Annotated in this window: 41 protein-coding genes and 1 pseudogene (2 of these 42 only partly in view); 15 read left to right on the top strand and 27 right to left on the bottom strand. The window is 57.9% G+C overall.

The features are described from left to right. Window positions 1-1,434: the 3' portion of a DUF305 domain-containing protein gene (locus J2T60_RS11660; protein WP_253450338.1), read on the top strand. It extends 972 nt beyond the left edge of the window; the window shows 1,434 of its 2,406 coding nt (coding positions 973-2,406); its start codon lies off the left edge, out of view; it ends in the stop codon at window positions 1,432-1,434. Window positions 1,435-1,545: 111 nt separating this feature from the next. Here the strand turns inward: J2T60_RS11660 and J2T60_RS11655 are convergent, their stop codons facing one another. Next, window positions 1,546-3,684, bottom strand: a complete 2,139-nt coding sequence (locus J2T60_RS11655; protein WP_253450335.1) for a carbohydrate binding family 9 domain-containing protein — start codon at window positions 3,682-3,684, stop codon at window positions 1,546-1,548. Between the two features lie 399 nt (window positions 3,685-4,083). Here J2T60_RS11655 and J2T60_RS11650 point away from each other — a divergent pair, with 399 nt between their 5' ends. From J2T60_RS11650 to bfr, 3 genes are all read left to right on the top strand, one after another. Further along, window positions 4,084-4,671, top strand: coding sequence for a cytochrome b (locus J2T60_RS11650; RefSeq protein WP_253450332.1), 588 nt, complete (start codon window positions 4,084-4,086; stop codon window positions 4,669-4,671). Beyond that, window positions 4,668-5,249: a YceI family protein gene (locus J2T60_RS11645; protein ID WP_253450329.1), complete on the top strand. Its 582-nt coding sequence runs from the start codon at window positions 4,668-4,670 to the stop codon at window positions 5,247-5,249. Before J2T60_RS11650 ends, J2T60_RS11645 begins: the two co-directional genes overlap by 4 nt. A 184-nt stretch (window positions 5,250-5,433) precedes the next feature. Continuing rightward, entirely contained in the window at window positions 5,434-5,913 is a 480-nt protein-coding gene (bfr, locus tag J2T60_RS11640; protein ID WP_253450326.1) for a bacterioferritin, read from the top strand. A 110-nt stretch (window positions 5,914-6,023) separates the two neighbouring features. On the opposite strand, the gene J2T60_RS11635 is transcribed toward bfr, so the two are convergent. The 9 genes from J2T60_RS11635 to J2T60_RS11595 all read right to left on the bottom strand — a co-directional run bounded on the left by J2T60_RS11635 (window position 6,024) and on the right by J2T60_RS11595 (window position 16,592). Further along, window positions 6,024-6,437, bottom strand: a complete 414-nt coding sequence (locus J2T60_RS11635; RefSeq protein ID WP_253450323.1) for a hypothetical protein — start codon at window positions 6,435-6,437, stop codon at window positions 6,024-6,026. Between the two features lie 53 nt (window positions 6,438-6,490). Then, window positions 6,491-7,792 carry an aq_1923 C-terminal domain gene (locus J2T60_RS11630; protein ID WP_253450322.1) on the bottom strand — a complete coding sequence of 434 codons (1,302 nt, stop codon included), beginning with the start codon at window positions 7,790-7,792 and terminating at the stop codon, window positions 6,491-6,493. A 180-nt stretch (window positions 7,793-7,972) separates the two neighbouring features. Further along, window positions 7,973-8,404 carry a DUF4168 domain-containing protein gene (locus J2T60_RS11625; protein WP_253450319.1) on the bottom strand — a complete coding sequence of 144 codons (432 nt, stop codon included), beginning with the start codon at window positions 8,402-8,404 and terminating at the stop codon, window positions 7,973-7,975. 367 nt (window positions 8,405-8,771) lie between these two features. Beyond that, on the bottom strand, window positions 8,772-9,200 hold the full coding sequence (locus J2T60_RS11620; RefSeq protein ID WP_253450317.1) for an N-acetyltransferase: 429 nt from the start codon (window positions 9,198-9,200) through the stop codon (window positions 8,772-8,774). Window positions 9,201-9,301: 101 nt separating this feature from the next. After that, window positions 9,302-10,813, bottom strand: coding sequence for a S10 family peptidase (locus J2T60_RS11615; protein ID WP_445376054.1), 1,512 nt, complete (start codon window positions 10,811-10,813; stop codon window positions 9,302-9,304). Window positions 10,814-11,017: 204 nt separating this feature from the next. Then, a complete protein-coding gene (locus tag J2T60_RS11610; protein WP_253450311.1) occupies window positions 11,018-12,190 on the bottom strand; it encodes an ATP-grasp domain-containing protein in 1,173 nt (390 codons plus the stop codon). A gap of 279 nt (window positions 12,191-12,469) precedes the next feature. After that, entirely contained in the window at window positions 12,470-14,269 is a 1,800-nt protein-coding gene (locus J2T60_RS11605; RefSeq protein WP_253450293.1) for a bifunctional diguanylate cyclase/phosphodiesterase, read from the bottom strand. 247 nt (window positions 14,270-14,516) lie between these two features. Next, entirely contained in the window at window positions 14,517-15,482 is a 966-nt protein-coding gene (locus J2T60_RS11600) for a zinc-binding metallopeptidase family protein (protein ID WP_253450291.1), read from the bottom strand. A 111-nt stretch (window positions 15,483-15,593) separates the two neighbouring features. Continuing rightward, entirely contained in the window at window positions 15,594-16,592 is a 999-nt protein-coding gene (locus J2T60_RS11595) for a transporter (RefSeq protein ID WP_253450287.1), read from the bottom strand. A gap of 121 nt (window positions 16,593-16,713) precedes the next feature. Here J2T60_RS11595 and J2T60_RS11590 point away from each other — a divergent pair, with 121 nt between their 5' ends. The 3 genes from J2T60_RS11590 to J2T60_RS11580 all read left to right on the top strand — a co-directional run bounded on the left by J2T60_RS11590 (window position 16,714) and on the right by J2T60_RS11580 (window position 19,473). Beyond that, entirely contained in the window at window positions 16,714-17,976 is a 1,263-nt protein-coding gene (locus tag J2T60_RS11590) for an ATP-binding protein (RefSeq protein WP_253450284.1), read from the top strand. After that, on the top strand, window positions 17,969-18,508 hold the full coding sequence (locus tag J2T60_RS11585) for a response regulator transcription factor (RefSeq protein ID WP_253450281.1): 540 nt from the start codon (window positions 17,969-17,971) through the stop codon (window positions 18,506-18,508). The genes J2T60_RS11590 and J2T60_RS11585 overlap by 8 nt, the downstream gene beginning before the upstream one ends. A gap of 113 nt (window positions 18,509-18,621) precedes the next feature. Further along, window positions 18,622-19,473, top strand: coding sequence for a hypothetical protein (locus J2T60_RS11580; protein WP_253450278.1), 852 nt, complete (start codon window positions 18,622-18,624; stop codon window positions 19,471-19,473). Window positions 19,474-19,509: 36 nt separating this feature from the next. Here J2T60_RS11580 and J2T60_RS11575 read toward each other — a convergent pair whose 3' ends face one another. The 5 genes and pseudogenes from J2T60_RS11575 to J2T60_RS11555 all read right to left on the bottom strand — a co-directional run. Continuing rightward, on the bottom strand, window positions 19,510-20,499 hold the full coding sequence (locus J2T60_RS11575; protein WP_253450275.1) for an alpha/beta hydrolase: 990 nt from the start codon (window positions 20,497-20,499) through the stop codon (window positions 19,510-19,512). Window positions 20,500-20,736: 237 nt separating this feature from the next. Then, window positions 20,737-24,582 carry a S8 family serine peptidase gene (locus J2T60_RS11570; RefSeq protein WP_253450272.1) on the bottom strand — a complete coding sequence of 1,282 codons (3,846 nt, stop codon included), beginning with the start codon at window positions 24,580-24,582 and terminating at the stop codon, window positions 20,737-20,739. Window positions 24,583-24,873: 291 nt separating this feature from the next. After that, window positions 24,874-25,206 carry a hypothetical protein gene (locus tag J2T60_RS11565; RefSeq protein ID WP_253450269.1) on the bottom strand — a complete coding sequence of 111 codons (333 nt, stop codon included), beginning with the start codon at window positions 25,204-25,206 and terminating at the stop codon, window positions 24,874-24,876. 96 nt (window positions 25,207-25,302) lie between these two features. Continuing rightward, on the bottom strand, window positions 25,303-25,881 hold the full coding sequence (locus tag J2T60_RS11560; protein WP_253450266.1) for a TetR/AcrR family transcriptional regulator: 579 nt from the start codon (window positions 25,879-25,881) through the stop codon (window positions 25,303-25,305). A 95-nt stretch (window positions 25,882-25,976) separates the two neighbouring features. Then, a pseudogene (locus J2T60_RS11555) lies at window positions 25,977-26,468 on the bottom strand (DUF6624 domain-containing protein); the annotation flags it as partial. Between the two features lie 152 nt (window positions 26,469-26,620). On the opposite strand from J2T60_RS11555, the gene J2T60_RS11550 reads away from it, so the two are divergent. The 3 genes from J2T60_RS11550 to J2T60_RS11540 all read left to right on the top strand — a co-directional run bounded on the left by J2T60_RS11550 (window position 26,621) and on the right by J2T60_RS11540 (window position 31,452). Then, window positions 26,621-27,244, top strand: a complete 624-nt coding sequence (locus J2T60_RS11550) for a TetR/AcrR family transcriptional regulator (RefSeq protein ID WP_253450260.1) — start codon at window positions 26,621-26,623, stop codon at window positions 27,242-27,244. Between the two features lie 90 nt (window positions 27,245-27,334). Continuing rightward, window positions 27,335-28,438 (top strand): efflux RND transporter periplasmic adaptor subunit, encoded by a 1,104-nt coding sequence (locus tag J2T60_RS11545; RefSeq protein ID WP_253450257.1) that lies wholly within the window; start codon window positions 27,335-27,337, stop codon window positions 28,436-28,438. Next, window positions 28,435-31,452 carry an efflux RND transporter permease subunit gene (locus J2T60_RS11540; RefSeq protein ID WP_253450254.1) on the top strand — a complete coding sequence of 1,006 codons (3,018 nt, stop codon included), beginning with the start codon at window positions 28,435-28,437 and terminating at the stop codon, window positions 31,450-31,452. Before J2T60_RS11545 ends, J2T60_RS11540 begins: the two co-directional genes overlap by 4 nt. Before the next feature lie 76 nt (window positions 31,453-31,528). Here the strand turns inward: J2T60_RS11540 and J2T60_RS11535 are convergent, their stop codons facing one another. Then, window positions 31,529-33,682, bottom strand: a complete 2,154-nt coding sequence (locus tag J2T60_RS11535; protein ID WP_253450251.1) for an IgaA/UmoB family intracellular growth attenuator — start codon at window positions 33,680-33,682, stop codon at window positions 31,529-31,531. Window positions 33,683-34,043: 361 nt separating this feature from the next. On the opposite strand from J2T60_RS11535, the gene J2T60_RS11530 reads away from it, so the two are divergent. Beyond that, window positions 34,044-36,854, top strand: coding sequence for a hypothetical protein (locus tag J2T60_RS11530; RefSeq protein ID WP_253450248.1), 2,811 nt, complete (start codon window positions 34,044-34,046; stop codon window positions 36,852-36,854). A 148-nt stretch (window positions 36,855-37,002) separates the two neighbouring features. Here J2T60_RS11530 and J2T60_RS11525 read toward each other — a convergent pair whose 3' ends face one another. After that, complete coding sequence (locus J2T60_RS11525) at window positions 37,003-37,425, bottom strand: putative signal transducing protein (RefSeq protein ID WP_253450246.1); 423 nt, start codon at window positions 37,423-37,425, stop codon at window positions 37,003-37,005. 729 nt (window positions 37,426-38,154) lie between these two features. Continuing rightward, window positions 38,155-38,637, bottom strand: a complete 483-nt coding sequence (locus tag J2T60_RS11520) for a hypothetical protein (protein ID WP_253450243.1) — start codon at window positions 38,635-38,637, stop codon at window positions 38,155-38,157. A gap of 993 nt (window positions 38,638-39,630) precedes the next feature. Here J2T60_RS11520 and J2T60_RS11515 point away from each other — a divergent pair. Continuing rightward, the gene (locus tag J2T60_RS11515; protein ID WP_253450240.1) at window positions 39,631-42,321 is read left to right on the top strand and encodes a DUF2339 domain-containing protein; all 2,691 of its coding nucleotides are present in this window, start codon (window positions 39,631-39,633) and stop codon (window positions 42,319-42,321) included. A gap of 79 nt (window positions 42,322-42,400) precedes the next feature. Here the strand turns inward: J2T60_RS11515 and J2T60_RS11510 are convergent, their stop codons facing one another. Beyond that, window positions 42,401-43,078 carry an NYN domain-containing protein gene (locus J2T60_RS11510; RefSeq protein WP_253450235.1) on the bottom strand — a complete coding sequence of 226 codons (678 nt, stop codon included), beginning with the start codon at window positions 43,076-43,078 and terminating at the stop codon, window positions 42,401-42,403. Between the two features lie 276 nt (window positions 43,079-43,354). Here J2T60_RS11510 and J2T60_RS11505 point away from each other — a divergent pair, with 276 nt between their 5' ends. Further along, on the top strand, window positions 43,355-46,429 hold the full coding sequence (locus tag J2T60_RS11505; protein ID WP_253450232.1) for a DEAD/DEAH box helicase: 3,075 nt from the start codon (window positions 43,355-43,357) through the stop codon (window positions 46,427-46,429). 104 nt (window positions 46,430-46,533) lie between these two features. Here the strand turns inward: J2T60_RS11505 and J2T60_RS11500 are convergent, their stop codons facing one another. The 8 genes from J2T60_RS11500 to J2T60_RS11465 form a co-directional block, all read right to left on the bottom strand. Continuing rightward, the gene (locus J2T60_RS11500; protein WP_253450229.1) at window positions 46,534-46,812 is read right to left on the bottom strand and encodes a hypothetical protein; all 279 of its coding nucleotides are present in this window, start codon (window positions 46,810-46,812) and stop codon (window positions 46,534-46,536) included. Window positions 46,813-47,294: 482 nt separating this feature from the next. Continuing rightward, a complete protein-coding gene (locus tag J2T60_RS11495) occupies window positions 47,295-48,752 on the bottom strand; it encodes a hypothetical protein (RefSeq protein WP_253450226.1) in 1,458 nt (485 codons plus the stop codon). Window positions 48,753-49,020: 268 nt separating this feature from the next. Beyond that, window positions 49,021-49,728, bottom strand: coding sequence for a hypothetical protein (locus J2T60_RS11490; RefSeq protein ID WP_253450223.1), 708 nt, complete (start codon window positions 49,726-49,728; stop codon window positions 49,021-49,023). A gap of 455 nt (window positions 49,729-50,183) precedes the next feature. Further along, window positions 50,184-50,681 carry a hypothetical protein gene (locus tag J2T60_RS11485; RefSeq protein WP_253450220.1) on the bottom strand — a complete coding sequence of 166 codons (498 nt, stop codon included), beginning with the start codon at window positions 50,679-50,681 and terminating at the stop codon, window positions 50,184-50,186. Window positions 50,682-50,699: 18 nt separating this feature from the next. Further along, window positions 50,700-51,029: an STAS-like domain-containing protein gene (locus J2T60_RS11480; protein WP_253450217.1), complete on the bottom strand. Its 330-nt coding sequence runs from the start codon at window positions 51,027-51,029 to the stop codon at window positions 50,700-50,702. After that, window positions 51,016-51,750, bottom strand: coding sequence for a hypothetical protein (locus tag J2T60_RS11475; RefSeq protein ID WP_253450214.1), 735 nt, complete (start codon window positions 51,748-51,750; stop codon window positions 51,016-51,018). Before J2T60_RS11475 ends, J2T60_RS11480 begins: the two co-directional genes overlap by 14 nt. 490 nt (window positions 51,751-52,240) lie before the next feature. After that, window positions 52,241-52,996, bottom strand: coding sequence for a TSCPD domain-containing protein (locus J2T60_RS11470; RefSeq protein WP_253450211.1), 756 nt, complete (start codon window positions 52,994-52,996; stop codon window positions 52,241-52,243). Window positions 52,997-53,142: 146 nt separating this feature from the next. Next, entirely contained in the window at window positions 53,143-55,290 is a 2,148-nt protein-coding gene (locus J2T60_RS11465) for an adenosylcobalamin-dependent ribonucleoside-diphosphate reductase (RefSeq protein WP_253450208.1), read from the bottom strand. Between the two features lie 731 nt (window positions 55,291-56,021). Here J2T60_RS11465 and J2T60_RS11460 point away from each other — a divergent pair. Continuing rightward, window positions 56,022-56,459: an Hsp20/alpha crystallin family protein gene (locus J2T60_RS11460; protein ID WP_374728488.1), complete on the top strand. Its 438-nt coding sequence runs from the start codon at window positions 56,022-56,024 to the stop codon at window positions 56,457-56,459. A 267-nt stretch (window positions 56,460-56,726) separates the two neighbouring features. Then, window positions 56,727-57,671: the 5' portion of a DegQ family serine endoprotease gene (locus J2T60_RS11455; RefSeq protein WP_253450205.1), read on the top strand. It continues 432 nt past the right edge of the window; only the first 945 of its 1,377 coding nucleotides appear in the window; it begins with the start codon at window positions 56,727-56,729; the stop codon falls past the right edge of the window.

Raw genomic sequence — 57,671 nt, 5'->3', positions numbered from 1 at the left:
GATGTCTCCGTGGTGGGGGACTTGCTGATCATGTCGGTGGAGCAGGCTCGCGGCCGTCTGGATTGCGGCCTGCAGGGCGTGGCCGAGTCCGTGAGTGAGGAGCGCTTCCGCGGCCTGCGTATCTTCGACATCAGCGATCTGAAAAAGCCGAAACAGGTGGCGGCCGTGCAAACCTGCCGTGGCTCCCACACCCACACCATCGTCTCCCGCCCGGAAGATGAGAACGGCAGCATCGTAGTCTACAACTCGGCCACCAGCTTCGTTCGGGATGACGAAGAGCTGGCTGGCTGCTCCGATGAACCGCCCCACCGGGATGAGGAAACCGCGCTGTATCGAATCGATATCGTCGAGATCCCTGTAGCCGAACCCGAATCAGCCCGTGTCGTGGACAGCCCTTTCGTGTTTGCCGATAAGGAAAGCGGTGACCCGGCCGGACTCTGGGCCGGTGGCGATCATGGCGAGGATACCCAGCGCAGCAATGTGACCAATCATTGCCATGACATCACCGTCTTCCCGGATCTGGAGATCGCCGCGGGGGCCTGCTCCGGCAACGGCATCCTGTTCGATATCTCAGACCCGATGAATCCGCAGCGTATTGATGAAGTGGTGGACGAGAACTTTGCCTACTGGCATTCGGCCACCTTCAACAACGATGGCGACAAGGTGATCTTCACCGATGAGTGGGGTGGCGGTACCCGGCCCCGTTGCCGGGCCTCCGACCCGGAGGAATGGGGGGCGGATGCCATCTTTGAAATCGTGGACGGTAAACTGGAATTCCGCAGCTACTACAAACTGCCGGTACCCCAGAGTGAGCAGGAAAACTGTGTCGCCCACAATGGATCCATCGTGCCGGTACCGGGCCGGGATCTCTTCGTTCAGGCCTGGTACCAGGGCGGCATATCACTGGTGGATTTCACCGATGCCTCCAATCCCAAGGAGATTGCCTTCTTTGCTCGCGGCCCCATCGATGAAGAGGAACTGGTGATGGGCGGCTATTGGTCCACCTATTGGCATCAGGACCGCATCTACGGCACCGAGATCGCCCGGGGGCTGGATGTGTTTCGGCTGACTCCCAGTGATTACCTGTCCGAGAACGAAATCCAGGCAGCCAAGCGGGCCGCTGAAGGTTCGGTATTCAACCCCCAGAAGCAAACCCGCATCCACTGGCCGGATGAGCCGATGGTGGCCCAGGCCTATCTGGACCAACTGGCACGCGGCCAGGATCTGCCCGAAGACCGCATCACGACCCTGAGGTCCCTGCTTGATGAACTCAGTGATGATGGGGCTCAGGCAGAGGACAATGGCGAAGCAGTAGCCACCTTGCGTGACATGGCCCGCTCCCTCCATCAGAAAGCAGGTGACAGCAATACAATCACCGACAAGCGCCTGCGGCGCCTGAGTGAGACCCTTAGCGGCATCGCGGATCAGCTTTAAGAAACCGACGATCCCCGGTGCGGCGAGCGCCGGGGATCGTACGGCTTGCCCGGGCCCGTCTCTTTGCTGCACTTTGGCCGGGGTCTTGCCGATGATTCAAGGGATTGACTGCTAGATCTGCCAAGCGTAACTCATCTTTATAAAAACCCGACGACCATCCAGGGATAATTCCTCGCTGCTTTGCCCACTGCGTCGATCGGAAAAACCGGCAATGAATTCAGAGCGGGGATCCAGGCGCCAAGTGAAGGTGGCCTGATTGGCCCAAACGGTTTCGTCCTCTCCTTCTCCTTCCCCATAGAGGGCGCTGTTTCGTTCCACTTCCGACCATTGGGAGATCAAACGAAAGGAAGTGCGCAGACCCAGATACCAACCGGCCCGTAACTCCTGGGTAGTGGCCGTGTACAGACGTCCGGCGGCCAAATCCAGATATTCCCGCTGGTAACGCAGATCCACTTCCACATGGCGGCCGATGTCAGCACGCAAGCGATGAGCCTTTCGCCCGAACTGACCATCACGCAGCCCCACAAAATCAATCTGATCCCCACCGCTTGCCTCGGTTTCCAGGCTAAGTCCCCTCAGAGGCTCGAACTGGAATCGAGCGGACCAGCGGTCGCCATCAAAACGCTGCCCGCCATGCCACTGCTCATAGCGTTCGCCGGACAGATCCAGGCTGGATTGCCAGATACCACTGAGACCCAACTCCGCCTGGTCCTCTCGCAGCAAGGGTTGATTGTCTTCGCTGGTATCACTGCGACGATGACTCAACTGAAAGTCCACTTCATCCAGCATGCCCACACCGCCACCAAACCAGCGGGCCCCCGCCCAGCCGGCATTCTCCTGGAAACCGGTCTGGGGCATGAAGCCCAGATCGGCCCGAAACTCGGCATCCCGGTGGTCATGACTAAGACCGGCATACACATTGCGCCGCTCATGTTGGTAATTCAGGTAACGGGCCTGGCCCTGGTCAGTACCAGGCGGCTCCTCACCATCATCGGTGGACAATACATCCCGGGTTTCACTACGAGCCCACTGATAGCGCAGGGTGTCCCGGCGGCTGGGGCGCAGCTGGCCGTCCACACTCAACACCGTGTTCTCGTAGTCCTCGGCGGAGCGGTGGGTCGCCAGCATGCCCACGCCGGAATCAGCCAGGACATCCCGACGTAAACGAAAGGCGGTGGACTCACTGGCCTGATCCAGGCGCAGGAAATCGGCGGATTCCGGCCCCGGGCGAATCAGATTGAGTTGACGATCCCGCACATGGAAAAGCCCCGTGGCCTGGGCACCCAACTGGCCGGCCAATTTGAGACCGGCGGAGGGCTCGATGAGGTTGCGGGTCTGCACAGACTCCATGGGTGTCTGAAAGACATCCGCCGACTCCTGGAAAAAGGGGCGGCGCTCCTCACGCTGGACACCGAAAGGTTCATTGACATCCAGCTCCAAAGGATCCGCCGCCACCTGAGAGAAATCGGGGTTCACGGTGCCGGTAAGGGTCAAGCCCGGCGTAATGGCCCATTGGGCGGTCAGGCCCAGATTGCTGTCCTGCTCACGGGACATGCCGGTGCCGGACTCCGCTGGAAAGGTACGTTGTCCCAGGGACAGCTCGGGGGTCAGCTCCAGACTGCGGCCACTGCGGGTATCGGCAAACCCGCGAACCTGCTGCACCTGACAGAGATAACAATCCTGGCCCCGCGCCAGGGGGCTCAGCGCAAAGCGGCGACTGTAGTCACGGGGATAAAAACGAACCAGGTCCAGGCCCCAGGTCATGGGATCCTGACTGGCGGGAAAGCGCAGAGAACTGAAGGGAATGGCAATCTCCACCTCATAGCCGTCCTCGGTCAGTCGCCCGGCTGATTCCCAGATAAACTCGTAACTGCTGTCCTCGGTACCGGCCAGTTCATTGATGAACAGATCCGACTGCACCCCCAGGGGATTGACGAACAGCTGATACCCCCGGCGCTGGCCGTTGTAGGGGTCCAGGGTGACCGAGACCATGTCATCACCGAAGATGTCATCCCGCTCACGATAATAGGCCCGTACCCGGCTCGGATCCGGGTCATAGGCCCGAAACCCCACATAGAGATGGGTATCGCTGTACATCAGCAGGGCCTCGGTGCGCACCGGCGCCTCGATGTTCTCCCCCGGGGAAGTCTCATAGGGCAGTTCCATCACCAAGGCCTCGGACCAGGCGGCCTCGTCCAGCTGCCCATCCACCGTGATGGCTGCCTCGGTACGCGGCACATCCGGCGGCATTCCAGCTTCCACCATACACGGGGCAACCACCATGAATCCGGCAAACATCAAGGCCGGTAGAAAAGCGCACAGTCGCAAAGGAAAAACCGGCACGAAACGCCTCCCGGGGTCAGGAAAGGAAAGGCGGCATAAGGTACTGAGAGCGAGGAAAGCAATCAAGCGAGAAGGGAATCAACGGGCCCCATTCCCGTGTCAATGGGCACCTCATGTCAACAGTGGCTTCGACGCACTGCAGGTACCCGCGAGGTCGGTATTCGCCAGCCTTTTGACACACCATCCTGGGGCAATGACCGAACATGGTCTATGTTTAGGGTCTAGACCAGACTTGACTATTTGGTACGATATCGTACTATTGGGCTAAGTGCTTGATGGTGCGGGTAATAGGGGAATCACGGCATTATGGCTATCTGGCGTAACCGCGAGGATCGCTACGGCCTCATTCATGTGGCCCTGCACTGGATCACAGCTCTGTCTGTGATCGGCCTGTTCGCCCTTGGGGTCTGGATGGTAGGGCTGGGCTATTACGATGGCTGGTATAACCGGGCCCCGTGGATTCACAAATCCGCTGGCATGATACTCTTCGGACTGGTGATCTTTCGGGTGATCTGGCGACTGATCAATCCGCTGCCCAAACCGGCGCCGGGGACCCGCCCCTGGGAGGCCCGTGTCGCCCACCTGGCCCATATCGGCATCTATCTGCTGTTGTTCGGCATTCTCATCAGCGGCTACATGATTCCCACCGCCCGTGGAGCGCCCATCAGTGTATTTGGCTGGTTCGACATTCCCGCCCTGCCGGCGGTGGTGGAACAGCAGGAATCCGTGGCGGGCGCCTGGCATGAATGGACGGCCTGGATTCTCATGGCGTTGGTGGTGATCCATGCCGCCGCCGCGCTCAAGCATCACTTTTTCAATCGGGATGACACGCTCCGGCGCATGCTGGGTCTGTCACCCCGTCAGTCAGTTACAAACGGAGGAGAGAAAGAATGAAGATCAACAAGCTCACATCCCTACTGGCAGCCCTGCTGCTGGCACCGGCCGCCGCCACGGCGGCGACCTATGACATCGATACCGAAGGTCAGCACGCCTTTATCGACTTCAAGGTGAATCACCTTGGTTTCGCCTGGCTGCATGGCCGCTTCAACGATTTCGACGGCCATTTCAGCTTTGATCCGGAAGACCCGGAAGCCGCCAGTACGGAAATCACTATCCAGACCGAGAGTGTTGACAGTAACCATGCCGAGCGGGATCGCCACCTGCGTAGTGACGATTTCCTGCATGTGGATGAGTATCCGGAGGCCCGTTTCGTCAGCACCGAGAGCAAGCTGGACAGTGACGGCAACGGCACGGTCACTGGTGAATTGACCCTCCACGGCACCACCCGGGAAGTGACCCTCGATGTCGAACATATCGGGGCCGGGGAAGACCCCTGGGGTGGCATCCGTCGTGGTTTCTATGCCACCACCAAGTTCGACATGCGTGACTTTGGCATTGATGAAGAAGGCAACCTTGGGGATGCTGGCCAAGATGTAAAACTCAGCATCTCCGTGGAAGGCATCCAGCGCTAACACCATCCTTGTAAACAATAATAGGATGATAATATCAGGGGAGGCATTCGATAGAATGCCTCCCTTTTTTCGGACAGGTACCGGCCTGTGCGATAGGGGCTCAGCTGACACCCCTTGGCTGGGGAGACAGCCGGGCGTAACATGAAGTCATGACAAGTCTGATGCCCACACCCAAGGAGGCCCCATGAAAGGTGACAGCGGTGTACTGGACTACCTGAATCGTGCTCTACGCAGCGAACTGACCGCCATCAACCAATACGTGTTGCATGCCCATCTACTGGAGGATTGGGGCCTGGAGCGGCTCTACAGCATCGGCTTTGCCCACGCAAAGGACGAGATGCACCACGCCGAGACCCTGATCAAGCGCATTCTATTCCTGGAAGGTCATCCGGAGATGCAACGGTTGGATGAAATGCTTATCGGGCGGGATGTAAAGCAAATTCTGGAAAATGACCTCAAGGCCGAAGACAGTGCCATCAAGCTTTACCGTGAAGCGGCGGCCCACTGTGAAAAGGTTCAGGATTACGCTTCCCGGGATCTCTTTACCGGCTTGATCGCCGATGAAGAGGGACACTATGATTTCCTTGAGACGGAGCTGGAGCTGATCGAGAAAATGGGCCTGGAAAACTACAATCAAAACCAGGCCCGGGCAAAAGCCGAATAAGGCCTTGATAAAGGCTTTCCATAGCTAAAACAGCCAAGCCAGCCCCCGCCTGTGCCGGGGCTGGTTCTTTTTGGCTGATTCATCGAACAGGTACTCTGCCGAGACCAGTTTCAGTGATTCGAATCAGAATGACCTTCTCGCCTGGAATGCCTTGCCATGCGTTCACGCTCGACTACCAGCCATTGCGGCTCAGGTTCGGGGGTTTGCTCGGGCTTTTTTTCAATGCCAAGCCGCTTCAGCCGAATCATGGTCAGCTGAGCGGTGACGGAACAGAACGCTAGACAAAAAACAAATACGGACAGAGGGCTTGCCGCTTCCCCGTTCTGCAAGGGGGTAACAATGGGCATTCCGAAGTCACTCCCCAGAAAGCTCAATCCCAGGAGAAAGACAGTCAGCGCGAAACACAGCAGCGCAGTGAGATAGCTGTCCGACTTGGGCAAGCTTGGAATATGGAGATAAAGCCAATAACCCACCGGATAACCAAGCAAACAGGCTATTCCGAGAAACAGCACTTCGGCAAACATCCCTGGCCACCTCCATTAAATCATTAGCAGGCGCATCATTTCGCCGAAGGCATCTAGTACCAAACCTGTATATCCTCGATATCGGAATGTCGGACAGGCACTTCCATATACCCACCCCGCATACGGCGCTCGATAATAAGTTGTCCCCCCTCGACTTCTTTCAAGCGGCCCTCTCTCTCCCGCCCATCCTGAAGCGTGATCCTCACCGAAGCATCTCGATGTTGGGCAATATCATCGATAGATACCGTCTTCCAGCCAGGTTGGACAAGCTGGCCAGTTTCATCATCCTCCGTGGAGGCAGAATCACCGTCATCGCTTCTGGTCCAGGACCGCCTGGCACCGGTCAACGCTTCCTGCTCTTCACGGCTTGCTGTCCGCAGGTCGAGGCGGCCCAGATCTTGCCCTTCAATGGAAACGCTAATATTGAGATTTCTCAGCAGACGAGAGAGAGAAACGCCTTGCGCGAAGAGGCTGAACACATCACCCGTGGGGATAATCTGAGCACTCAACATGCCGGGATCGTCAAGGAATTCTCTGTAGGCGGCCACCATATCCGGACCGGCCACCAAGCCTTCCTCCAGCCAACGTAACTGCCACTGCTCCACATGATGATCAATGTATTCGTCCAGCGGCATATCCATTTCATCGGCGCAAAACTCCATGACTCGCTCATAATAGCCGAGATCTTCATACTCCATGTTGACCGAGCCGATATACATGGAAGTTGCTGCCATATACAAGTCCTGAAGATGATCGGAATGGGCGTCCATTTCCATACTGGCACTGAAATACGTTCGACTGATCCCTTCCGCGACGGCATCCAGTGACCAATTGATCGCATCAATATTACCCGTTGTCTCATACCCCATATCAATGAAGCCCGTGAAGGTAAAGAAACCCATTCGGGTCATATCTCGGCTACTGAAAACCAGGCGATCACCGCAGCCAGCCGCTTCGAATGGCAGTCCCATGCCAAGGCCCCCTTCCTCCATTGACTCAAACATGAAGCTATCGAAAGGAAGCCGCGCACCACGAAGAGAAACACCGAGCTCCGAGGGAAGTCGGCCTTCCTGCAGGGTCTGGTTGATCTGCATCAGATTGAACAGCCCGCCGGTCCGGATGGCAGCCCGGCGGACAGCAATATCCTCATGGCTTTCATGGGGAAAGAAGCGCAGACGGTTGATACGGGCTTCACCCGAAAGGGAAAAACTGGCGCCGCCATGCTCCAGGCGGCCAAACGGCGCAAGCTGGCGGCCAATATCATCCACCGCACGATTGATCTGGTGGACCTGGTAATAGTAAGAGGCGCCGGCCGCGACCAGCACAGCGATGAGACCATAGACAAGTTTTCGCACCTGCTCCCCCTCCCGGCAGGGTTATAAATCCCCATTTTGTGGGCACTCTATCGATGCTGGGAGAAGAAGGCAAGGTAGGTACGGCATCCGTTTCAGGATGCCGAATTTGGCGAAATAAAAAGGCCCCGCCGAAGCGGGGCCTTGTATCAAGGGTTACTGTCAGATTGAACAATCCGGCCGTCACCGGCGGGTTGCCACCTCTACGCCCTTGTCCTCCAGTCGTTCATGGACCTCTTCACGAATGTCCGGGTCGGTCTGCATGGCAATCTCGACGTCGCGATACTCATCCACATCCATGCCTGCATCCCGAATCGCCTCCGTCTCGGCCTCATTAGCACGCTGGCGAAGCTGTTGTGCTTCCTGTGGTTCGTCTGCCTCACGGGCCCTCTCGGTATATTCCTCGCGGGCTTCCTTGGCTTCAGCATAGGCCTCCACAAACTGCTCGATTTGCTCATCAGAAATATCCTGGGCCTCTTGCTGCTGCTCCATGGGCTGAGCTTCCTGCTCCTGAGGCTGTTGTTGTGGTTGCTCCTGCTGAGGTTGAGCAATCACCAGTGGGCTTGCCAGAAAGCTGGCACCGATTGCGATGGAAAGGGTTTTGCGGATCGTCATAATGACCTCCTCGCTGCTTGCACGTCAGATCTTGAGCCGCAACGGAGAAAATGCAACCTCCATGCCAGTGATCACCACTTGCTGCCAAGCCTCGTGAAGGCGCACTTTCCGGGACTTGCCGGGCTTGTAGCGCATACCCTGGTGCGCGAAACGGGCTTAACCACTGTCAAATTTTATGACATGTTTCCCGATTAACCGTCCATTCGGGTAACATTCGCCATTGCTGGCACGGCGGTTTCCGGCAAGTGCCATGACCTACTGCGCCCGGCCGGAAGGCCCGGCGCAGTAGGTGCGGTTTCTCACCCTGAACACCCGCTTGGTCGGACCTTAAGGGACAGTAACCGCTTGGCGTATAGCAGGGTTAACATTAACGTTGCCGACGCTTCATCACTAGCTCCCAATGCCCAGTGTGTTCGCAGACTTTCTCCGTCACCGCCTCGAATCCAGAGCGCTTATAAAATTCGATTGTCTTCCGGTTTTCCTTGTAGACATCGATGGTGAGCTCTCGGCGTAGTTGCTTGGCTCGCTCTAGCAGAACGCGGCCCATGCCTTGGCCTTGACAGGCGGGGGCCACGAACAAGGCGGCAAGCTGGTTTCCATATAAGGAGAAAAACCCCTTGACCGATTGACCGTCATCGTAGACATACGTCTCGGAACCGGGAATATATACTTCACGCATGGCTTCGGTCTTCGACCGCCAGAATTCGGCATCAATAAAATCATGCGCGGCAATTGACGCCTGCAGCCAAATATCGATGATTGAGTCCATGTCGCCTGGATTAACGCGTCGGATCATGAGCAACTCCTGTTACAATTGGATACATGACATCAGGCCTGGAACATACGCTGCAGCGAGCCATCACGTATTGAACAGATGCGTCAACGCGACAGGGCTGATTAATCGTAACGGGCCGGCTCGCCTTCTTCCGGAATGGCTTCCAGGATGAACTCGCGTAGATCCTCATTTGACTTGCGCAGGTCTTCGTAGCGCAGATACATCATGTGGCCACTGCGGTAACCCTTGAAGTCCAGGCGGTCTTTCATCTCGCCACTGGGGTCCAGCTGCCACATGCTGTACTTGGCATCGAAGTAGTTGGTGGCGCCATCATAGTAGCCGGCCTGGAACAAGACATTGAGATAGGGGTTCTGGGCCATGGCCTGGCGCAGATTCTCACCGGTCTCGTTGTTCTGCCGGTCCCAAGGATGGACGGGCCCGAACACGTTGTACTTGATGTCCGTTTCGTATTCGAGTTCGCTGCGAATGTAGTGGTTAATCGCCGGGGTAAAGGCATGCAGCCAGGCGGTCAGCTCGGCCCAATAATCCGGCCGATCACCCACTCGCTTACGGTCAATGCCCAGATAGCGGGAATCCAGCCGCCCCAAAGTCCGTCCTTCCTCGCGCAGCAGATCCTTCCAGAAAAAGGCCGTATCGATGTCCAGGTTGCTGCCCAGTACGCTGTCGATGGACAGGCCGGAATAACGCGCCACTTGCTCGGCAATCTCCTGGCGCTTATCCTCATCCAGATAGGCTCCCTGAGCCAGGGCCGGCAGGTACTCATTGAGGGTAAAGTCTTCCACCTCGGGCAGGAGCTCATAGAGATCCTGTTCCTGGAGATCATCATCCAGCATCTCGTGATACCAGGCGGTGGCGGCAAAATAGGGAAGCCGGTTGGCGGCCTTGACCGGACCGTCCCGATCGATGCCCATGTCGGTGGGTGAAACCAGAATCACCCCATTGAGATACATCCACTGACTGTTTTGAAGCTCCAGGGCCAAGCCCGCCACGCGGGTGGTGCCGTAGCTTTCACCAATCAGGTACTTGGGTGAACTCCAGCGCTCCTTGCGGGTCACGAAGGTATTGATCCACTCGGCCAGATACTCGATATCGGCATTAACCCCAAAGAATCGCTCTTTCTGCTCCTCTCGACTCAGCTTCTCGCCGTCTTCATCAGGCACCACCCGGGAGTAGCCGGTATTGACCGGATTGACGAAGACGATATCGGCCACATCCAGCACGGAATAGGGATTGTCTTTCACCCCATAGGGCTGCACCGGATAACCCTCGTCATCGATCTCCAGTACGCGCGGCCCGGTATAGGCCACATGCATCCACACCGACGCCGAACCCGGCCCACCATTGAAGGAAATCAGCAGCGGCCGCTCATCCTGGTCCCGCACGTCGGTGCGTTGATAATAAGTATAGAAAAGCGTGGCATCCGGATTGCCGTCCTCATCCCAGGTCGGCTGGGTCCCGGTGGTGGCCGAATAGCGCACCCGCTCACCGCCGATTCGCACGGCATGCTCGGTCACCACGGCATCATCGACCGCAATACTGCGTTCGCTGGCCGTTGCGGTCGAGACCATCATGGCGAGAAAAAGTGCAGAGATCATCGGTTGAGCCATTCGCATTTCACTGTCTCCAGGGACTAAAGAGAGCGGATCGGGGGATTAAGCTACTTCAAGCCAAGACCGAACATATTACTGAGAGTTCCCAGCCAATCCAAAGAATAATCAAAATCATGGGACACATATTGATCGATTCAAGCGTGTCCGTTTACTGGGCAGTGAATCTTGCCCGTGACAAGGGAGTGCTTTAACAATAAGGCCGTGACATTATCGGCGCTGAATGAACTCCCTCAGGCTGGAATGCAGGATAGTTTCCAGCTCATGGGCATACCAGTCCGTCGTCTCGACGAACAGGAAACCGAATACCGGAAATTGACGGAAATCCACTTTTCTCAGTTCCAGCGGCTTGTCGAACAGGTCGAGCAATTTCTCGTAGTCGAAGGCCGCGATATCCTTGCCGCGAATGCCGCTTAAATTGTCCAGCACCACAAGGCTGTAGACCTTACCATCCTGGTCTTTCAGCAAGGCATCCCAATTGGGACGTTGCTGATTGTGGTAGGCCACATAAGGATTCAGGCCATAGGCCTTGTAGGTACCATCGGCGGTGGTACACCAGCCTCCAAAGCGCAGAGGGTTGACCTCAATGGATCTCAAGGCCCCGTCCGGAGTTCGCCTCAGTTCAATGTGAAGAGGGAAGTCCCTAATCCCGGCCAAGCGACCAATCTCACCTACAAAGGCTTCGAAGTCTTGTAGATGGGTCTCCATCAATGCTTTCGAGGTGGAATAGACCCGATCACCCACATCCTCATCAGAGGAAAATCGATGTTGCCAAATCCCCAGAATCACTGGCTCGCCCTGCTCGTTGAAATAGGCATCAACGGCAAACTCCTCCCCCTCGATACACTCCTCCAACAGAAAGGACTCAAGATTCACCACTTCGGTGGGGTAGAGATGATGAATATGCTCGATCTCTGACAAGATCTTGCCCACAGTATCCGGCCACTGGGCTACGGATGCGACCTTATGCACTCCCAGGCTGAAAAAGCCCACCGTCGGCTTGATGATGCAGGGCAGTGGCATGGTTTCAATCGGAAAGGCAGCAAGATCATCGGTTCGAATCTCGGCAAAGGCGAAGTCCGGCAGCAGGGGCTGGGTCAAGCGACGAAAAGCGGCCTTGTTTTTGAAACAGTCGACCTTCCGGGACAGATCGGAAAAGCCTGACTGGCGGGCTATCCAGGCGAAAGCATTCTCCGAGGTGGTACAGACACTGGGCGTGTCGGACTCGGCCATCATGGCCGCAGCTTGCGCTTCGCTAATCATGGGCGTACCGGGTGTCAGTGCCAGCTCCCGAGCGACAGGTGTATCCACCACAGGCAGGGAATAATCATGCAGGGTCTGCTTTAAAAAATCGGAGACATACGGTTCATCAACAAGAAACATGGGATCCTTCCAATGATTGGTTAGTTCAAGTAAGAACGGAGCCGTTTCCGGGGTCGCGCACCACCACCGCCTGGCCAAATCGTGGAATCAGTTCGGCTTTTATCATGGGGTGGGTGCCGCGGGCGGGAGGGACATGCATTGATACAGCTCTGAGATCCTCAAGCGGATACTACCACCATGGGTGGGGGGCTTACCAAGCTGATGTTATTACTGGGCTTCGCCCTGCAGCGTTCCTTTGTCGCGCCAAGGTTGCTATTGTTTAATTCATACGAGATGCAATCACCATGTCGACTTAAAAAGGCTGCTGACTTGGCTTACCGGTACTGCCTTGCTAAACAGAAACCCCTGCAGACTATCACAGCCCAGATCACAGAGAAGTGCCTTCTGAGCTTCGGTCTCGACGCCCTCGGCAACCACACGCATATCCAGTGCCTTACCAATACCGGCGATTGCAGCTGCAACATCACTAGAGGCACGATCTTCTGGCAAGTCCTCCACAAAGGAACGGTCAATCTTCAGCCCGTCAAGGGGGAGTTTTCGGAGGTAGTTTAGTGAGGAATAGCCAGTACCAAAGTCATCAAGCACCACGTTGATTCCGGCCGCGCGCAATTTCCCTATTGACTCAATGGCGCCGTCAATATCCTCAATAATTGTTTCCTCGGTTATTTCCAAAACCAAGAATTCACGATTCAAATGGGAAAATCGCAAAGCGTTTTCCACCAATTGAAGAAAATCATCTTGGCAGAACTCTGGCCCCGCGATATTCACATTAACCTTCACCGGCTCATCCGCATTCCGGTTCCAGTACTCTGCATCTTTAATAGCCCTTTCCAAAACCCAGCGCGTGAGCACCCTGCTCAACGTGCTGTCTTTTTCAGCCAGCGGAATAAATTCACCCGGGCTAATAAAACCCAACTCGGCATCATTCCAACGGGCCAATGCCTCAAAAGTCACCACGCGCCCAGTCTTGCCATCGTAAATGGGCTGGTAATGTAACTCCAACAGATCGTCTTCCAGTGCCGTGGCGCGGTGCCTGCTTACCCGGTCCCGGCGCCGAATATGTTTGTCCGATTGGGCCGCATAGAACTGAAGACCGGGCCCCGACCGTATCCGCATGGCCAGGCGCGCACAGCGGAGCAGCTGCTCACTGTCCTGGCCATCGTCTGGCGCAATGGCAATTCCCATGGACGCCTTAACGTCCCTACGTCCATCTTCTACATGAACCGGGGCACTGATGGAATTGTGCAATCTGTAGGCCCAGTCAACCCCTGTTTCCGGCGTTGCCAGACCAGGTTGAGCAAGCACGAAACGATCAGACTCCGGTCGGGCCAAAACACCGTCGGGGCTGGTCACCTCACGTGCCCTTTGTGCGAGCTCACGGGCGGCACTGTCAGCGATTTCCTGTCCATAGGTTCCCACCAATTCGTCATAGCGTGGAAAGTGAACGGTTGCAACAGCCACGCGTGAGCCAGAATCCTTGGCGTCCTCGACCAGCGATGAAATGCTCTTGTGACAGAGAGCGTCTCTTGCCATCCCGGTAACCGGGTCATGAAAGGTATTTTCAAGCAGATCTTGCTTCGCCGATTTCAGCTTTTTCTGCCAGAATAGATCTGCCTCCAAAAGCTCGGTCAGATCACGCAGGAGCGCTTCCTCATCCTTGCTGATTCCACGAGGCTCGCGATCAAGCGCGCAAAGCGTACCGACCGGGTAGCCATTGGGATCCTTGATCACCGAGCCGGCATAGAAACGGATGTGCTCGTCTCCAACAACCGCCGGTTTATTGGCAAACACGGAATCCTGGGTGGCGTCGGGAATAACCATGAACCCTTCGTCCAACACATGGGTGCAAAAGGTCTCTTCACGAGGCGTTTCGCGAGAACCAAGGCCTAGACAAGAGGTCAGTACCTGCCGGTCTGCATCCATAAAGCCGACAAAGGCAATGGGTGCCCGCATGGCCTTGGATAGAATTCGTGGGTAAACGTCAAAGCGGTCATCCTGCTCGGGTTCAAGCAAGTTAAGGGAATGCAGGGCCGCAAGTCGGTCTTGTTCTTTGTAGGAATGCAGCTGAGAAGCAGGCATACCACCCCCAATACATAGGATCGTTACGAATTTTGTACATGACTCAACAGTAAGCACACAAATTCAGTGTAGAAGAACTACCCCCTTCCACAAGTCGCGACACTCAATAATTGGATCTTGTTCCCGAAATAAGGGTCTTTCCCTGGAAGGTCAGCCTCCAGGGGAAATGCTATTCCTTTTCTTTTTCAATGATCTAGACAGTAATTCGAACAATCATGTCCAGAATAACGCCGCAAGAGATTTTGTATCAGAGCCCCTGGGCCCCCCGCCGCAACCAGTCATGGACGAAGGCAAGTTTTCGTCGGGCCGGGCCGGACAGCACGAAGGGATAAAGATCCGATAATCCCATGGAGCGGTTGACGTGATTGACCCGCACCGTCAGGGAAGCCGCGATATGAAGCAATCGCTCGGTATCCGGTTCCGCGTAGGGGTCCCAGCCCGGGGTGGGCTGGTCGGGAGAGGACAAGCCGGACGCCACGCAGCTGTCGGTGATGTCGGTCAGATGCAATAGATGGGCGGCTGTCTCCGCCCAGTCTTCATGGGGATGGCAGGAGGCGTAGGACGTCAGAAAGCGATCCCGCCAATCGGCGGGCGGGCCATCATGGTAATGACGCTGAAGGGCGGCCTGATAATCCGCCCGCTCATCTCCGAACATGGCCCGGAAGGCCTCCAGGAAATCCTCCCGTAGGCTCAGACGCCACCAGAGCATATGGGCAATCTCGTGGCGCATATGACCAATCATGGTGCGGTAAGGCTCATCCAGGGCTTGGCGGCGGGTCACCCGTACCACCGGGTCGGCCTCGGCCACACTGATGGTCACCACCCCTTCCACATGGCCCATGAGCACCTGCGTAGGGCCTTCGGCGAGCAGGTGGAACACCGGCGGTGCCCCCGGATCTTCCGGCCGGAACCAGTGCCAGCGGCCCAGGTTGTCCAGCACCCAGCGTTTGGCCGCCTCGGTCTGGGCCCAGTTGGGTATGGCACCCGGGATGGAAGGATCCGGCGCCAGCGCCGTCATGGCACAGGACCGGCAAAAGGCCCCTTCCTTGGGCGCAATCCAGTTGCAGCCAATCCGCTCCCGGTTCGCACAAAAGGGCGGCATGGGGAGGAACGCCCGGGCCTGGGGATCATAGGCCACGGGCGTGCCCTCGGCCGTGGTGAGATTATCGAACCAGAGCGAGCCGGACCCTACCGGATTATTAAAGACGCGCATGTGAGCAAGGCCTCGGAAGCGAGTGATCGGCAATACCCGAACGGTAGGCGATCCATCGTCCGCTTGTGCGGGGAACGGGTCAAGCTTACTCCTTTCCCCGCAATCAGCCCGTCACCAGGCCAGCTCCCAGGCGAGGACCACGGTGCTATCCACGGACATCTGGGGACCATCCAATCGCTCCCGAATGGGCTCGATGTACTCCAGGCCCAGGCGATGGCCACTGAGAGCACCGGAGAACTGGATATTGGCACCGACACCCAGCTGGGTTCGATCACCGCCTTGATTGCGGGGATCGGCGGCCGGGTTCATGTCCGGATTCATGGCGGGATCGGCACCATCCACATTGCCGAATTGGGTCTGTTCCAGGCGAGCGGAAAGACTTAGCCATGATGTCAGGCGGCGCGCCGCCCAAGCGGTCAAGTTGAACTCATCCCCCAACGTATAGCTCTCATCATTGCTGCCCAAACGCAAGGTGGCCATGGCCTGTGCCCCCCAGGACCAATGATCACCCTGACCCAGCCAGGTCATACCCGGCATGAGATCATAGGTACCCGAGCCGAGTTGCATAGGATAGCCGGCGCGCATGTCCATGCCCATCATGGGTACATCTTCGTCGATACTGCCGGTGGGCAGACTGACGCCGAAATTAATCAGCAGCTGTTGGCCGTCGGCGTCCAGGGCCTTGTAGATACCACCCAGGAATGAGTCGCCCAGACCACTGGTTTCCATGGAACTGCCCATGCCATGCATGGCGCTTTCCATGCTGCTGTCCATGTGGTGCAACATGCCCATGAGCGTCAACCGATCACTGGGGGCATACATGAGCATCAACATGGACATGTCCATATCCATGCCCAGGGGCGCGGCGTGGTAATCCTCCTGGACGGCCATGGGCGAGACCCAATCACTGCCATCCCGCAAGCCGGACATACTCATACGGCTATGTTGCAAGGCGACCATCCACTCTCCCCGGCTGTGGACATGGTCGGCCATCACACCCATGGGCGCATGCCCATCGGGTCGATCACTGGTCCAATGGGCACTGACCGTGCCGGACAAAATGAGAAGAGCAATACCCAGAATCACGTTTGCTACATGGCTTTGACGCATTAATCCACCTCTGTAAGTCCTTGATTGGCGCGGGAGGGGATTCTATAAAGATCATCGCGGATTGGGGATGCGACATGATGTCGCACCCCACTGTTTGCGGGGCATCGTATAATGAGATCCTATGAGCGATCGCAGCGAAAGGCCACAAGCAGTGGCACAGGAAATACGGGGCCTGCTGCTGGCTCGAGCAGGCAGTTTTGGGCTCCTCTTTCTGTCCCTATTGGCGGCGCGCTTGTGGCTGGATATCCCCATCACGAGCCTGGCGCTCGCCATCTGTCTGCTTTGGCCCGCGCTGATCAGCATCACCTTGCTGATGGGACGCAGACATCGGGGAAGCGTTGGCCTGACGGTGCAGCTGGGCCTGGACCTGCTGGGCGTCGGCCTGGTTCTGGCCTTGAGCGGTGGCCATGAGAATCCATTGGGTTTTCTGCTGCTCATCCCCGTAGCATTGGCCACCATTCGACTCCCGCTGCCCGGCACGATCCTAATGGCGATTCTGGCCATTGGCATATATTCCCTGCTGTATGCCATTTACTTGCCGCTGCCAGGCAGTCTCGAGCACGGAATGGATCATCGATTCAATATCCATCTGACCGGCATGTGGGTGGGTTTTGTGGCAGCGGCCGTGCTGATCGCCGGTATCGGGGGTCGGCTTTCCCAGACCCTGCGTGCGCGAGAACTTGCCCTTGCCCAGCAGCAGAAACAGGCCCTGGAAGACAAACGCCTGCTGGCCCTGGGCGCCATGGCTGCCGGCACCGCGCATGAGTTGTCCACACCCCTGGCCAGCCTCAAGATTTTGTCGGATGAACTGGCACGGGATGCAAAAACATCCCTGGAGCAGGAACGCATTGAAGATCTCTCCCACGAGATCAATCGCTGTCAGCGGGTCATTGAACGCAGCCTGGAAGCCACCGGCAACCCGCGGGCTGACCGGGGAGAAAGCCTGACGGCGGATCAATTGCTTCCTCGCTTGATACAGTATTGGCGGGACCTGGGAGGTACACCACCCAACATCCGCCAGCGGGGCCCGACCCCAGCACCACGGATCCTGATGGATGCCGGACTGCTGCAAGCCATGGCCAGCCTGGTTCATAACGCCTTTGAGTGGGGGGAGGCGCCGGTGGAAGTCCAGTTTGCCTGGTCCCGGGACCAGGCCGTTCTGCGGGTCTGTGACCGGGGCCAGGGGATCCAGAACAGCACCCGATCCCAGGCCGGTAAGAGGGAGGAGCCTATCAACCGGGAACGGCCAAGGGGACTGGGCTTGTTTCTGGCCGAATCGGTGATCCGGCGCCACGGGGGACGGCTGACACTCCGCGATCGCGCCAATGGCGGCACCATTGCTCGGGTGGAATTGCCCACGCAGGAGGCAACACGCCATGACTGAAAGCAGGACGCTGCTCATCATTGATGATGACGATCGATTTCGTCGTATTCTGGCCCGCGCCTTGACGCAACGGGGCTTTACCGCTCATACGGCAACCGATGGCCAAGCGGCGCTGCATGCCCTGGCATCGCTATCCCCCTGGGGCATGATCGTCGACCTCAGACTGGCCGAATATGAAGATGGCCTGCAGCTCATCCCCCGACTGCGTAAGCGTTGCCCCCATACCCGTATACTGATGCTGACGGGCTATGCCTCTATTGCCACGGCCGTGGAAGCAGTCAAGCTGGGCGCTGACCAGTACCTGGCCAAACCGGCCGATACCGAAACCATCCTGCTCCACCTGGAGGGCACTTCCATCACCCCGGAGCCTGACGAGGTGGACAAGGCCATGTCCGTCCGGCAACTGGAATGGGAGCATATACAAAGGGTCCTGCGGGACAAGAACGGCAACATCTCCGCGGCTGCCCGCGCCTTGGGCATGCACCGGCGTACACTGCAAAGAAAGCTTCAAAAACACAATACCGGCTTGTAATAGATATGATTAAAACATCAATCAAAACCGTGCTTGTGATTGCGCTGATCACCGGCTTGATATGGTGGTTCATGGGCAGCGGACCCAAGGTGCCACCCGACGAGCACGATTCAATGGATTCAAGACTTGCTCAGCCAGAGCAAGCCACTCAAGCGGACAAGCCTGCTCATCACGCCGGGGACGACTCGTCCGCCCCGCTTGAGACCGGTCAAGCCAGCAATATCCCGAGAGACCTGGACAGCATCTTGGCGATCGATCCCGATATTGACCTGGATCAACACAGGAACCAGCTCAAGGAACGTTTTGACGCTGGCGACGGGACGGCAGCCTGGGAACTTCATCAGATTGCCCGGTACTGCAATGGCAGCATTCACTGGATTCGTATATGGCAAAACGCCTTGGGGGAAGCTATAGACCCGGAACGACGCATTGAACTGAGGGAAGAGATCGATCGCTTTGAGGCGATCCAGGGTCAATGCCGGAATAGCGAATTGGCGGATCAAGACACACTGACAAAATCGTACAATCGCTGGCAGTGGGAAGCCGCAGACGCCGGTGTGGAAGAAGCCATGGTGTCCCTGGCATTTTCTCCGCAGGCGATTGGCCCTGGTTATGAGGCCGTTTCAGACGAGCCTACCATCAGCGATATGGCCCAGCGGCAGCGACGCTACGCCGAGGAATTACGTGCCCGTTGCCATGTGGAGGCCCTGCAGACCATGGGGGAAGGCTTTGCCGAGGATGACCCCTTTGTTCGGGGCATGGAATATTCTGATCACCCCGGCGTAGACTCAGACACCGCACGCCATATGGAAGCATTCACGCATCGGTATGCTGCAGCCTCCAAACAGGGTGAATCTAATCCGGCAAGATATGCCAGAAGCCCGGACCACGTATTGACCGCCTCTGAAGAAATGAAGGCCTTGGAACTGGCTGAATCCATGGTTTCCGAATGTAACACTCCGTAAATACCCGCCATACTCCCCCTACAGGGACGGATGGCACTACGCCTCAGGCTTGAGCCGGAGTCGGCCATCCCGTTTTTTGCGGGTCGGGATGGAATAGCGGTCGATATCGCCCTGCAAGGTGTAGGCCAGGTCCCGGGCGAACATGCGGTTCCCAATATGCCAGGAATGGGGGAAGCTGCCGAAGAAATCCTCGCCGGCCGACAGGTCATCCGGATTGAGGCCGGTGAAGTAGTCGCTGCAATCCACATTGACGGCTTTGTCATGGGCATCGTCCGGCAAACCCACCCGGCCAACCCGTGGTCGCAGGCCCACCCGCTTGGCGTTGGAGACCTTCAAGACCCGATCGTGGCCGCTCTGGTAATTGGTCAACCGTGAGCAATGGCGGTAGATGGAGGTGGCTCGTGGATCATCTCCCGACATGGAGCGACTGGAGACATCACCCCCGATGAAAGCGATCTGGCCCACTTTCCAGGCTCGGTTCTTGATGGGTTCGCACTCGTCGGCATCATCGAAGGCATGGCGAATCACATGTGCGCCGGTGGAATGGCCCAGGACATGGACACTGATATCGCAGCCCCGGTCCTGGCACGCGGAGAACAAACGGATGCAATCATCAGTCAGACGTTCCGCGGTCCGCTTGGCGTAGCGCCGGTCCCGCATGTAGAGCAGGGTCTTCTCCGCGCTGGGCCAGTCAAAACTTACCACCAGCCCCCGAAAGCCCTCAGCATGAAGATCCGCCTGCAAACGGCGGTGCCGCTGGATGACCACCTCTTGGGAATTGTTGTAGCCGTGGATAAAAAGCAGGATGTGACCTGTGGGGTTGCCGGACATGGGGTCTTCGCCCGTGGTGGCCTTGGCAATCACCTCATCCACCCATTGCGCCTTTGGCATCTGGTGGCTGGGAGACTGCACCTCATCCGCCGGCACCTTCAAAAACCTGGTGGGCCCGGGCTTGCGCCCGAATTCGGTTTTACCGCTCCGTTTTGAGGTGTTAATGACGGTGACAACATAGTTGTGATCAAACATGCGCCTTCCCCTCCATGCTGAACTGCGCCTCAACAAGTACTGGCCGGTACATTGTTGCCTCACGCTTATCGATTTTTAGAGAGTGTAGACCGTAATTGAGATATTTTCACAAACATTTCGATTGTGAGCGCCCGTGATATCGCTCGATTTACCACCGATGAATGGAACATGGTCAGAGAAGAAAAGCCCCCGCACCAGGCGGGGGCTCTACCTTTTCACTGGTCCAGTATTTCAGGATCACCGACCCTTGTGCGGCGGCTCATCCTCGCTGAATGACTGGTAAGCCCGCAGGCTCCCTACACTGGTACCGAACTGGACAAAATCCAGCCATCCTTCACTCTCGGTGCGGGGCTCATACGCTCCATCAGCTACGGCTGAGATAAAGCCGTCAAGGGCATCATGGGCCGGCCGGGTTGCATACTCGCTCCGGAAGAAAGCCTGGCGTTCATGGCCGTCCATTAATGTCTCCCAAAGCGGATCCATGCCACTCCCGGGCTCGCCAAAGGACAAGGCGCCCACTGCCACGCTGTATGCGGTCAGCAGCATCTCCGATTCCGCCCAATCCAGCGGGTCCTGGCGGGCCTGATCCATAATAGTCGCCAACTGACCCCGTGCTCGTGCCGGATTGCCGACCGTATCAAGGACATCGACCATCTCATCCAGATGAGAAACTGCATCGCGGCTATAGCCCTGATGGATCAGTTCGCGGAAGGCGTCATCCAATGCCCACTTACCACCCGGTGGCAGTTCACACCAGGTCGGGAAGCAGCGAGGCCCATCACTTCCAGTCACGTCCCAATCGTAATCAAAGGTCAAGGCAGCACGAATAATGTCCTGGACCTCGCTCAATGACGGTGTACCAAAGGCTCCTTTCAGTTCCTCCATAACCTCACCGAGGAATACGTCGCGGGGACACTCAATGTAGCCTTCCAGCTCCTCTGGCAGATCGTCGTCATGCCCCATACCCCCTGCACAGGGAATCAAATCCACCGTATCGCCATCCTGTTGACCTTCAAAGGAAAGCGCGACGTATACGGAGCGGGCAGAATAGTCACCACCGCTATTCTGCAGGTACTCACCGGGCACCGTAGCGTTCTGTCCAGTCTGAGGTGCACCACCTCCATCCAGAAGGGGACCACCACTATCATTCTGCCACTGGATCTCCTCTACCGGGACCCGATCACTGTCCGGATCAGAACATTCCGGCAGAGTCGCATTGGATGCCAATGACGTGGATGAGGCAACCTTCTGGCCGCCATCCATTTCCACCCTGACATAACGCGGTGAGCCGCCAGCAATCCATACATCAAGCATGCCGGACTGAATATCAAGCGTATGCTCGTCCTGGGCAAAAAGACCTGAATCAGAATCTTCCAGCTCGACCTTTATCCGGCTGCGCTCGTGATTCGCTGTAATGGAATGGCTTACGGAGCTGAAATATGGCCCATTGAAGCCCGTAGGCCCCTCGAGTACATCATCGTCGGCCAGTGTGGTGACTTCAAAAGGCACAGGGGCTTCCACTTCCGCGAAATAGACCATTTCCACAGGATCACCGTGCATAATGCACTCGTTCGCCTCTGGGGAGGCGACCTGGATTCGTACAATTTCACAGAGCTCCCCCAGCAATCGGTTCCGCTCTGTTTCCGAGCCTGTATAAAGCGAATCATCATAAGCGTCGTGGCAAAGCACATCCCGATTGGTTAACGCGCTCTCATCGAATTCGCGCATGTAACCTACCAGGGACTGGGTAACCGTGGATATATTTCCATCCCCACTTAAGTCAAGTTTTTCGGTTCCCGTGGATGTATCGCCACCTCCGGAATAGCCATCCACATTGAAATCGTTGGCATGGTTTCCGTAATCATGGCTCGAGTCCCGATCGAGTCCTTCCAGCAAGACCACAAGGTCATCCTCATCCATCAGTTCGCCAGGATCAGAGGAGATGCCCGTCGGTCGATAGGCCGAAGCAAGTCCGAATGGATCTGCCACCCAGCGGACAGCGTTGATGGCGTCGACCACCGGCTGTGGATTGAAGCTGCAATTATCATCCAGGTCATGGCGTGCCGACGCCATAACCCGGTTGGCCACGGCATCGGGAGCTAGATCCTTGTCCGCCGCCCATACCATTGCCGCCACACCCGCAAGCTGCGGCGTAGCCGCGGACGCGCCACCCATGAAGCTGGCACTGGTCCCGGCGGCATCGTCAATGGTCCAACTACCACTGACAGCAGACACGTTACCCGCATATCGAGCAGTGGAAGTCAGGCACCCCGGCAGGAAACGCTCGCCGCCCGACTCATTGAGAAATCTGCGATCTTCCACTACAGCAATGGTGTCCAGAGGTGGTTCCGAGTCGACCGCGATACTCGGTGAGCCTAGCGTGGCGTAAGCGTAGGGGCTGGTTAGACGGGATGGGAAGTCCAGGTTGCTCTGACTCTCATCGTCACGCAAATTGCCAGCCGAGGTGGCGTGGAACATGCGATCTTCCATCCCTGCACCTCGAACTCCTCTGACGTAATCATAGGCCAAAGGGCTGACTAACGCTTCGTAGTTGGGTTCCATGGAAAAGCTGGTGTTGACAACAACTTTCGCACTGGGGTCGAGTGTGTCGATATCTTCCAGCCGGTCGACGATGGCGTTCACCGTCCCGTAGGCCGTGCTGTAGTTCTGATCATCCACGGCACGGATACGCAGCCTTTCCGGGAACATCCCTACAGCGTGGTTCTCATCGCCGGCACCGACGATATTGTCGTGTGCCCCGATAATGATCCCCAACGCCAAATAGCCATGATCATCGTAGTCATCCGTCACGTAATCCGAAGACGTGAAACTACCGTTGAAGTGGGGCTGCTCCGGGGCGCCTCCGCCGAATGTATCCGCAATAAGTAGCCAGGGCCGATCCGAAAGGCTATCGCCATAGGCCGCCGAATGGGCCCAGGCCCCATGCCCCCGCGCAGCGAGGTGACTCCGCAATCGCTGCCGCTGGGTGGATAGACTGGGGTTGATGGCACCGGGCACCGCGTCACCGGAATCAACGGCCGGGCGTTCCCGACTGCTGTCGCCAGGAGCATTCAGCAGATCATTCTTGCTGGCTTTTTGAACAAGCGGTGACGATTCCAGCGCCGCTGCCAGTTCGCCCAAGGCCTCCATGGACCCCGGATCCGGGAACCGAACCAGTACCGAGCTGGTACCTGCCATCATTCCGATGACTCCCATATCGTACTGTCGCAGCAGCTCATTGAGATGGCCCAGGCGCGCTTCCGGATCCAGAAAAAGATTCAGTTGATCACGAGCCACCTGACGCCCGCTTTTCGGATCATGGCCGATATGGCCTTCCTTGGCGGGCGTGGGAATAACGAAGGTTGATGTGCGGTCACTGATCAGCAGGTCCCGATTACCATCCATATAGCCGGCACCCAGGGGATTGCTGGTCGCCAGCACACTGCGACGGAAACGGTAGACGTCGCCTTCATACTTCAATGCCAGCTGCAGGATGTACTCGCCTTCCTGGTCGGGCTCCAGTCGGACTTGATCGCCGCGACCTGACAGGCGAGCCCGACTGTCATCCGGTTGCTTGAGCAAGGACCAGTTTCGCTCCACCGAATCCAGTTTCCGGCGCAGATCACCGGGTAGTTCTTTGAGATCAAAAGGCCACTGGATTTCAATGTCCGTACTTTCCCCGGGCGCCACCAAGCGGTGCTCACCAATGCTGGCGTGGGGAAGATAGGTATCCAGATAGGAAACCACATTGATTTCATGACTGACGAGATGGCTGGTGAGCACACCGTCGGAGACGCTTAAGCCAACCCGGTAACGGCCTGGCCTCTCGGCGGTAAACATCGCGTGGCGCTCATTCTCTGACAATGAGGCGGAGGCACCATCCGGTGCGTCCAGCAGTTCCCACTGGTAGGACCGATCCAGACTCTCCGGCTCGCCGTTGGCCTTGGCGGACAATGTCACGGATTCATGGGCCACCGCCATTCGGGGCGCTGCAATTCGGCCAACCGGGTGCTGTATGCGAAGCTCCAGCTCCATATCCTTCTTACGCTCATCACCCATCAAGGGCAGCGATGCCGGCAACAACGCCAAACCCAGAAGTAGTGATGCGCCAAGTGTCGAGTATTGCAGCGTTCCCGCTGCTTTTTTCGTCCTGATTGCCATTTCCCTTGCCTCCCTTAGACTCTCCAAATGGAATGGCCAGCCTAGGGGTCGCAAACAGGGGTGCCCACCCCCTTGACGGAGGGCACAAGTGGCTCACGTGGGGCCACCCGTATGGAGTCATCTCCCCGCTGTCGTCGGGTGTCGGACTTCGCTTACGGAGAATAATGGATATTGCTCAACCGTGATGGTTCATAAGCAAAATTGGAGTCTGGTTCATTGCGCGTTGAAACGGACCGCGCTCAGGTCCACAGCCATGCCCCCATCACAGGCGGGCGGGGTGCCACTTTCGCTTTTCCCATTGAATACGCTGAGCAGCAGGCCATTGCGCGCGGCAAACTCCATGCATTGTTGAGCGTCCTGCAAACTGGCACAGTTAACAGTGACACCGGGCCCAACTTGCTTGGCACCCGCACCACTATCCGATGTGGCCGACTCACTGGATGTTGGGCGGACCCGAATCTGGCCACGAACCATCAGTGCAAGGCCGCCCAAGTGGACTGGAATGAATTCATTGTCGGTGGCCCGACGAAGCTTTGTGCTTAACATGGTCGCTACCCTCCCGGCTTTTGCCTTCTTAAGCACTTGTATCGCTAAACTCCCGGTGAAAAGCTCGCGGCTTACGCCTTGCTGCAGCAAGAACCATCAAGCGGACCTCGCGGCAGAAAAATAGAAGTCCAGCATGGCATCCAGCGGCGCTGTATCCCGCCAGAGGCGGCTGCGAAGAGCGGCACCCTCCCAGCAATTCAGCAGCAGATTGGCCATATGCTGTGGATCATTGTCCGCCGGCAATTGGCCCTGCTGGCGCGCCTCCTCCAGACAGTCTGCGATGCGCCCCACAATCACCGCGAAACAGCCTTCGATTTTCCCCTGGAAGGTCTCACTGATCCCCGCCAGTTCCTGGCCCAGACCACCCAGCAGACAACCCAAACGGCCCTCGCTCTCATATTTGTCCCGACTCAGCTCGAAAAAGCGCCGAACCCGATCCAGAGGAGACAGGGCGGTATCGCCCAGGGCCACATCAAGGCCCTTGTGCACCTCCGCCATGTAAGCGTCGACTACCTGGAGGGCGAAGTCTTCCTTGCTACTGAAAAAGTGATAGAAGGAGCCCTTCGGGACCCCTGCCTCCCGTAGCACCGCCTGGATGCCCAGGCCGGAATACCCCTGCCGCAGCAGCATCGCCAGCCCTGTCTCCAACAGTTGGCCCCTGGTATCTCTCGGCATTTCGACTCCTAAACCGACCGGTCTATTCTGATAATAGTCGAGGTTTTCGAGAAATCAAGACGCCATTTGAAACCCTCCTCTAAACGATGAGCATTCTATTCCTCACAATTCCCGCAGTCCGGCTGGTTCAGACGCCGCTCACCATTTACCAGGACAGCGCTTCTCACTTCGTTGCCACAGAGCTCACAGACAAGGGGAGGCAGGCCGATGGCTTGCCGTCGTTTATCTACTACGTCCACATCCTTGATTTCGTAGAACTGAAGTTCGCCATCCACTCTTTCGTAAAAAGTACCGAACTTCTGTGCCTTCCCACGGTTTCGTTTTGCCCGGTCTACCAACCCCGCATAACGTCGTGACTCCACCTCGCCTTCCGTTACAGCCTCTCGCATATACCGGGCGGCTAGCTCCTGAAATTCCGGGTTCATATCGCCATGCAAAGCGATCAACCAGGCCGCCTCCGCACCCTGCTCGCCCACGTCGCTCGTCCGTGGCCATTGCTCACAAATCGTAAGCACATGCTCCAGCCACATCCGATTGTTGGCATCTACCCCAATGACCTTGCGAAACGCAGTCTCATCACCGCCGCTTTGTGTGACTGAATCCCTTGCCTCATACTAAGTTCCCATGCCCCCCTGACCGGGACATTGTTAAGCGCATCGAACGAATATACTAAGGTTCTCTCCAATCACAAGACTCGGTATAATTGACCGGCCGACCAATTAATACTAGAATCCGAGCCATGAATGCCGAAGCCCAGACAAGAGATCCGGAACGCACCCGGGAAACCATCCTGGAGGCCGCAACGGGCCTGTTCATCGAACATGGGGTCTCGGCGGTGTCGATGAGTGACATTGCCAAGACGGCAAAGGTGACCAAGAGCCTGATTCACCACCACTTCGGCAGCAAGGCGGAGCTGTGGGAGACGGTCAAGGAAACCGCCTTCACCGAGTACTTCTCGGGCCAGATGGCGATGTTGGAAGAAGCCGAAGACCCGGCGCCAGCCCTGCTCAAAGACTCGGTGGAAGAGTATTTCCATTTTCTCAAGAACAACCCCGGAGTGGTACGCCTGTTTGCCTGGACCCACCTGGAGGGGGACAGTACCTGCGTGGAGATGGACCAGAAGCTGGTGGCTTTGGGTGCCGAGCGCATCAGGCAAGTTCAGGAGAAGGGCCTGTTCCGAAAGGATGTGAACCCCAGCCATGTGGTGGCCACATTCTGCATGGCTTGCACCCAATGGTTCGAGGCCAAGTGCCACCACCAGCACTGGCCGGGCATGGGGAGTGACGAGGATTTTCTCGAGGACTTCTTAAAGTTGCTACTTGATGGGCTGCTACCCCGGGATGCCTCGGACACCGACCGTTAAAGCAATCACGACGTAAAGCGTCGTTTTTTTGGGACCTAGTATTGACCGGTCGACCAGTTAAATCAGCCGGTCTGAATAAGAGGGGCAGTCATGAAAGGCACACGAATGCGTCTCGTCGGCGTCATCGCGACCGGCCTGTTGCTCGCGGCGGGCGGCTTACTGATGGCCTGGGGATCTTCTTCGGGCGAGGCCGGAGATAAGGAGGTGGACGCACGGCCGGCCGTGCGGTTGGCCACCGTCCGCGACGCACCGGCGCTGGAATGGCAGCGCTTTCCCGGCGTACTCCGGGCCCGGGAACGCAGCCAGCCAGCCTTCCTGCATCCGGGCACCCTAGCCGAGCGACCGGTGGCAGAAGGCGATCGCGTGCAGCAGGGAGAGATCCTCGCCAGCCTCCACAATCCCTCCCTGGCGCCGAAAGCTGCCGCCGCCCAGGGCCGGGTGGAGGAACTGAAGGCCAATATCCGTCAATACCAGCAGGAACTGACCCGGGCCCAGGCGCTACGTGAGCGGGATCTGATTTCCCAGGAGGAAGTGGACCGCCTGCAAGCGCGACTGGATGCCACCCGCGAGGCACGAAAACAAGCGCAAGCCAATCTCACCGAGGCCCGCGAACAACTGGCGGAGCTACAACTGCGAGCGCCTTTCGAGGGGGAAGTAATCGAAGTGCTGGCCGAAGCTGGTGACTTTGTCTCGGCCGGCCAGCCGATTGTGCGCCTGGCCGGCCTGGGCGAACTGGAAGTCGAGATTCGCCTACCCGCCACCCTGGCAAAAGAAGTGGACGGCGACACGGTCGTGCGGCTGAGCCGTCCCCTGCAGGGCGGGCAATTTGAGGCGCGACTAAAACGCCTGGGCCATGGCGGCCGTGACATGGCGGTCGCCGTGGTTACCCTGCCCCGGGACAATGATCTGGCACCGGGCCAAGTGGTTCACGTGCATTTCGGTCGGCAGCATTCGGGGGCGGTTCAGGTACCGCTGACAGCTGTGCTGGACCCGGGAGGACATCAACCTTCGGTGTATCGGGTGGTGGAATCGAACAATGAGCAGTCACTGACCGTGGAACGCGTACAGATCGCCCCCGGGCGGTTTAGAGGCGATTGGGTGGATGTGCATGAGGGCCTGACCATCGGTGATCGGGTGGTCATCGCCGGACAGGGCCGCCTGGTGAACGGCGGATCGGTACGGGTGCTGCCATGAACGCACGTGCCGAAAACACCCTGCTGGGCCTGTTCCGCCAACGTCGCCTGATCATGACTCTAGCACTATTGCTGGCTGTGCTCGGCCTGCTGGCCTGGCAGAACATGAATCGCCAGGAAGACCCCTTCTTTCCCCACCGCTACGGCGACATTCTGGTGCCCTACCCGGGTGCCGACCCAGAACAGGTGGAGCGCCTGATCCTCAACCCATTGGAAGAAGAACTGGCGCAGGTGGCGGACATCGACGAGATTCGCGGAACCGCCCGCCTGGGTTTCGCCCATGTAATGATCGGCATGCAGGAGCATGTCTACGACACCGACACCGTCTGGGACCGTATCCGGATCGCCGTGGACGAGGCCGCACGACAATTCCCCGACGCCGCCGGACCAGCCAGTGTCGACGACCGCCAGATGGATACCCACGGCATTGTGCTGGCAATCAGCGGCAGCGACGATCTGCTGGCGCTGCGCGCGGCGGCCAAGCGCCTCAAGAGAGACCTCTTTCAGCTCAAGGACATCGACCGCATCGAGCTGCTGGCGGACCCGGGCGAGAGTATCGTCGTCACTTGGGATGACGCGGTGGCCGAGCAGACCGGCCTGGACGCTACCGCACTGGGACAACAACTGGCCGCCCGCAACCAGACCCTGCCGGCCGGCAATCTTCGTGTGACGGGTCGTTCGGTGGTACTGGACCCGGAAAGCGAGTTCACGTCACTGGCAAGTCTGGCGAGCACGCCCATTCGCACCGCCCGGGGGGACTACATTCCCCTGGGCGAACTGGCGAGCATTCGCCACGCCCCCGACGAACCCCTGGGCGAGAAGATCGGTCTGAACGGCCGTCCTGCTGTGGGCCTGGGCATCATCGTCCCGGACAATCGCCTCAATGTGGTGGCCTTTGGCGAAACCCTGCGTGAACACATTGACGACCTGCGGGCCGACTACGCCCCGTTGGAGATTGAGGAGCTGTTCTTCCAGCCCTACTGGGTGGAAAAGCGCCTCAGTGAACTTGGTTTTTCACTGCTGCTGGGAATCCTGGTTGTCGCCGCCATCCTGTTCTTGTGCATGGGCCTGCGCCTGGGGCTGACCGTCAGCCTGCTGGTGCCGCTGGTGACCTTCTCCGCCTTGGCCGTCTATGCCATGGGCGGGGGCGTGCTGCACCAGATGGCCATTGCCGGCATGGTGATTGCTCTGGGCATGCTGGTGGATAACGCCATTGTCATGTCCGAGAATATCCAGTGGCATCTCGACCAGGGTCGTTCGCCGACCGAAGCAGTCAGCCGTGCCCTGCGGGAACTCGCCACCCCTTTAATGGCTGCCACCGGTACGACCCTGGCCGCCTTCACCCCCCTGCTGCTGTCCGCCGGCGGCACCGCCGATTTCACTCGGGCCATCCCGGTGATGGTAATGCTCACCCTCGCCATTAGCTTCCTCTACGCCCTGCTGGTCACTCCCATCTTCGCGGCCGCAATTCTCCGGCCACGCCCCGTGGACCGCCGGGAGGTCAGCGTCATACAGAGTGAAAAGCTGGGTCGCTTTGCTGTCACCCGGCCACTCACCGTACTCGCCATGGCCGCCGTGCTGGTGGTGAGTGCGGGGGCCTTCTTCAGCGCCCTGGACAAGACCTTCTTCCCCAGCACCGACCGCAACCAGATGGTGGTGGACCTGCATTTCCCGGAGGGCACCCACCTCTCCCACACCGACCACGCCGCCGCCACCCTGGGTGCTCATATCCAGACCCAAGCTGGAGTAAACGCCGTTTACCGTTTTTCGGGTTTCAGCGGCCCGAGCTTCTATTACAACCTGATCGCGCTCAGCAGCCAGCCCCATCTGGCCCGCTTGGTAGTGGAAGTGGACAGTGTGGACCGCCTGGATGAGCTCCTCCCCTGGGTACGAGCCACCGCACTGGAGACCCTGCCCGATGCCCAGGTGGCGGCGCGGCGGCTGGGCCAGGGCCCCCCCGTGGATGCGCCGGTGGAGCTGCGGGTCTATGGCGAGGACAGCGAGCGCCTGGGCGAGGCCGCAGAAGCCGTACTGGCCGTGGTGCGGGATGACCCCGGCAGCCGCGATGCTCGCCACACCCTGGGCGAAGGCCTCACCAGCCTGCATATTCAGGTGGACGATGCCCGCGCCGCCGAATACGACCTGGACCGGGGCGATGTGGCCCGCGCCCTGGCCACCGCCAGTCGCGGCCTGGAGATCAGCACGTGGCGGGCAGAACGCGACGCCATGCCACTGCGGATTCGCTCACCGGAAGGAGAGGACTTTCCCCTCGAGGGACTGGAAGGTCTGCGCGTGGGTGAGGCCGGCATACCGCTGTCGGAGATTGCCCGCATAGAAACCCGTTGGCAGCCCGCCATCATTCAGCACTGGGATTTGCAACGCATGACCCAGGTGCTCTCGGAAGTGGTGGACGGCCAGACCTATGTACACGTACTCAACCGCGTGCAACCCAAGCTGGATGCCCTGGATCTGCCGGAAGGCACCCATTACGCCATCGGCGGCGCCGCTGAAGAGGCCGGTGAGGCCAACACCGAGCTATTCCAGACATTACCCATTGGTGCGCTTCTACTGGTGATCTTCCTGCTGGTGCAATTTAACTCCTTCCGCATGATGGGCATGGTGCTGATTACCGTGCCGCTGGCGGTGGTGGGGGTGATCCCCGGACTATGGCTGGCCGACCAGCCGTTCAGCTTTACCGCCATATTGGGTGTGGTCGCCCTGGTTGGCATCGTGGTCAACAACGCCATCGTGCTGCTGGACCGCATTAACCGCAATCGCGAAGACGGCATGGGTCTGGACAATGCCGTCGCCGAGGCGGTCGGCCGACGCACTCGCCCCATTCTGCTGACCACTGCCACCACCGTCGCCGGGCTATTCCCCCTGACTCTCACCCAATCCACCCTCTGGCCACCACTGGCCTGGGCCATCATCTCTGGCCTGCTGGCCTCGACCCTACTGACACTGGTGGTGGTACCGGCGCTGTATCGCCTCGCCTTCCGGGCAGAGGCAGCCTAAGCTAGCGAGCCGGCATACAATTTGTCGAAAGCCCTTTACGTGCTCTCTGAATCAATCCTTTACGAAGTCCGTTTCTTTAGAGCATTGAATCTGAGTTTACTTCACTCCTCAGCGTCCTTCTGCGTCGACGGGCGGCCATGAGGGTGGCGACAAACAGCGGCAAGTGAATGATCAGCAACAGCCCGGCCAGGATCAGCGCCGCACTTCGCATCAGGGCCGGCCAGCTGCTATCTGATGAACGGCTGGCATCCAGTAGTAAGTGGGGTGCGCCGCTGTCGTCCACGCCAGCGGCCATCACCAGGCCTTCCACGGCAAAGTCATCCGCGCCTTCGTCGGTAGTAAGGCGTTTGAGGGCTTGCCAGTGGCCCAGTCCATCGTTGCGAAAGTGATAGGATGGCAACTCGGCATCCGCAGCATTTTGCACTTCCAGCAGCACCCCACCACCCTGGTGGACGAGGATGGATTCGGCCAGGGCCTCGCGATGGTCAACGGTAATCCGGTTGCTCAGCTCGCGGCCGTGACGGTAGAAGCGGTCCAGCTCCCGTTTCAGAATCAGACCAACCACATCATCATTGGCATCGTCATTGAAGGCTTCACTCAGACCCGCCCAGTCTTCGGGGGCGTCTTCCATGTCCAGAATCATCCGAGACAACAAGAGCTCTTGGGCTTGATCGCAGCTATGGACCAGGAGGCTGCGACGGCCCTGTCCATTGGCTTCTTCGTCTCCACAGACCTGTTGCACAAGCGATACCGCACGCCCGGGGTTTTCAATCACCCGCACATCCCGTCCGCGGGTTTGGCCGCCCACCAGCATTCTTTCCATGGCGGTGAGGTCGCGAGTGTCCAGGTAATCACCCCCACCCAGCAATTGCAGATACTCGGGCAGGGGCTCAATCGGCTCATCCAGCAAATCCCCATCCCAGCGGATGCGGCTGCAATCGATTTGGCCAGTCACCTGATTGCTGCTGGGGGTCTCCACCTGGCAATGGCCCTGGCCGGCCAGCGACACCATCTCACCCAGGGCTGGCATGGACTCGGCCAGGGACGGGCTGTCGTGATATTCGCGCAGCTCACCGCCGTTCAAGGCGTGATGGGCTTGCAAGACATCTCCCACCGGACCCGGGGAATTGGCGAGCAGCGCAAAGAACGCCCCGGCCGCGACCAGGCTCAGGGTCAAATGCCGGCCCCAGTAACGGGGTGGTGACTGCATCATCTCGGCATCGATGCTGAAGTTCGGGTCCAGCCCCACCGCCGTGCGGTCTGTGACCCGAATATCGGCCTCCACTCGCTGGCCGATCTGAGCGCCCAGCTTGCCAAACCAGTGCCTGGGTACGGTGAAGGGCAGGGCATTACCCAAAACCGGCTGGCCGGTATTCGGGCCGCCATTGGGGTTCTCATAAAACAGGATATCCAAAGGCCCCTCGACCCGGTTAACTCGAGCCGGCTCCCCAGGCCGGTAGGGCCGCCAGAACAGCCACAGACCGAGCAGGCCCAAAACACCACCGGCAATGGCCCAAATCTGGCGAGCGGTTTCGCCCTCCACCACGGCGGCAATAGCCAGGGCGATGAATGCAGCCAGCCAGACGGCGCCGGAAAGAAAACCAATCCCTCGGCCCTCGCGGTCTTCCACCTCGGCCGAGGATTCCAGTCGTTGTGACAGGATGCGAACCGTCCCGCGAGGGCGGTCATCGTCCGTATCCGCGCCGTCCTGAAAGACCTGCTTAAGGGGGCCGCGGATTCCAGCCTCCCACTGGTTTTCCTGTTCTTCCCGGCGCCTTTGGCGTTCCACCGCCCCGCCCAACTCGAAATCATCATTCAGACGGACCACCACCGCGTAGCGGCCAGCGAAAGCCACTTCCGCCTCATTGTCTTCGCGTAGTGACAGGGCCGCATCATAGGGAAGGATGACTTCAATGCCGCCAATCAGGTCATGCCAGGTGGTATTGCCCCCGGCATCCAGGCCGTGCCGCTCAAAGAGGCCGCCCAGGCGATATACCTGATGGTTATCCAGCGACAATTGCCGATCCGGCCGGGCAGGATCATTCAGCTGCCCCTGCAGGGCCTCAAGCTCCCGACTATCCAGCTGACGCAGCGGCGGCAGTTCCTGCCGAGCCCGCTTGGCAGTCCGCCGCGAGCGACGTCGCCGCAGCTGGTAATTGATGCCGCTAACAATGGAAACAAAAGCAATGATAAGAAAAAGCGCAATCTTGATCAGGACAAAACCGTCCACCGAACTCCCCTTTCTATCTGGATCCTTGAGGTTGGCTATGTATTCCCAAACTTCGCCGGACCGAACTATACGACAAGTTTGGCCCATAAATCGATGGCAAAAGTCACTTCACCAGCCAATCTTGCAGTACTCGCATAGCTTCCCGGGAGTTAGGGCGCTGCATTTGGGGGGTAGTATCCCTTGCGGCCACAGGGAACACTGCAGCACTCGGATAGCAATTCGCTTCCGAAATCAGGGGATAGGGACCGCCGGAGGGGCAACCATGTACTTCACAAGATTTTTCGTTATTTTCAACCGCCCAGAATCACTGAATTCGCAGCCAAAGGGCCGCGCCAGTTTTCTGCTTCTTGCGATTACGCTGATGTTCGCCGTCGGCTGCAGTTCGTCCAGCGGATCCAATGAGACCGATGGTGGAAGCGGTGACGGATCCGGTGGCGAAACCGAAGGGCCCGAGGAAGGTCAAGTTGGCGGGGAGGTGCATGGACTGAGTAGCGGCGGTCTCATCCTCACCCTCAATGATGAAGAGAGTTTTGAGATTGAAGAATCCGGTCCCTTCAGCTTCGAATCAACGATAGCAGTCGATGATGAATACTCGGTTGCCTTGGACGCCCAGCCCGCCTCCCAGCATTGTGAGCTTGAGAATGCCACCGGGACCATGCCCGAAGGGGGTGTCGACGATATCGCGGTACATTGCTACGCCGCACCGGAGTTGAGCGCAAGCTCGGACATCATGCAGATGCATGTTCACTGGTCAGGCCCCGGCACGGTAGACATCTTTTACTCATCCGATGCGGACTGCGATTGGGAGGCCTACAGCAATTGCTCCGACAGCGGTGCCATCATGCAGGCTGAAGGCGGCTCGGTGACGCTGGAAAGCATCGCCGACGGCTTCGATGTCGACACACCGTGGTATTTCATTGCCGAGTACCAGGGCATGCAGTCCCAGCGCGTAGCCGCCAGGGGCGCCACGCCGGCTTTCAGTGACTGGACCACGGACACCATCATCCAGGATGGTCGCTTGTATGTGAGCGGCGGCTTCAGGCATGTGGGCCTGCAGGCCAGCGGCGGTGCGCCAATCCATGCCGAAACCGGCCAACCCCATGGTCCTTTGCCCGCATTTGGGCCCGATGCGGACGCCGAGGTTCGCGCCGCTGTCCCCGACGGGGTCGGCGGATGGTTCATCGCCGGCACCTTCGACTCGGTGGATGGACTGGATCGCACCGGCCTTGCCCGGATCCGCCCCGACGGCGGTGTGGATACGGATTGGGCCTTCCACCCCGACCAAGCGGTGGAAACGCTTTTGGTTCATGAGGGCAAACTCTTTGTTGGCGGCCGATTCGCCGAAATCGAAGTGGATGGCGTGACTCATTCACGAGAGCATGTCGCCATCATCGATCTCGATGAAGGTGAGCTTCTCAATGAGCCGGAGATTTCCACCGATGAACGTGTGGAGGCCTTCGCCGCCGTAGGCGAGCGCTTGTTCATCGGTGGTCGTTTCGAACTCGTCAACGGCGTATCAAAAGATGTTCTAGCCGCCGTAGACCTCAGCGACGGCTCGGTTGACGAGGATTGGGGCCCGGATGTCTTTCGTGGCACCGGCACCCCCATTGTGGAAGGCTTGCTGGTCGATGACGGGGCGGTTTTTGTCCGTGGGCGATTCGACGAGGTCAACGACGCAGAGCGCAATGGCTTTGGCGTAGTGGACGCCGGAGGCGTTGGTGCGAACCTGGGGTATTGGGACGTCATCACCGATCGTCGTGTCGAGTCCTTCGCCCTCTCCGAGGATACACTCTATTTGGGCGGCCGCTTTCGCGAGATCAATGGCGTTGAACGCGACTATCTGGCGGCATTTGATCTTTCCTCCCGCAGCATGCGCGAAGGTTTTCTGGCGCAAACCGATCGGCGAATCACCCAGGTCGCCGTGGTGGGAGACCGGCTTGTCGCTAGCGGTGGATTCGACCGGGTAGGCCATGGCCCAAACGATGACATCGAGTGGCAGTTGACGCCGACACTGGCCGCCTTTGATGCCGATAGCGGAGTTCCCCTTTCTGACTGGCACTCCGGTATCACACGAGGCAATGAACCGCGTGTGCTCGTCGGAAACGGAGAGCATCTATACGTGGGCGGTGATTTTCGCTCCATTGGCGGTGTTCCCCGTGAGTATTTGGCAGCCTTTGATTTGGAAAGCGGCCTGCTGGACCGGGATTGGCGCCCAGAACTCGGCGGCGGGGAATGGACGTCGGTGGAAGCCATGGCCATTCATGGCGAGCGCCTCTATCTTGGCGGCTGGTGGGATGAAGACGCCGAAGTGGATCACGAAGGGCTGCTGGCAGTGAAGCTGTCCGATGCCAGTGTGGATGAGAACTGGCAGGCCAGCGTGGGCGATGGTGGCGTCGTCCGGCAGCTGGCGGTCACCGATGAACGGGTCTTTGTGGGCGGCGGCTTCTCGGACCCTGAAGGCCACTCGACGGAGAATGTAGCCGCATTCTTCCACGGCCAGGGCGGCGTGGACAGTGGCTGGTCTGCAGCCCCATCAAGCAATGTCAACACGCTGATCGCCCACGGTGACAGGCTCTATATTGGCGGGCACTTCAATAACGTGGGCGGCGTTGACCGTAGCCGACTCGCGGCCCTCGAACAGGATGACGGCAGTCTCGTGGATGAGTGGGCACCGGCCGCCGATAATACGGTTGAAGTGTTGCTTGCCCATGACAACATGATCTATATCGGTGGACGCTTCGAAGAAGTACGCGGCGACACAGGTGTTGATCCGCAATTTGAAACCCGCGAAGGCCTGGCCGCTCTCGACGCCCAGGACGGCGGGTTGGATGCGGACTGGCGGCCGGGCATCCGGCGGAATAGCCACGGCTCGGCAGGTTCAGCCAACGGGATAGCCATCGGTGGTGACGGGCAACTCTATGTCACCGGCGGCATCCTTTTCGCAGGCAGCCCCAATGAAGACCCCGATGCCCATCCGCGGGATTGGCTGGCCGCCTTCGACATGGAGGAAGCCACCCTGAATCACGACTGGAATCCCGGCCTGGACGGCAGTGGCTACCATGTCTCCGCCCATGATGATGTGGTGATCGTATTGGGTGCCGATGAAACCGGCGACACGCTACGCGGCGGCCTGATGCTCTTCGACGCCCACAGCGGCGAGCTGATCTGGTAAATCCCACACCGGGCCGGCCAATCCCGGCCGGCCCGGTCTTTCTGTAAGCGGCACCGATAGAACCCTAATCTCGCAACTATGCAGCGGATGCGTGTTGTTTGTACCTTCTTTAGGCACTCACACTCCATCAGTAGAGGGTAGCTTCACCTCATTCATCCGGTACCCAGTGATGATAGCAGTCGCGACAAGAACGGCGACCGGTGGCAGGCGGAAAGATGATGGAAGCAATGCCCAGGCTCATTAGGGCAAGGAGGGTGAGCGGCCACGAAGCGTGACTGCGGAGACGATCTGAACCGCACTCAGGGCAGTCAATGGCTTTGGTGTCCGGATGAATGGCCTGGAGCGCGGTAATGTACGCACCGTTACGATAGTCGGCTTCGATGCCGAGGGCCTGCTCAACAAATGCGGGCGGCACCTGAACCTTGACGCCCCCCAGGGCGGTGGCGAGCGGCCAGTCGAGACTCACGTGTTGATCATGGGCCAGGGTAGCAGGAACGCCCTCAGCTTCCAGGCGGCCGCGAACGATATGCGCCTCCCAGGGCTCGGTGTAGCTGGCGATCGTAACAAGCATCTCGATTTCCCCTTTCACTTCCCCTTCATCATGCCCGCTTGGCGCAAAAGATGCACGGCGCAATAAGCCCGTTAAACTCAGCGCCCAAACAGCAAGTCATCCTAAACTGAAACCATATTGACGAAATGATCATCTTGAATCATTCGCATTGCATGCACATCCAGGCGGCTGACGACACGTGTAGTTTCTGTTAATACAAGAGTCACCACATGCCTTTCCTCTCCGGCATATCCTGCAACACCGCTGGGGATTGTCCACATCCGCTGACGCACCCCCTAGCATGGCGACAGAAAGGTCACCAGACAAAATGGATTCGCTGACTTCAAGCTCGGCACATTCTTCGAGCGCCGTAGCATCTCCAGCTTCTGCTTCTTCAGCAAAAGCAACCGGGCCAACAACTAGAAGAACAAATAAAAGGATCCAAAATCGGGCTATAGAGCGCATAGCTTATCCCCTGCATCATACCCTTGTAGGTAGACCCGGGGTTTCGACTCCCGGGGATAAAGCCCAAGAGACGCTGCAGCTTCCTGCTATACGCCCACACCATACTGTTCCAGTCTCACCAGACCGTGATGGCAGGCCTACTTAATATAGTCGGGTTTCTTGATTTTGGATAGAAAATATTCATTTGGCTCCTTAAGAAGATACATCACGGCGGAATTTGGCTGGTGGTGGTTGTCGCGGCTTATTGCTTTTGTGGGAAATGAGCATCCCCATATTTTTTATTCTCTAAGGAACCACCATAGGAACAAAAATCAACGTCTGCGTGACGGACTCACCGCCTAGCATCTCTTCCGAGCGGCCTTCCTCAATTCCTCGCCAGACCTGGGCCGTTTTAATATTGGGGTAATTGAGCATAATAATGGCGAGGTCCCTCTCTATCTTATCCCGGTGCTTCACATTTGCCGAGGTAATTGTCAGCCCCATCCGGCCCGTTGCAACAAAACTAAATCCACCCACGTAAGTAGATTGTCCGGGCCGAATCTCGAACGGGATTGAAAATTCAGATTCCGGCCTTGCGCTGGTAGGCCCACTGGACAATGCCCAGTTATAAAATTCGTATTTGCCTGCTTCCAGCTCAATCGCAAAGACTTGTCCTCTGACACCGGGCTTCTCAATATCCCAATCTTTTTGCGAGGGCAGCATGGGCGCCTGACCTTGGCCAATGCTCAACTGCCTCTTAAACTCCTTATCCAAGGAGCGAAAAAACATGCTGTACCCCGAATACCCACCCTCATAGGTTACCGAAGCCAATAACAAACCGGACTCCGAGTCTGAGTCCGGCTCATACCCCCCCGATACGTTCTCCGCAACCGGCACAACAGTGCACGCCTGCATCCCAACAATTAAAATCAAAGCCAATATTATCCAACCCCACCTCATGCTCGCTCCCTGTGTCATTTTTCAGTTCTCTTAAGTAACCATCAGTATCTATTTGCTGCATGATCCCCTTTCTTTGCGAGTTCCAGATCATAGAACCGGGGTAGACCTCATTAGATAGGGTAGTTATCAGCATGCGCTTCGGCTTTTCCAGAGCCCAGCGTAGGGGATCAGTATCGACGGTGTTTTCATGGACCAGATAGAAAGCGTCTCGGGCTAAACCCTGGTCACTCTCGGACAAACACAACGCCAGAGGACGTCGCACCATATAAAAACTGCGAAATGCCCCCCTTCTTTCAAACCCTCTCCCCGTGTTCGTTCGATCAGTCTAGTGGGATGCAGGCCCTGACCACCATTTTTTGCTTAGTGCCCCCCTAATTTCCGCACCCTTGCTATGCGCATGGGCCGTACTCAAAGGGGCGTTATCAGGAATAAATAATATCGGGAGCGCCGTTTTTTTCAAGTAGTCTGCTTTCACGAGCGGAAATAATCCCTTAATTTTTCGAGATGGATCGCATCAAGGCAAGTCTCGTTCGACGGGCCAAGAACACAGATAGCACCGACACATGCATTATGGCCCCATTTCAACTGACGCCGGTGGTAGGGACCAAGCGGTCATGACATTGATTCACTCATGGCGGTTTGGCCGGCAGGTGTATAAATTTTCCGACAGATCATGCAGATTAGGGCCTACGGGAGGGGGCTGTCCGCGTTTATCGGCGTTCATTCGGCGTTCAGTACGCATGCCCCTCCCATTCAAATTGAATCTGAGCGTGTAGCCGGGCCATTAGGCAGCGCCGGGGATAGAGAAAGGGGACTTGTGGCATGAAAGGGGATTTTGGCTTCCTGCTGACGGTGCTTGCCGTCATTGTCTTCGCGGTGGTGGTGAGCCGACTCAATGAAGCGCTCAAGCAACTTCGGGCGCGGACCCGGGACCTGGAAGTCCGACTGGAGGAGCACGAACGCAATACCGCCACCCGGGCCGCCGCCCAAGAAGCCACCCAGGTAACCCCCAAGGTAACCGCAGAAACCGATACGGCGGCCTCACCACCCGATTCTTCACGGGAAGAGCCGCCAGCCGATCCAAACCGGCAAACAAAAGCCGCCAAGCGCGATGCGCCGGACTCGAACCGTATCCATGCCTCCACCCTCCTGTCCGAACACCCGGACGACCGCCGCCCGGCCCGGGCCGCCTTCCAGTCATCGACCATCGACAAACCGGCCTCCGATCCCCTTGGCCAGGCGCTGAGCTGGCTTAAGGACTGGTTTTCTCACGGCAATGTGCCGGTCAAGGTGGGCGTACTGGTCTCTTTCGTTGGCGTGGCGGCGCTGTTGCGTTACGCCGCGGCACAGGGCTGGCTCTCGGCGCCCATTGAGTTCCGTCTGATCGGAATCAGCCTGGTGGCATTGGGCGCGCTTGCCTTTGCCTGGCGGCAACGCCACGCTCGCCGGCTTTTCTCCCTGGCCGTGCAGGGTGGTGCCATCGGCACGCTGATCCTGACCGTTTTTGCCGCCTTCCGCCTCTACCAGCTGATCCCCACAACAGCGGCCTTCGCCCTACTGCTGATTCTGGTCGCGGCGACGGGAGCCCTGGCGCTATTACAAAACGCGCTTTCGCTGGGTGTACTCGCCCTGGTGGCCGGCTTTGCCGCACCGATACTCGTCACCACCGGCGAGGGCAGCCACATCGCCCTGTTCAGCTACTACGCGCTACTCAATCTCGCCGTCCTAGGTGTCACCTGGTATCGGCCCTGGCCGCTGCTCAACCGCCTGGGCTTCGCCTTCACTTTCATCATCGGCACCGTCTGGGGCGTGCTCCGTTACCAGCCGGAACACTTCGCCAGCACCTTCCCCTTCCTGGTGTTTTTCTCGTTGCTGTATCTGCTGGTCCCGATTCGCCACGCCCTGAACCAGCCCGCAGAGCAAACCAAGGCCCGGACCGGCACGCTGGATGTGGCCGTGGTATTCGGCCTGCCGCTGTTCGCCTTCCCGCTATTTGCCGCCCTGTTCGACGGCGAACGCCTCGCGGTGGCGCTGTGCTCGGCAGTGATCGCCGTGGTCTATGCCTTGGTGGCCTGGCTGACGCTTAAGCGCTTCCGGCTTCGCCCGCTCGGCGATGCGCACCTTGCATTGGCGGTGGGCTTTGCCACCCTCGCCGTGCCCATCGCCTTTACCGGGCCGACGGTCACCCTGATCTGGGCCCTGGAAGGGGCCGCCCTGGTATGGATTGGCCTGAGACAGCAAGAACGCCTGGCCCAGCTGGCCGGGCTTGGTCTGCAGGGCCTGGCGACCCTGGCCCTGCTCGGGGCCACCGTCACCGGCCCGTCGGCAGAACTGCCCATTCTCAACGGGCTATACATGGGCGCGCTCGCCATCGCCTTTGCCGGCCTCTTCAGCGCCTGGCGCTTCGATCTCGCCCGCACCCCGGAAACCCTGGTCCACTCACTCGCCGTCTGGGGCATTGCTGTCTGGGCACTGGCCGGTGTGGTGGAGATCGAACGCCATGCCAGCGGCGCCCTCCAGGCGGACCTTATGCTGGCCCTGGCCGGGCTGACCGCCGGACTCGGCGGCGCCCTGTATCGCTGGCGTGGTTGGCCGGTCACCGCCATCGCGGCGATCATCGCCCTGGCCACAGGCACCCCCATCGCCCTCGCCCAACAGATTCATTTCGGCGATGTCGTCGCCGGCTGGAGCGCCCCGGCCTGGGGCCTGTTCCTGGCATTGGCCTGGCTGGGACAACGGCTCATAGACAGAGCGCCACCCGAGCAGCGCCTAGCGGCCAGCCTGGCCACCCACGCAGCCTTGCTCGCCGCACCAAGTATTGCCCTGTACAACCTGACCGCCAATACCGCCGGAATGGGCGTCGGCTGGCAGATCGCCCTCGGCGGCTTGCCGGTACTACTGCTTTGCGCCTGGCTACAGTTCCGTGAGCGCCCCCCGCTCAGCCCCTGGCCATTGCCGGCCGAGCAACAGGGCATCCTGAGAATTGCCAGCAACAGCCTGCTGCTGCTCGGCCTGCTAATCAGCCTCCAATCGGCAGGCGATCCCTCACCCCTGATCTACCTCCCGATCCTCAATCCCCTGGAAATAGCCCAACTGGCCGCGCTGGCATTGCTGCTCACCTGGAAACTGCCGGCCCACCCCTACAAGCAGCCCGCGCTTGCCGGGCTCGGCCTGCTGGTGGTCACGGCCATGACCCTGCGAGCCACCCATCATTTCACCGACATTCCCTGGAACTTGGAAGCACTCCTCAACGCACCCACCGCCCAGGCCGCCGTCACCGTCCTCTGGACTATCCTGGGCGTCACCGCCTGGGTTCTCGGCTCCCGGCGAGGCGATCGCCCCCTCTGGTGGTGCGGCGCCGCCCTGCTCGGCCTGGTCCTGGCCAAGCTCCTCCTGATCGACCGCCTGTTCCTATCCAACATGGCCGGCATCATCTCCTTCCTCGCCTTCGGCCTGCTCTCCATCCTGGTGGGCTACCTGGCCCCCGCACCGCCAGAGGAGACCGAGGAGTAGACAGCGCGCTGGCCCGTATTCTTAGAGCTAGAGTTTCTGCTATGGGATAACGATCGCACCTCTATAACCTGACTGTTAGCTATGTGGAATTTCTCGGATTTTTCCAGCCTCCGCATAGGCCATCAATGTGCTCGAATAGGTCCGGATTAATATGATTCCACATTGGATCTAAAACGAAATCGATGCCATTTCTACGAGCGAGCTTCGCGGCAGGTACAAAATCACTGTCGCCTGCCACCAATATAATTTGGTCGACATGACCACCATGTGCCAACGAGGCAATGTCGGAGGCAATCTTCATATCCACGCCTTTCTGTCTTGCGTGATAGAAGACATCGGTAGGCTGGATGTCCTTGACCTCCAATGTGCCGCGAAGAAGTTTCTTCAGCAGGTCTCCTTTCAACTCCCAGCGGGCATTGTTCTCATCCAACCGACCGAGACGTAATGCGACTTTTCGCTGACGTTTTAATTGCTCATGCAAAGAATGACGAAAGATTGCCTCGCGAGATTCTGCTAACCGTTCCCCGCGTTGTGATACTGGATTATGGATATACTTCGCTAGGGGAGGGCAGTCGTAAAAGAAGATTCTATACAGCTCACGAGATCGTGGCGGCCGGTTCGCTTTTCGAAGTAGGTTTATTGCACCGGCATAAAGATTCGAAACGGTGTCTTCGATTGGTTCGTCATGCTTCTCGGGGTAGAGGGCACGATAGCGCTTAACAAAGTAAGCGCCATCAATCAGGATCGCAGTCTTCATTCGCGGACATCCCTTTCCTTAGCCAAAAACCTTAGCCAAAAAAAAGCCCCAAATTTCCGAGCCCTTGCTATGTGCGAGGGCCGTACTCTAAGGGGCGCTATCAGGGAGAGATAATAGCGGGAATTCCGGCATTTTCAAGCCCCCCGCACTTGTCTGATCAGCGACCACCTCGATTCGCCAGGACCCAGAGGAACACAACCGCCCTCTAACCATCTGTTTTTGCGCTGTTTCTTGGGCCGTCTAGGTGCGATTGGAATTCCCTGGTATGTTCCATTCATGCGTAAGGGACTTTACGAACGGATCATCGACCAGGACCTGGCGGAGTCGCTGGAGACGCTAAGTTCGGAGCTTGCCTCTGAGCGCCTGGACCCTGCAGACAGTCATTCAGTGCTGGCCGATCACCTTCGGATCCTGGTGGCGGCGGTCCTTCGTCGACAGCCGGCAGATGGTCGCTTGAAGCATCAGGCGGCGCTGTTCAATCGCCTTGTCGAGGTGCTGGGGGAGTTTGACGCCAAGCTGGGGACGACCGGAAAGCAACTGGGACCAGCGATGGAACGGTTGCTGGCCGTTTATGATGGTCCCGAGCCCCCGCCACGGCCGGACACCCCCGCTTCGATGTCGAGCCTGCTGACCGGTACCCGATCAGACCCCAGCCTGCTGTCTCAACTCAAGCGGGAGCTGGCCACGGCGGATCGGGTGGATATTCTCTGCTCCTTTATCAAGTGGAGCGGGGTAGGTCTGTTGCAGGACGCGCTGGAGCGGTTTGCTCAACGCGAGGGAACGGAACTCCGGGCTTTGACCACCAGTTATATGGGGGCAACCGACTTGGCCGCCGTGGAAGCCCTGGCACGTTTGCCGAATGCCCAGGTGCGGGTCTCCTATGACAGCCACCGGACTCGCCTACACGCCAAGGCTTATCTATTTGAACGCCAGACGGGATTCAGTAGTGCCTATGTCGGATCAGCCAATCTCTCCCGGCCAGCGCTGACGGAAGGCCTGGAATGGACACTAAAGGCAACCCAGTATGCCGACCCGGCCATCTGGGAAAAGGTCCTCGGCACTTTTCAAAGCTACTGGGAAGATCCGGAGTTCGAGGCCTTTGACGCCGATAAGCTGCGGGAGGCCCTTGCCGATCAACGCCGACCGAGGGAACAACAGGCAATTGTGCCGGCCTTTGACTTGCGGCCCTTCCAGTTCCAGCAGGAGATCCTGGAAGCCCTGGCCGCGGACCGCGAAGACAGAGAGGCGCCCCACCGCCAACTGGTGGTGGCTGCCACGGGGACTGGCAAGACCATGCTGGCCGCCTTCGATTACCGGCGGCAGGTTCGGGAATATGGCGGGCGTTACCCTCGCCTGCTGTTTGTCGCGCACCGGCGCGAGATCCTGCAACAAAGCCTGAACAGCTTTAGGGCGGTGCTACGAGATCAGAATTTTGGTGACCTGCTGGATGCAAGCGCTAAGCCGAGCCAGACCAACCACTTATTCGCCACCATCCAGGCCCTCCACCGCCGGGACTGGCTCGCCGAAGCGGCCCGCGAGCCCTATGAATATGTCGTCATCGACGAGACCCACCGGTCCGCTGCTGAATCCTACCAAGGTGTGCTCGACCGTCTGGAACCCAATATCCTGCTAGGCCTGACCGCGACACCGGAACGCGCCGATGGCGAGGACATTCTGGCCTATTTCGGCGACCGCATCGTCTCCGAGATGCGCCTGCCCGATGCCATCAATCGCCGCCTGGTGGTGCCGTTTCACTACTATGGGCTGGCAGATAACATCGATTACCGCCATGTGCACTGGGAGCGAGGCGGCTACCGCGTCGCCGAGATTGACAAGCTGATCACCGGCGACCGAGTGCGAGCCAGCCTGGTGGTCGAGCAATGTCATCGACGCCTACCCGATGTGCACCAAGCGCGGGGCCTGGCCTTCTGTGTCAGCGTCGAGCATGCCCGCTTCATGGCTGATTTCTTCAATCAATCTGGCATCCCCAGCGCCCACCTCAGCGGTGAAACCTCCCGCGCCGAACGGGATCAGGTGCGAGACCGCCTACGCCGCCGGGACATCAATTTCATCTTCGTCGTCGACCTCTATAACGAAGGGGTGGATATTCCCGATGTGGACACCGTGCTCTTCCTGCGCCCCACGGAAAGCCTCACCGTCTTCCTGCAGCAACTCGGCCGCGGCCTGCGACTGACCTACGACAAGGATTATCTGACGGTGCTGGATTTCGTCGGGCAGATGCACGAGAAATTCCGCTTCGACCATCGCCTTCGCGCGCTCTCCACGGACCCGGATGCCAACCTCAAGGAAGAAGTGGAGCGAGACTTCCCCCACCTCCCCGCTGGCTGCGCGATTGAACTGGAACGCAAGGCCCGTGAGCGCGTACTGCACAACATCCGCCGCTCGGTCCTGGCCGGACAACCGCAACTGGTGCGAGACATTGCCGATTTCGAAGCTGAGACCGGCCGCCCCCTCAGCTTTGGCGCCTTCCTCCAGCACCATCGACTGAATCCTGACGATATCTATCGTCGCGCGAGCTGGTCACGGCTACTGGCCCGCGCCGGCCTGCGGGAGGATTTCTCCTGTCCAGACGAGCAGCGCCTGAGCCGCTGGCTCCGACGCCTCACCCACGCCGACGACGCCCTGCGCCTGGACCGCTGGGCCCAATGGCTGGAAACCGGCCAGGGCGACGACCCACTAGTCCTAGCGCTCTGCGTCGCGCTCCTGGGCAAGGACAGCAACATCGAATCGGGACAAGATGCCTGGCAACTACTCCAGGCCAACCCCGAACTCCACCGCGAAGCCCGCGACCTCGTCGCCTGGCCCCGCCAACAACCGGGCGCAGGCCGACAAACACGGCCAGAAGAAACCGCCAAGCTCCCCCTGATCCTCCACGCCCACTACACCCGAGACGAAATCCTCGCGCTAACAGGCGTTCAAGGCTGGGGGAAGAAAGTCATGATGCAGGAGGGGGTCAAACACATACCAGATCAGAAACTAGACCTGTTCCTCACGACCCTACAAAAATCCGAGAAACACTACAGCCCAACCACCATGTACGAGGACTACGCCCTGGACGCCTGGCATTTCCACTGGCAATCCCAAAGCACCACCTCGGACACTTCCCCCACCGGGAAACGCTACATCCATCACGCTGAGAAAGGCTACACACCGCTGATGTTTGCCCGGGAAGTAGCAAAGAAAGGTGATTACACCCTGCCCTATGCATTCCTGGGGCCGGTGGAATACCAATCCCATGGAGGCAGCCGGCCGATCAACTTCATCTGGCGGATGGAGTATGAAATTCCTGCCAGGATCCTGCGGATTTCGAGACGCTTAACTGCGGATTAAGTTGGCCTTTTTCTGCTGACCTGGCCGATTAATGCTTAGGAGGTGGGCGCGCTCATTCTTCGGCTAATTTGTGGAGTGATATCAGGGAGCTTCTGATTTTGCGTTTAGTCATTCGGTGGATTTGGGCTATTCGAATCCATGAGTAGCAGTATGGTTATACCAATCCCAGCAACTATAGAAGATATGACCACAGAATCCCCAGGGGCGAATAGCAGCATCAAAACCGCAGCTAAAACTCCAGCAACTACAGCGATCGGTAGGCGAAAAGAGGGACAGCGATTGATTAACTTAAATAATGGATACATTAGAGGCAGAAAAATGATTGCGGCAATAATTAACCCGCTAAGTCCCAAATTAGCTAAAAAATCGAATGCCGTGCTCATTTGATGAGCTCCCAGTCCGGGTCCAATTCATGGATGAAAACACCCACGACAGTATCTCCCAATTTCACCTATCGCCAGACGTAGAGGTTAAGCCGCCATAGCGGCCTTCATATTCGGAATTATTCCACCAGATCCATATGGGATCGTTGGTTATTGTAAGGCCAGGGCCAGCAGGTGACCAGATTATGCATCTGCTAGGGCTTTTGAAACACATATCTGGTGAGCCAACGGTAACGCACCGCCCGGATATGATGTTCAGCATAGGCTTTATTCTGCGGCTTACCGGCCACGATTGATTTTTCCAGATTTGATTCTGCTCATCTAAACGAGCTAGATCCCAGTTGATCAACCCGAGGCCATCGTGACCGAACGCTCACCTACGGAGCGGACAGGCGAAAGCCTGTTTACTGCATACGACCAGAACGGCCATCACCACTCGATCGCCTATCACGTGAGAAGAATTAAGGCGTGCAGAAATAATCCTACGGGTTCCAGTTTCCTCGGTCATCTACCTGATCGGGGCTTGTAACAAAATCGGTCGCGGAGCTGACATCAGCTTCGCTTGGCTCTTCCTTGCGTTCCGCCAAAGCAGCTTCGCGCTCTGCCAAACGCTCCTCTTGATCGGATACCGGCTTCGACTTTTTTCGGTATTTCGGCGGCGGCGGTGTCCACGCGCGGAGGTGTTGTCCTATGTCGCGGTAGAAGGAGGGGAAGGCTTTTTCGATGTCCTCAACGAGGGTGCGGGCTCCACGGAATCGGCCCGCAAGGTCGACCACTCGCATCACTTCTAGGCCAGTCGGGAGATCGGACATACCCTCCGGGATCAATACTTTCGGGTCTTCGAGGGCGGCCTCGAGTGGTTGAACTGTGTCGGGGGTGCGGCGTGGCCAAGTGCATCGGATCAATACGCCTTTCGCCGTTTCTGGATCGAGCTGGCGGGTTAGCCAATTCACGGCGGCCGTCGGGCGCTTCTTATCCTTGGGTGGGTCCAGAGGCATGGAGAGGTTGATGGTGCGGCGCATGACATCTGCCGATAGGTGAACATTGCTGGCCGCATTCGGGATCTCGAACTGGTCAGCCAGGATCTGGTCCTTCACCAAGCGCTCAATATCATGCTCAAGCCGTTTGAGGGGATCCTTGGCGTGCTTGCGGCGTACATGAACAGATACCGGCTTGGCCAGGCGGCTGCTGAGCTTCAGCGCGAGGTAGCGGCAAAGCTGGTGCCAATCCGCCACGGCCTCCTGTAGCGCTTCGTCATTTTTCCGTAAAGGGGCGCCGCGCTGAACCGTCGCGCAAAGCTCCTTCCAGGCTGGCCCCATCCGATCATAGGATTTAACACCCGAATTATCGTGCTCGAGGAAACGGATCAGCTCCTTAAGCACCAAGGCCTGCTCTTCATCTTCGAGCGTGTCCGAATCTGACAAGACCTGGGCATTGCTTTGAAGGGCGAGCCAGGAGAAATGGTACAGGGAGACCGAACGGGTCTTCTGTCGATTCACTCTGACGGGGTGATGATTCGGCAAGAGGGCAAACTGGTTGGAAATGGTGATGACCGCGTCTGCGCCCACTTCGCGGGCTAGATCGAGATACCGCTCAATCTGATCGGCGGAAATCTCCTCGTTCTTCACCTTGGCCTCAACCAGCGCCGACCACTCTTTCTTGCCGCTGTGGACCACCAGGAGCCCGTCAGGGCGAGGCAGCTGGGCCGGCTTCTTGCCGAGGACCTTGAAGGTAGTCTCTGTCCAGGCACTCAGCTTGGCGCGCTTGTTGGTAGGCGCCCCGACCTCGTCGAGCATTAGATTAGCGTAATCAGGAATCAGGCGGAAAACTGCCAACAACGCCGAAATAGCCCGGGATTCCTTCTGCCGATCACTCCCAACGGGTATCAGCCGCGCACGCTCACCCGTCTGGAGCTTATCCAGGATGCTTCCATTCGCCATCACCACTTCTCCAAGTCCATGTGATAGAAGGACAATTTCCTCCCTACCAGACACTTAAGCGTAGCAGAGAATTTCGCGGGAGAAGGCGGGAACGGCTCAGAGACAGGGTTTGGGCTTCAAGCCGCCGAAACAGCACCGCCGTTGGCAGACAACCAGCCTACTTTTGATGCTGGCCATTTGTAGGGTGGTGGGTGTCCAGAAGCTACCGTGATTCACCTCCAATCTCTTGCCGGCTTATCCCGGCGCGCTGGGTGTCTTCGTTCTTCTACTAGGCCTTCAATTCATCGACTAGTTCATCGATAAGAAATGAAGCCGCCTCCAGTCGCTCCTCCGCATGATACAAACCTATCGCCATAAAATTTGCGACTAGGGTCGCAATTAGAAGAGAGGAAGCTAGGATCCACCTCAAAACGTCGACAGACGACATTTCATCAGCATTAATAGCACCAAAATCTGAAGCTAGAACGGTACTTAGAAGAAGGGAAAATGAAGCAATGCCGAATAAAAGATTACGGCGCAAACGGACGACGCCGCGAAGCCTATCAATGTACTTACCTATCAAACGCGTTTCCCCTAATAGCCTTTTGTTCTCATCGAACAACTCCGCTTCAGCCCATTCGAGGACGCACTTGTATTGGAGGATGAATAGTTTTCCGACATCACCAGCAATTACCGAGCCCCATTCTTTAGACAGCTTACTGCTTCGCCTAAAAGCGCTTACTACTACTTTCCATAGATGGTGCGAAGAAATGACGATAATTGAAAATGAAAATAACAGCAAATATGCTAAAGCAAATGCGTTGGGATCATCGCGAAAAAATACGACTATAACAATAGTGATAACAAAAGCTAAAGATACAAGAATACACTTTACCCCAATAAAATCCCTTAACCTTTTAGCGAACACCTCTGAGTGCATCTTCCGACTCAAAAGTGCCTTCACCTTCACCATAGCTTCCTCATCGAAATTTATCATGCTCGCCGAACTCCCTTTAATTTGTTCGATGAAACAGGAAGAACATGGACCTAAATCCTGACACGAGGTTAGGGAGGTCGGTGTCTTCGTGCTGCGAATCAGTTCAGAAGGTCATTCCTCAAGGGCCTGGGCTTCGCAAGAACACTCTTCCCGGAACCCAGCTAGCCGACCAAGCGCCTACAACCCTCAAAGCCTCACACCCTGCCACCAAAGGGGGCTCGCCCCCGCGCGAGTTAAGCCCAGAACGTACCATTGAGACGAGAATTCGACATTGGGGACGGCGATCAGCAGCCCTGCGAGCTGATCTGGCCGTTCTGAGACGGCAATTACCCAACTAGAACCGAATGAGAGCTAGTTAGGAAGGTGGGTGTCTTTGTCCTGATTGATCGATACCCAGCACTCCACAAAATTCACTATCTATGGCAATGAACACCCCTTCCTGCTTAATATCGACGCTAACCGTCCTTCTTCCGTCGATCGTTTAAAAACTGTAATGCAGTTCGACTAGGCTTATAGGTCCCCATAAACGCCTCTTCTAAATTCCACTTTATATCGCCAACCTTGTTGCCAATATTTGCCAAGCGCGCAGAAATGCGATCGATATTTGTCACCTCAAGCAATTCCGCATTTGCAGTAACCGAGTTGCGAAGCTCTTTGATAGATACAGCAACATCAACCTCAAGCCCCCGCTTGCCAAGCAAATTCGTTTTTAGCTCGAATTCTTGTATTAGACTCTGAAGCTCAACTAACCCGGCTCTCATTTGCGAGTCTCCCTGGTTAGTGATTTTTTCTTTCCAAAATGTTTTTGATGTCCGAGATAGTTCATCTAGAACAGAATGGGCTCCATCTATAATGCCGCGGTTCTCGGATCGAGTAGCTAATCGCTTAGCATTTGAGTAAATCACATACCAGCCGATAGCAATAATCAGGGCATTTACAACAACCAAGAGCATTAAACCACCCTCTCCCGACTATTCATTTTGCTTATACTCGCTTTCTTCAATATAACCCATTATTTCTTTTATCAGACTCTCAAACTGTGTCTTTATTCGGAGTTTTTTCTTCAACTCACCCTTCTCAATCCCCTCATCTCTAACCAAACCGCCAAAAGCCTCATCCAAAAAAGACGATCCATACCCCCTTGTCCCATCCAAGTCCACCTCAACGCACTCATAATCCCTCAATGCCGGAACAAGGTAGTCCTTTCGAAAACGCTCCCCACTATTTGGGCCATCCGTAAGATAGCGACCCAACGGGATTACACTGAATTCCTTAGATATAATTATCTTAGTTGACTTCATCGACCTTCCTGCCTTGAGGAACAGCAATATTCCATTGGATCAGAGTACCAATTAGACTTCGCTTATGCACAATGGATCTTGACACTCCGCTCGAAGATCGGTAGCGGTATTCACCGCGATTGCTATATATCCGCAAATCGCCAACTGGGTTTTCTTCCACATAACGATGAACATCTCTAAGCCCTTTACCTCCACGACCACTTTTGCGCGAAGTTCTCCCTAACTCAATGGCCGCTCTTATCATGTTTGTATCATGATTCCCTTTTAGCCCTAACGAATCCATCACAGAGTAGATCGACTCCCACCCATACTTCTTAGGGAGGGTCACCGGGATACCAACACCGCGGTCATAGATAGCCAAAAACAATTGATTATCTATACGCTCACCAAAAAGCCACCACCTTCGACCTAAACTTCTACCGCCCCCCTGAATCACGCCCTCCAGACCATAAGCGTGCTGCCAGACATTCAGCATAGCCTCGGTTAATGAACGATAGAGTTTAAGCTCTTCATCCTGCTTGATTGACCCGAGGTAGAGGCGCTCTGCTATTAGATCTAAAAGCTCCTCCAAATGTTCGTCTGAATGAATACCCGTGAAACAGGGAATTAAATCCGCCGGCGAATCAGCCCTATCATTAGGTTGTTGATTAATTGTGCCTGTTACAAACAGGTTCGCATGGGAAAGCCTATCCCGCAACTCAGCATCTCTCGGCTTGAGCATTATGATCCTGACATCACGCCCATACTCAATAGACAGTCTTGTCACCTCCGCTCTGACACGCAGAAGAGCCGCGGCTGTAACCCTACGCGTATTCCGAAAATCGATTATCAGCCTTCTAGGTCGATCACTAACTACTACGGAAATATCACGAAGGAAGACAACCAAGATCTCGTAGCTACTTTTAGAGTATAGACAAAGTTCGTTGGGGGTGACGACAACAGGTGTGAGATTTAATTTCGGCAAGGCTCTCTTCCGGCGCCTTAGTACGCGACTCCATTTCCGCTCGACATAGTTGTTATGTCTGTATCGCCCCTTCTTGCTTAGTCGCTTCATATCTGCGAGGTATCTCCCACTGGGCTACACCCCATCAGCGCACAGCCAGGGCCGCGAGAACAAGGCAAAAGGGGCCCGTCACGAAGCGGAGTTACCAAGAAGGTATGAGCATTCGCGATGGGCCTTTTAACGCCGTTATAGTGGTTCTGGCGAAGCGCTAGCCGCACTTAGAGTCGCCACAGGAAAGACACGTAAGACACCCATCCATCATCACCACCGCCGCGGTATTGCACTTGGTGCAGAGTTGGGCGCCGGCGGGGAAGCCGCCGTTGTCTGAGTTGTTGTCTTCGTCTTTGTCTTTGGCGAAGGCGTCTTTTTGTTTTTGGGCGGCTTCGTATTCGGCGCGTTTTTGTTCCACGAGCTTTTTCTGGTGTTCGTCCAGTTCGGGGGACTGGATCATCCCGATTTTGGTCAGATGCTTTTCGATGACCTCGCCGATTTCGGCGATGAGGGAGGGCATGAATTTGCCGCCGGGCTTCCAGTAGCCGCCTCTGGGGTCGAAGACTGCCTGGAGCTCTTCTACCAGGAAGGTGACGTCGCCGCCTTTACGGAAGACCGCGGAGATGACCCGGGTCAGGGCCACGATCCACTGGTAGTGGTCCAGGTTTTTGGAGTTGATGAAGATTTCGAAGGGGCGGCGGATTTCCTGGTCCGTGCCTTCGTTGAGCATGATGTCGTTGATGGTGATGTACATGGCGTGGTCGGCGACCGGGGGCTTGACCTTGTAGGTGGAGCCGATGAGTTCTTCCGGGCGCTCGAGGGTTTCGGTCATGTGGACGACGTTGCCTTCGCGGCGGAATTCGGTGAGTTCCGCTTTGTCGCTCTTGGCTTGTTCGCGTTGTTCTTTGGTTTCTTCGTCTTCGGGCTTTTTGATGCCGTAGGAGACGATGGGTTTTTCGATTTTGATGGCCATGGGTCTTTCCTCGATTGATTCTGGTTGTTTGGTCTTTGCTCTCCCCCTGGGTCGCGAATAAATCCGCGCCTGCGGTGGGGGGTGGGCCTTTCCCCGGGGTCGCGGATGAATCCGCTCCTACGGGGGCATCTTTGTGTGGGGCCGCTTTAGAAGCGGCCGTAGTAGCCTTCTTTTATGGCGTCGTAGAGGTTGGCGGCGGTGTGCATTTCACCGTCGTATTCGATCTCTTCGTCGCCGGCGGCTTCGACGGTGGTGCCGTCTTCCAGGGTGAAGGTGTAGGTGGTGTTTTTCAGATCGTCCTCACGCACCAGCACGCCCTGGAAGGCTTCCGGGTTGAAGCGGAAGGTGGTGCAGCCCTTCAGACCATTCTCATAGGCATAGAGATAGATGTTCTTGAAGTCTTCGTAGTCGTATTCCGTGGGCACGTTGGCGGTCTTGGAGATGGAGCTGTCCACCCACTTCTGGGCCGCGGCCTGCATGTCCACGTGCTGCACCGGGGTGATTTCCTCGGCGGTGATGAAGTATTCCGGCAACCGCTCGTCGTCTTTCTCGGTGGTGGGCATGGCCTTGGCATTGATCAGCTCGCGATAGGCCAGCAGCTCAAAACTGAACACATCCACCTTTTCCTTGGACTTGCGCCCTTCGCGGATCACATTGCGGAAGTAGTGATGGGCGAAGCTGGGCTCAATGCCGTTGGAGGCATTGTTGGCCAGGGACAGGGAAATGGTGCCGGTGGGCGCGATGGAGCTGTGGTGACTGAAGCGGGCGCCCTTCTCGGCCAGCTTCTCAACCAGCTCCGGATTTTCCTCGGCGATCTTTTGCATGTAGCGGCTGTACTTGGCGTGCAGCAGGCGGCCGGGGATCTTCTGGCCAACTTTCCAGCCGTCGCGCTTCATTTCCGGACGCTTGCGCAGCATTTCCTCGGTGACGCTGAATTCCTCCACCATGATGGGCGCCGGGCCCTTTTCCTCGGACAGGTCCAGGGCCGCTTCCCAGCCGGCCAGGGCCAGTTCCTTGGCCACCTTGTCGGTGAAGGCGACGGAATCCTTGCTGCCGTACTTCATGCGCAGCATGGTGGCGGTGGAGCCCAGGCCCAGAAAACCCATGCCGTGACGACGCTTGCGGCGGATTTCGGCTTCCTGCTTGTCCAGGGGCAGGCCGTTGATCTCCACCACATTGTCCAGCATGCGGGTGAAGACCTTGACCACTTCCTTGTAGTTGTCCCAGTCGAAGCGGGCCTTTTCAGTGAAGGGGTCGAGCACGAACTTGGTCAGGTTCACCGAGCCCAGCAGGCAGGAACCATAGGGCGGCAGGGGCTGCTCGCCACAAGGATTGGTGGCGCGGATCTCTTCGTCGAACCAGTTGTTGTTCTGCTCGTTGACCTTGTCGATGAGGATAAAGCCCGGCTCGGCATAGTCGTAGGTGGAGTTCATGATCATGTCCCACAGGCGGCGTGCCGGCAGGGTCTTGTAGATCTTGCAGGCGACGAGATTGGCTTCATTGCGGACATAGCCATCCCGCTGGGGCCAGTCGCGCCAGACCACCTGCTCGGGGTCGTTGACATCGATCTCGTCCAGCTCCACTTCCTTCTCGGTGACCGGGAAGGCCAGCTTCCATTCGCTGTCGTTTTTCACCGCTTCCATGAATTCTTCGGTGATCAACAGCGAGAGGTTGAACTGTCGCAGACGACCGTCTTCGCGCTTGGCGCGGATGAAATCCATCACGTCCGGATGGCCGATATCGAAGGTGCCCATCTGGGCGCCCCGGCGGCCACCGGCGGAGGAGACGGTGAAACACATGCGGTCGTAGATATCCATGAAGGACAGGGGACCGGAGGTGTAGGCACCGGCGCCGGAGACGTAGGCGCCCTTGGGCCGCAGGGTGGAGAAGTCATAGCCGATGCCGCAGCCGGCCTTGAGCGTCAGCCCGGCCTCATGGACCTTACCCAGGATGTCGTTCATGGAATCCCGGATGGTGCCGGAGACCGTGCAGTTGATGGTGGAGGTAGCCGGCTTGTGGGCCTGGGCCCCGGCGTTGGAGATAATCCGCCCGGCCGGGATCGCCCCCTGGCGCAGGGCCCAGAGGAAACGCTCATACCAGTGCTCGCGATCCTTGGGTGCTTCCACTTCCGCCAAGGCCTTGGCGACGCGCTTGTAGGTATCGTCGACGGTCTCGTCCAGGACGGTGCCATCCTTGGTCTTCAAACGGTACTTCTTGTCCCAGATATCCACGGACGCGTCCTGGACCGGGATCGCCTTGACGGCGGCCTTGTCGACTTTAAGCGCGGTGCTCATGCTACCTCCTTGAGTATTCGGTTCTTAATTTAAGCGCCATTGGCCGGGATGGGGAAACGGCGACGCGCGCCTGGCCACCCGGCCCGGACCTTCATTGGTTTCTATTGGATAAGACTGTTCTTACGCCCCTGTTGTTCGACCCTGACGGTGGCCCTGGTGGCGGTGTTTGATGACCGCATCACCGCCGCAGCGATGGCACCGGGCCGGGCCCCCTCCCTGACCCACTCCCAGGGCCCCGGTGAGAAGCGCTGGAAGCCACTCGCCCCCTGCAATGAACGCTTAACCCCGAGGATCAGTGGATAACCCTGTGGATAAGCTGGGGACGACTAACCACAACATGTTGTGGTGAACTTCACCAAGCGTAGGCAGGGGTGGAGCGACTGTCAAGGAATATTCCGGGGAATTTCAAAATCGCGAGAGGCTGACATTTAAACTTTAAATACAATGACTTACAAAAATAACGCTAAAAGCCACTTGAAGAAAACCCGGAGCAATCAGCCACTTGGCGATCCCTGCCTCACTTGGGCCCATTCTAACACATCCCCTATATCTTGTGCCCGGTGGACAGCCAGATTCGTCAAAAAGGCGTCGAATGACCAGGGGCGTCAAAATTCCATCCCCTGCATCTTGAAAAGGGCTACGGGCGGCCCTATTTCTGCTACTGGAAACGGTGAGTACCGGACCCAACATGCCATTAACACCACGAGGAGGTGATTGTCATGGCCATGAACATTACGCCCTATCGTCGTCGTCCCTGGGGGCTGATGAATCAGCTCCAGAACGAACTCAACACCATCTTCGATGGCGTACCCGCCTACGAAGGTGAAACCGGTGAGGTGTCCGACTGGATGCCGGCGGTGGATATCCGCGAGGAGACGGATCGCTTCATCCTCACCGCGGATGTGCCCGGCGTGGATCCCAAGGACATCGAAATCACCATGGAGAACGGCACCCTGACCATTCGCGGTCAGCGCCGCTCGGAGAACACCGAGGAGCGCAATGGCTTCCGCCGCGTGGAGCGGGTCTCCGGGCAATTCTTCCGGCGCTTTGTGCTGCCGGACAGCGCCGATGCCGAGTCCATCTCGGCCAAGAGCAACAACGGGGTGCTGGAAGTGGTAATCCCCAAACAGGAGAAGGTGCAGCCGCGCCGGATTCAGGTGAAAAGCTGACCCCCTTCTCCGCCGACAAGGCCCGGGCTCCGGCCCGGGCTTTTTTGTGCCCGGCGACCGGAAAAAACCCGGGGCCAAAGCAAAGCTGGAATCCAGACGCAAAAGCAGCGAGAATCGGCCCCTTCACCGGCTGCGGGGGAACACAGGCAGTCGGTGGTGGTCTAGTGAATGGTGCCCGGAAGGCGTCCGACCACGGAGCCGCGCGGGCCAAGAGGCCATTTTCCATAACCATTGCAATGTTGAAACATTGAGAGGGAGAGCTTGCCCATGAGCGGAAGCGTCCTGCGTCTTGCAGCCACCGTGTTGTTTGTCGCGTCCTGCGGGCTGATTGCACAGCCGGCAGCAGCCAGTTTGCCCCAGAGCGATGGTGAAGGCCGCGAGCTACCATCACTGGCCCCCATGATCGAGGAAGTGGGCCCGGCGGTGGTGAACATCTCCACCCGAGGCACGGCGGAAGTCCGCCAGCACCCCTTCGCCAACGACCCCTTCTTCCGGCGCTTTTTCGACATGCCGGATCAACCCCAGCAGCGCGAGACCCAGAGTCTCGGCTCCGGGGTGATCGTGGATGCCGAAAACGGCATCATTCTGACCAACCATCATGTGATCAAGAACGCCGACGAGATCAGCGTCCAGCTTCAGGACAACCGTCGCTATGAAGCCGAAGTGGTGGGCTCGGATGAGCAAACCGATGTGGCGGTGATCCGTATTGATGCCGAGAACCTCAAACAAATCACCCTGGCCGATTCCGACGAGATTCGGGTGGGGGATTTCGTGGTGGCCATCGGCAACCCCTTCGGCCTGGACCACACCGTCACCTCCGGCATCGTCTCCGGCCTGGGCCGGGCCCTGCAGGGCAGCGGCCAGCGTATTGAGGATTTCATCCAGACCGATGCCGCCATCAACCCGGGTAACTCCGGCGGCGCCCTGGTGACCCTGGATGGCCGCCTGGTGGGCATCAACACCGCCATTCTCGGGCGCAGCGGCAACATCGGCATCGGCTTTGCCATCCCCACCAATCTGGCCCGGGGGATCATGGATCAGATCATGGACGACGGGCAGGTCCGCCGGGGTCGGCTGGGGGTCTCGGTGCAGAACCTGACCCCGGAATTCGCCGATGCCATGGATATTGATCGCCGCGATGGGGCCCTGGTGACCCAGGTGGCGCCCAATTCCGCGGCCGAGGAAGCCGGCATTGAGGAAGGCGATGTGATC

The sequence above is a fragment of the Natronospira proteinivora genome (genome assembly GCF_024170465.1).
GTDB lineage: Bacteria > Pseudomonadota > Gammaproteobacteria > Natronospirales > Natronospiraceae > Natronospira > Natronospira proteinivora.
This window is presented reverse-complemented; position numbering and strand designations above follow the sequence as displayed.

Excerpts from the sequence above, each read along its gene's own strand:
- J2T60_RS11655 (WP_253450335.1), bottom strand. The coding sequence starts at position 3,684 with ATGCCGCCGGATGTGCCGCGTACCGAGGCAGCCATCACGGTGGATGGG.
- J2T60_RS11650 (WP_253450332.1), top strand. The coding sequence starts at position 4,084 with ATGGCTATCTGGCGTAACCGCGAGGATCGCTACGGCCTCATTCATGTG.
- J2T60_RS11645 (WP_253450329.1), top strand. The coding sequence starts at position 4,668 with ATGAAGATCAACAAGCTCACATCCCTACTGGCAGCCCTGCTGCTGGCA.
- bfr (WP_253450326.1), top strand. The coding sequence starts at position 5,434 with ATGAAAGGTGACAGCGGTGTACTGGACTACCTGAATCGTGCTCTACGC.
- J2T60_RS11635 (WP_253450323.1), bottom strand. The coding sequence starts at position 6,437 with ATGTTTGCCGAAGTGCTGTTTCTCGGAATAGCCTGTTTGCTTGGTTAT.
- J2T60_RS11625 (WP_253450319.1), bottom strand. The coding sequence starts at position 8,404 with ATGACGATCCGCAAAACCCTTTCCATCGCAATCGGTGCCAGCTTTCTG.
- J2T60_RS11620 (WP_253450317.1), bottom strand. The coding sequence starts at position 9,200 with ATGATCCGACGCGTTAATCCAGGCGACATGGACTCAATCATCGATATT.
- J2T60_RS11615 (WP_445376054.1), bottom strand. The coding sequence starts at position 10,813 with ATGCGAATGGCTCAACCGATGATCTCTGCACTTTTTCTCGCCATGATG.
- J2T60_RS11610 (WP_253450311.1), bottom strand. The coding sequence starts at position 12,190 with ATGTTTCTTGTTGATGAACCGTATGTCTCCGATTTTTTAAAGCAGACC.
- J2T60_RS11605 (WP_253450293.1), bottom strand. The coding sequence starts at position 14,269 with ATGCCTGCTTCTCAGCTGCATTCCTACAAAGAACAAGACCGACTTGCG.
- J2T60_RS11600 (WP_253450291.1), bottom strand. The coding sequence starts at position 15,482 with ATGCGCGTCTTTAATAATCCGGTAGGGTCCGGCTCGCTCTGGTTCGAT.
- J2T60_RS11595 (WP_253450287.1), bottom strand. The coding sequence starts at position 16,592 with ATGCGTCAAAGCCATGTAGCAAACGTGATTCTGGGTATTGCTCTTCTC.
- J2T60_RS11590 (WP_253450284.1), top strand. The coding sequence starts at position 16,714 with ATGAGCGATCGCAGCGAAAGGCCACAAGCAGTGGCACAGGAAATACGG.
- J2T60_RS11585 (WP_253450281.1), top strand. The coding sequence starts at position 17,969 with ATGACTGAAAGCAGGACGCTGCTCATCATTGATGATGACGATCGATTT.
- J2T60_RS11580 (WP_253450278.1), top strand. The coding sequence starts at position 18,622 with ATGGATTCAAGACTTGCTCAGCCAGAGCAAGCCACTCAAGCGGACAAG.
- J2T60_RS11575 (WP_253450275.1), bottom strand. The coding sequence starts at position 20,499 with ATGTTTGATCACAACTATGTTGTCACCGTCATTAACACCTCAAAACGG.
- J2T60_RS11565 (WP_253450269.1), bottom strand. The coding sequence starts at position 25,206 with ATGTTAAGCACAAAGCTTCGTCGGGCCACCGACAATGAATTCATTCCA.
- J2T60_RS11560 (WP_253450266.1), bottom strand. The coding sequence starts at position 25,881 with ATGCCGAGAGATACCAGGGGCCAACTGTTGGAGACAGGGCTGGCGATG.
- J2T60_RS11550 (WP_253450260.1), top strand. The coding sequence starts at position 26,621 with ATGAATGCCGAAGCCCAGACAAGAGATCCGGAACGCACCCGGGAAACC.
- J2T60_RS11545 (WP_253450257.1), top strand. The coding sequence starts at position 27,335 with ATGAAAGGCACACGAATGCGTCTCGTCGGCGTCATCGCGACCGGCCTG.
- J2T60_RS11540 (WP_253450254.1), top strand. The coding sequence starts at position 28,435 with ATGAACGCACGTGCCGAAAACACCCTGCTGGGCCTGTTCCGCCAACGT.
- J2T60_RS11530 (WP_253450248.1), top strand. The coding sequence starts at position 34,044 with ATGTTCGCCGTCGGCTGCAGTTCGTCCAGCGGATCCAATGAGACCGAT.
- J2T60_RS11525 (WP_253450246.1), bottom strand. The coding sequence starts at position 37,425 with ATGCTTGTTACGATCGCCAGCTACACCGAGCCCTGGGAGGCGCATATC.
- J2T60_RS11520 (WP_253450243.1), bottom strand. The coding sequence starts at position 38,637 with ATGTTTTTTCGCTCCTTGGATAAGGAGTTTAAGAGGCAGTTGAGCATT.
- J2T60_RS11515 (WP_253450240.1), top strand. The coding sequence starts at position 39,631 with ATGAAAGGGGATTTTGGCTTCCTGCTGACGGTGCTTGCCGTCATTGTC.
- J2T60_RS11510 (WP_253450235.1), bottom strand. The coding sequence starts at position 43,078 with ATGAAGACTGCGATCCTGATTGATGGCGCTTACTTTGTTAAGCGCTAT.
- J2T60_RS11505 (WP_253450232.1), top strand. The coding sequence starts at position 43,355 with ATGCGTAAGGGACTTTACGAACGGATCATCGACCAGGACCTGGCGGAG.
- J2T60_RS11500 (WP_253450229.1), bottom strand. The coding sequence starts at position 46,812 with ATGAGCACGGCATTCGATTTTTTAGCTAATTTGGGACTTAGCGGGTTA.
- J2T60_RS11495 (WP_253450226.1), bottom strand. The coding sequence starts at position 48,752 with ATGGCGAATGGAAGCATCCTGGATAAGCTCCAGACGGGTGAGCGTGCG.
- J2T60_RS11490 (WP_253450223.1), bottom strand. The coding sequence starts at position 49,728 with ATGATAAATTTCGATGAGGAAGCTATGGTGAAGGTGAAGGCACTTTTG.
- J2T60_RS11485 (WP_253450220.1), bottom strand. The coding sequence starts at position 50,681 with ATGCTCTTGGTTGTTGTAAATGCCCTGATTATTGCTATCGGCTGGTAT.
- J2T60_RS11480 (WP_253450217.1), bottom strand. The coding sequence starts at position 51,029 with ATGAAGTCAACTAAGATAATTATATCTAAGGAATTCAGTGTAATCCCG.
- J2T60_RS11475 (WP_253450214.1), bottom strand. The coding sequence starts at position 51,750 with ATGCTCAAGCCGAGAGATGCTGAGTTGCGGGATAGGCTTTCCCATGCG.
- J2T60_RS11470 (WP_253450211.1), bottom strand. The coding sequence starts at position 52,996 with ATGGCCATCAAAATCGAAAAACCCATCGTCTCCTACGGCATCAAAAAG.
- J2T60_RS11465 (WP_253450208.1), bottom strand. The coding sequence starts at position 55,290 with ATGAGCACCGCGCTTAAAGTCGACAAGGCCGCCGTCAAGGCGATCCCG.